Below are 57,671 nucleotides of genomic sequence, written 5' to 3' on the forward strand. Positions count from 1 at the left end.
CCCAGCTTTCACAGATATTATGATTGATGGTGAAGAACGCACAGCGATTAAATTAATTGTAGAGCCTCGTTAAATAGGATGACCTGTTTGCATTTGCAAACAGGTCATTTTTATCCCGTTATTTGCAAACCTAGCCAAAAGTTCAGCAAAAAGCAAAGAAGATAGATGAGGAGAACTTTTGGGATATACATGATTGTTTCAACTAATAATCAGTGGGACTGAAAAAAATCTTCAATGATTAAAGTTTCACTTTACCGTTTTTCTGTAAGAAGCAGACTGAATAGTAAATGAGATTGGTTTTAGAAGAAGGGACGAAGAACATTGGAAATTTTTGATGCGCATTGTGATGTGTTATGGCAGTTATGGATGGGAAAAGGAAAAAGATCTTTTCAAAATGATTCGTTTTTACATATTACGTATGATCAGTTAAAACAAAAGGGCGGCAGTGTTCAGTGTTTCGCCATTTATGTGCCGGAAGAAGTGCCATATGGACAGCGATTTGCAGTTGCATTAGAGATGGTAAATATATTTCACGAACAAATTTTAACGTTGCCAAATATAAAGTGTATCAGGACAAAAGAAGATATTCAGGGATTAGGAAAAGATGAAATTGGAGCGCTTTTAACTTTAGAAGGATGCGATGCAATTGGAAATGAATTAGAGAAGCTGATAACGTTGTATCACCTTGGTGTTCGTTCTGTTGGACTTACTTGGAACTATGCGAATTTAGTTGCTGACGGCGCATTAGAGTCTCGAAACGGTGGTCTAACGCTGTTTGGGAAAAAAGTAGTGGCTGAGTTAAATCGTTACAAATTATGGACAGATGTTTCACATCTGTCAGAGAAAGGATTCTGGGATGTGATGGAACTTGCAAATCACCCCATTGCCTCTCATTCGAATAGTTACGAGTTATGTCAGCATCCAAGAAACTTAACGAATGAACAAATAAAAGCATTAATCCAAAAAGATGGAATGATTGGGATAACATTTGTACCGATGTTTTTAGCTGCAAATAAGTCTGTTTGTATTGATGATATACTGCGCCATATTGAGCATGTATGTATGCTTGGTGGAGAAAAGAATGTTGGATTTGGATCAGATTTTGATGGAATAACAGAAACAGTGGTACATGTACAACGATATGAGCATTATGAAAATGTTATAAATGAATTATTAAAACGATATAAAGAGGAACAAGTGAACAATTTCACATATCGTAATTTTATACACCATATTTCATTTTAAGTTTTTATTATACAAAAGATTATAGAAGGAAAGAATAAATATTAGAAAATTTAAAAAATATACAATAAAATTGTATCAAATTCTTGCATTTTTACTGTGGTAGAGCTAGAATTGTAAACGAATTAGGATTATATAAAACTTTTACTGAAATCAGAAGAGGTATAATTTGTGTCCATTGTAGTTTCTTAGCTCGAAAAGTGCTAAACTAGTACTGTAAAAAAATACACTACAATGTATGAAGCTAAAGGGGTGTAGGAGATGATTAGTCAACTTTCATGGAAAGTTGGAGGACAACAAGGTGAAGGAATTGAAAGTACAGGAGAAATCTTCTGTATTGCATTAAACCGATTAGGTTATTATCTATATGGTTATCGCCACTTTTCATCACGAATTAAAGGTGGTCATACAAATAATAAAATTCGCGTAAGTACAACAGAAGTACGAGCAATATCGGATGATTTAGATATCTTAATTGCGTTTGATCAAGAAACAATTGACTTTAACTTCCACGAACTACGTCCTGGTGGGATTGTTGTTGCAGATGCAAAATTCAATCCAAGTATTCCGGAGGGAACCGATGTAACTTTATATGCGATTCCGTTTACGGATATTGCCTCTGAACTTGGTACATCTTTAATGAAAAACATGGTTGCGGTTGGAGCGTCTAGTGCTGTATTAGGATTAGACGAGAATGTATATTTAGAAGTTGTTGATGAAATCTTCGGTCGTAAAGGAGAGCAAGTTGTTCAGAAGAACATGGAAGCAATTAAACGCGGCTCTCAATATATGAAAGAATTGCTTGGCGAAAAAGTAAACGTGATGCAGCTAGAAAAAGCAGATGGAAAAAAACGCATGTTTATGATTGGAAACGATGCAATCGCATTTGGTGCAGTAGCTGGTGGTGCTCGTTTTATGTCTGCTTATCCAATTACGCCTGCTTCAGAAATTATGGAATACTTAATTAAGAAGCTTCCAAAAGTAGGAGGAACTGTCATTCAAACTGAAGATGAAATCGCTGCTTGTACGATGGCAATTGGTGCAAACTATGCTGGTGTACGTACATTAACAGCGTCAGCAGGTCCTGGTTTATCTCTAATGATGGAAGCAATTGGTTTAGCTGGGATTACAGAAACACCGCTTGTTATCATTGATACACAACGTGGTGGACCAAGTACCGGCTTACCAACAAAACAAGAACAATCTGATTTAATGGCAATGATTTATGGTACACATGGTGAGATTCCGAAAATCGTCATGGCACCAAGTACTGCTGAAGAAGCGTTCTATGATATTGTGGAAGCATTTAACTTAGCGGAAGAATATCAAGTTCCTGTAATCTTTTTAACAGATTTACAGCTTTCTTTAGGTAAACAAACAGTAGAACCACTTCAATTAGAAAAGGTTGAAATTCGCCGTGGTAAACTTGATTTACATGCGGAGTTACCGGAGCGTGAAAATAAAGCATACTTCAAACGTTATGAAGTAACAGAAGATGGTATTTCACCACGTGTTGTACCTGGTATGAAAAATGGTATTCACCATGTAACAGGCGTAGAGCATGATGAAACAGGTAAACCATCAGAGTCAGCACTTAACCGGAAAGCACAAATGGACAAACGTTTCCGTAAAATGGAAAAAATTAAATTTAATACCCCTGTGTACAAAAATGCCAAATATGACGACGCTGATGTATTATTAGTAGGCTTTAACTCAACTCGTGGTGCAATTGAAGAAGCGATGGAGCGTTTAGAGCAAGAAGGATTAAAAGTAAACCATGCTCATGTTCGCTTAATTCATCCGTTCCCAACAAGTGAAATGTTGCCACTTGTGAAGAGTGCAAAACGTGTTGTCGTTGTAGAAAACAATGCAACTGGACAGCTTACTAATATTATGAAGATGAATCTTGGCTACGGCGAGAAAATTTCTAGTCTGTTAAAATATGACGGAAATCCATTCTTACCGAAAGAAATTTACAACGAATGCAAAAAAGGGGTTGTTTTAAATGGCAACATTTAAGGACTTTCGTAATAGTGTAAAGCCAAACTGGTGTCCAGGTTGTGGGGACTTCTCAGTGCAAGCGGCAATTCAACGTGCGGCTGCAAATGTAGGTTTGAATCCTGATGAATTAGCGGTTATTTCTGGTATCGGATGCTCTGGTCGTATCTCTGGTTATATTAATTCTTACGGTGTTCATAGTATTCATGGACGTGCCCTTCCAATTGCACAAGGTGTAAAAATGGCAAATCGTGATTTAACAGTTATCGCCTCTGGTGGTGACGGTGACGGCTTTGCAATTGGTATGGGACATACGATTCATTCTATTCGTCGTAATATTGATATTACGTACATTGTTATGGATAACCAAATTTACGGTTTAACAAAAGGGCAAACTTCTCCTCGTAGTGAAGCTGGCTTTAAAACAAAAAGTACGCCGCAAGGATCGATTGAGCCAGCGTTATCTGTAATGGAGATGGCATTAACTGCTGGAGCAACGTTCGTAGCACAAAGTTTCTCTAGTGACTTAAAAGAATTAACACAGCTGATCGAAGCTGGTATTCAACATAAAGGGTTCTCTCTAATTAACGTATTTAGTCCATGTGTAACATACAATAAGGTAAATACGTATGATTGGTTTAAAGACAATTTAACAAAACTTAGCGAAGTAGAAGGATATAATCCATCTAATCGCATGGTTGCTATGCAAACATTAATGGAAAACAAAGGTTTAGTAACAGGTTTGATCTATCAAAATACAGAGCAGCCTTCTTACCAGGAGCTTGTAAAAGGATATAGTGAAAAACCATTAACTCATGCTGATTTGCAAATGGACCAAAAAATGTTTGATGAACTTGTAGCTGAGTTTATGTAATATATGAAAGACTATCGAAAATTCGATAGTCTTTTCTAATATAAAAATATGATAAAGAATTTTTGTAATGTAGCGTACTTTCTTTACTATGAAAATTCAGAATGATAAAATAATAAACAAGAGTTACATTATATACGAGCTCTTCTCATCCCCTTAGTATCAGGCAAAATCGTTCATGAATGCAAGGCCTCTCTATTGTTTAATTTGACTGAACGCTTTATACTATAATAATGTGAATAGGAATGAAGCGCTAAGCTTTTTTATAAGGACAAAATAAACAACAACTAAAAATCAAAACTGTGTATATGTAAGGTTGAAAGGAGATTATTCATGAACGAAGAGCAACGATTAGCAGGTCAACAAGCAACTTCAACTAATAAAAAAGCAGAAAAAGATTATAGTAAATATTTTGAAAGTGTATATCAACCGCCTTCTTTAAAAGATGCGAAAAAACGTGGAAAAGAAGAAGTTAAAATTGAACGTGACTTTGGCTTACCAGAGGAATTTCGTAACTTCGGTGCAGGAAGAAAGTTTTATATCCGCACTTATGGATGTCAAATGAATGAGCATGACACAGAAGTAATGGCTGGTATTTTTACAGCTCTTGGATACGAACCAACATTCTCTACTGAAGATGCAGATGTGATTCTATTAAATACATGTGCCATTCGTGAAAATGCTGAAAATAAAGTATTCGGGGAACTTGGTCATTTAAAATCTTTAAAACAAAGAAATCCTGATCTTTTAGTCGGTGTATGTGGTTGTATGTCACAAGAGGAATCTGTCGTAAACAAAATTATGCAAAAACATCAGCATGTAGATATGGTATTTGGTACACATAACATTCACCGTTTACCATACATTTTAAAAGATGCTATGTTCTCGAAAGCGACAGTTGTTGAGGTATGGTCAAAAGAAGGAGATGTCATTGAGAATCTTCCAAAAGTACGCCGCGGGGATATTAAAGCGTGGGTAAACATTATGTACGGATGTGACAAATTCTGCACGTACTGTATTGTACCGTATACTCGTGGTAAAGAGCGAAGCCGCCGTCCTGAAGATATTATTAAAGAAGTACGTCATTTAGCGGCAAATGGTTATAAAGAAATTACGCTACTAGGTCAAAACGTAAACGCATACGGAAAAGACTTTGAAGATATGGAATATAGTTTAGGAAATCTTATGTATGAACTTCGTAAGGTTGACGTAGCACGTATTCGTTTTACAACAAGCCATCCGCGTGACTTTGATGATCGTTTAATTGAAGTACTTGGAAAAGGCGGCAATTTAGTTGAACACATTCACTTACCAGTGCAATCTGGAAGTACGGATATGTTGAAAATTATGGCACGTAAATACTCACGTGAGCATTATTTAGAGCTTGTGCGTAAAATTAAAGAAGCGATTCCAAATGTAGTACTAACGACTGATATTATTGTCGGTTTCCCAAACGAAACGGATGAACAATTTGAAGAAACGATGTCATTATATCGCGAAGTAGGTTTCGATAGCGCATATACATTTATTTATTCACCACGAGAAGGTACACCAGCTGCAAAAATGGTAGATAATGTACCGATGGAAGTGAAAAAGGAACGCTTGCAACGTTTAAATGCGTTAGTAAATGAATTTTCTGCGAAGAAGAATAAAGCGTATGAAGGACAAATTGTTGAAGTGCTTGTTGATGGAGAAAGTAAAAATAATCCTGAAGTACTTGCGGGTTATACACGTGCCAATAAGCTTGTAAACTTCGTAGCTCCAAAATCTGTAATCGGTCAGCTTATAAAAGTGAAAATAACAAAAGCAAAAACTTGGTCTCTAAACGGGGAATTGGTTGAGGAGCCGATCGAGGTGAAATAATAGATGAAAATCTTTACAAAAGATGAAATTGTAGAGCAAGCGAAAGAATTAGCAAAAATGATTTCTGAAACAGAAGAAGTTGATTTCTTTAAACGTGCAGAAGCGCAAATTCATAAAAATGAGAATGTAAAACGTACGATTGATGAAATTAAAGCTTTGCAAAAACAAGCAGTGAATCTACAACATTATGGGAAGTGGGAAGCACTAAAAAAAGTAGAATCAGAAATTGATGCGTTGCAAGATAAACTGGATGAAATTCCAGTGGTACAGCAGTTTAAATCTTCTCAAACGTATGTAAATGATTTATTGCAGCTTGTCGCAAGTACAATTTCAAATACGGTCACAGATGAAATTTTAATTTCAACTGGCGGCGACGTGTTAAAAGGGGAAACAGGTGCTGAAGTAGCAAATAAAAAAGGCACATGTGGCTGTTAAAAGAGATGTCGAATTCGACATCTCTTTTTGTTTTATTTTAATAGGAAATAATGTATTATCTTCTTCTAGAAAGTAGAAGTTTCATGTTACATAATGAACAGGACAGAGCATTTTCAAAAAAGAATAACACATTCCGCATTTGCCCCGCATATAATGAATTGAACATTCATTGAGGAGGGGTTCGTATGTCTGACTTTAGAGAAATTATTACGAAAGCAGTTGTGGGAAAAGGGCGTAAATATATGAAAACAACTCACACTGTTGCACCGAATCATCCGCCAACAAGTATTTTAGGATGCTGGGTTATTAACCATGCATATGAAGCAAAGAAAAATGGAAAGTATGTAGAAATCGAAGGATTCTACGATATTAACACATGGTATTCGTATGATGAAAATACGAAAACAGAAGTCGTGACAGAACGTGTGCATTACACAGATGATGTGAATATTGGTTATCGTGATAAGAACTTTTCTGGAGAAGATTTAGAAATCCTTGCACGTGTCATACAACACCCAAATTGTTTAGAAGCTATTATTTCACCAAATGGAAATAAAATGGCTGTCACTGTAGAACGGGAATTTGTAACCGAAGTTGTAGGTGAAACAAAAATTTGTGTGAGTGTGAATCCAGAGGGCTGTCAAGAAGATGATCAGCAATTTGAAGCTGAAGCTGAAGTGGATGATGTTGAGTTTGAAGAACTTGATCCGAACTTTATTGTAGAAACGGAAGAAGAATAAATTGAAGCTAGGGAGAATCTCTTCCTAGCTTTTTGTATATGTTTCAGATGATGGAACAAAATCATTTGTGTATAATTGTGTTATAATATATTTTTAAAGTGAAAAAGAAAGACGTATGGAGGATCAAAATGGCACAGTACACGCCGATGATGCAGCAATATTTAAAGATCAAGGCAGATTATCAAGATGCCTTTTTATTTTTTAGATTAGGCGATTTTTATGAAATGTTCTTCGAGGATGCTGTAAAAGCAGCACATGAACTTGAAATTACATTGACGAGCCGCGATGGGGGCGGGAGTGAACGGATTCCGATGTGCGGTGTACCGTATCACGCTGCGAAAAACTACATTGAACAACTGATTGAAAAAGGATATAAAGTAGCAATTTGTGAACAAGTTGAAGATCCAAAAACAGCAAAAGGTGTTGTGCGCCGTGAAGTTGTTCAGTTAATTACACCAGGAACGATGATGGAAGGTCGTACAATAGATGAAAAGGAAAATAATTTTCTTGCAGCATTAGCACATTTTGAAGATGGTTCCTATGCATTAGCATGTAATGACTTAACAACAGGTCAAAATACAGTAACATTGTTAACTGGAACACTTGAAGATGTATTATTAGAAGTATATGCAACGGGTGCGAAAGAAATTGTTGTATCTTCTACGTTCTCCAAGGAAGAATTGGACAAAATGCTAGCAACATTAAAAATGACAGTTTCATATGAAGAAGAAACGAAAATTCCAGAGAGTCTTATGCACCTCGTTCAAAATGTAACGCAAACAAAATTAGTTGCAGCAGTTGGACGGTTATTTAACTATGTTTTACGAACACAAAAACGTTCACTAGATCACCTGCAACCAGTTGAAATTTATTATACAAATCAATTTATGAAGATTGATGTTCACTCTAAACGTAATTTGGAGTTAACAGAAACTATTCGAACAAAAGAAAAAACAGGTTCTCTGTTATGGTTGTTAGATAAAACGAAAACAGCGATGGGGGGACGTATGTTAAAACAGTGGATGGAACGTCCGCTCATTCAAAAAGAAAAAATTGAAGAACGTTTAGAGATGGTCGAAACGTTTGTGAATGATTATTTCTTACGTGAAGATTTAAAAGAAAAATTAAAAGAAGTATACGATCTAGAACGTTTAGCAGGAAAGGTTGCGTATGGAAATGTCAATGCACGTGATTTACTGCAATTGAAGAGATCTTTACTACAAGTGCCGGCTATTTTAGAGGCAGTTAGTCTTTTAGATAATTCTTATGCTGCAAACTTAATTCAAGGTGCTGATCCATGTGAAAGTTTAACAGCGTTATTAGAGAGAAGTATTCAAGAAAATCCGCCGCTTTCTATAAAAGATGGTGACATTATAAAAGATGGTTATAGCGAGAAATTAGACCAATATCGCTATGTAAGTAAAAATGGAAAAACGTGGATTGCAGAGCTTGAAAAACGTGAGCGTGATATAACAGGAATTAAATCATTAAAGATCGGCTACAACCGCATTTTTGGCTACTATATTGAAGTAACAAGGGCAAATCTTGCTGCACTTCCAGAAGGACGTTATGAACGGAAACAAACACTTGCGAATGCAGAGCGTTTTATTACAGATGAATTAAAAGAAAAAGAAACATTGATTTTAGAAGCAGAAGAAAAAATTGTTCAGTTAGAATATGATTTATTTACAACTCTTCGCGAAGAAGTGAAAGTGTTTATCCCGAAATTGCAGCAATTAGCGAAAATTATTAGTGAGCTAGATGTACTTCAAAGCTTTGCAACTGTAAGTGAAGAAGAGCAATTTGTAAAACCAATATTAACAAATAAACGAGAAATCTTTATTAAAGATGGCCGTCATCCAGTTGTTGAAAAAGTATTAAACGGCAAGTTGTATGTTCCAAATGACTGTATCATGCCTGAAAATATGGATGTCTTTTTAATTACTGGTCCAAATATGTCCGGTAAAAGTACGTATATGCGTCAATTAGCACTGATTACGGTTATGTCGCAAATCGGTTGCTTTGTGCCAGCAGCAGAAGCTGTACTCCCTGTGTTTGACCAAATTTTTACGAGAATTGGGGCAGCTGATGATTTAATTTCAGGCCAAAGTACGTTTATGGTCGAAATGTTAGAAGCAAAAAATGCGATTGCGAATGCGTCGGAAAGAAGCTTAATTTTATTTGATGAAATTGGCCGTGGTACATCTACGTATGACGGTATGGCATTAGCGCAAGCAATCATTGAGCATATTCATGATCAAATTGGTGCGAAAACATTATTTTCAACTCATTATCATGAATTAACAGTATTAGAAGAAAGTTTAGAACAACTGAAAAATGTGCATGTTTCAGCAATTGAAGAAAACGGTAAAGTTGTCTTCTTGCATAAAATTCAAGAAGGAGCAGCAGACAAGAGCTACGGTATTCACGTTGCTCAGCTTGCAGAGCTGCCAGATAGCTTAATCGCTCGTGCTAAAGAAGTATTAGCGCAACTTGAAGGTCAAGAGGAGATTACGATTCCGAAACGAACGGAAGTCAAAATTTCAGAAGAAATAGCACAAGAACCTGTAGTCGTGAAAGAAGAACTAGAGGCATTGCCGCAAGAAGTGGAAGAAGAATCACAGCTATCCTTCTTTGCGGCGGAACAACCAGTGAAAAAGGAAGACAAGCTTGTATTTGATTCAAAAGAAACAGCTGTATTAATGCAAATCAAAAAAATAGATTTACTGGATATGACCCCGCTAGAAGCATTAAATGAACTGTACCGTTTACAGAAAAAATTGAAGAAAGGATGAGTAAGTAGATGGGAAAAATTCGCAAACTCGATGATCAGCTTTCTAATTTAATTGCAGCTGGAGAAGTAGTAGAACGACCTGCTTCAGTTGTAAAAGAACTTGTCGAAAATTCCATCGATGCGAATAGTACATCTATTGAAATCCACTTAGAAGAAGCTGGATTATCGAAGATTCGCATCATCGATAATGGAGATGGCATTGCTGAAGAAGATTGTATCGTCGCTTTTGAGAGACATGCGACAAGTAAAATTAAAGATGAAAATGATTTGTTTCGTATTCGAACGCTTGGTTTTCGCGGTGAGGCATTGCCAAGTATTGCATCTGTTAGTGAATTAGAATTAATAACAAGCACAGGAGATGCACCAGGAACACACCTTGTTATTAAAGGTGGCGAAATTTTGAAACAGGAAAAAACAGCGAGCCGTAAAGGGACAGATATTACGGTTCAAAACCTGTTTTTTAATACACCAGCACGCTTAAAATATATGAAAACGATTCATACAGAGCTTGGGAATATTACCGATATAGTATATCGTATTGCACTGTCACATCCAGAAGTCTCTTTGCGTTTGTTTCATAATGAGAAGAAGCTGCTTCATACATCAGGAAATGGCGACGTAAGACAGGTCCTTGCTGCAATTTACAGCATTCAAGTTGCAAAAAAACTAATTCCAATTGAAGCAGAATCGCTAGACTTTACCATTCGTGGTTATGTGACGTTACCAGAAGTAACGCGTGCATCTCGTAACTATATGTCAACGATTGTAAATGGTCGTTACGTTCGGAATTTTGTTTTAATGAAGGCAGTGCAACAAGGATATCACACATTGTTACCTATTGGACGCTATCCAATTGGTTTCTTATCAATTGAAATGGATCCGATGTTAGTTGATGTGAACGTTCATCCAGCAAAACTAGAGGTTCGCTTTAGTAAAGAACAGGAATTATTGCAGCTTATTGAAAAAGCATTACAAGATGCATTTAAAAAAATTCAACTCATTCCTGATGCCGGCGTTACAACAAAGAAAAAAGAAAAAGATGAAAGTGTTCAAGAGCAGTTTCAGTTTGAGCATGCAAAACCGAAAGAACCATCGATGCCAAATATCGTTTTGCCAAGTGGAATGGATGAGCCAGAGGAAAAACCGAAGTCACAGCCACTGCTTTGGAATCCACCAAAACAAGAATGGCAGCCGCCACAATCTCTTGTAAAAGAAGAAAATAATTGGCAACCATCCAAGCCAATTGTAGAGGAACCACTTCCACAAGAGAATAAGTGGGAAGAGAATGAGGAAGATTTTGAGTTAGAAGAACAGGAAGAAATACAAGAAATCGAAATGAACGGAAACGATTTACCGCCGCTGTATCCAATTGGACAAATGCACGGCACGTACATTTTTGCTCAAAACGATAAAGGGTTATATATGATTGATCAGCATGCAGCTCAGGAGCGTATCAATTATGAATATTTCCGTGATAAAGTAGGACAAGTTGCACCAGAGGTACAAGAATTGCTCGTTCCATATAGAATTGATTTATCACTCAATGAATTTTTACGAGTAGAAGAACAATTAGAAGAACTGAAAAAAGTAGGATTATTCCTAGAACAATTCGGCCATCAATCATTCATTGTACGTTCACATCCAACATGGTTTCCAAAAGGCCAAGAAATGGAGATCATTGATGAAATGATGCAGCAAGTATTGAAATTGAAAAAAGTCGATATCAAAAAACTGCGTGAAGAAGCAGCTATTATGATGAGCTGCAAAGCATCTATTAAAGCAAATCAATATTTAACGAACGATCAAATCTTCGCCTTACTAGAAGAACTGCGAACAACAACAAATCCTTATACATGTCCGCACGGTAGACCTATACTTGTGCACCATTCGACGTATGAATTGGAGAAGATGTTTAAGCGAGTGATGTAGGATTTTTGTGTTGAGGGAAAAATTAATTAGACTAGGGAAAAATCAAAAGAAAATAATAAGTTTTTTGTTATTATTTTGATAAAATATTGAGTTGAGAAAAAGAAGCGATAGGAACAAATCGCTTCTTTTTTAATTAATCTTTTAGGTTCTGGTGCAAATATGATTTTTTAATGGTCGAAGCTATTGATCGATTAGGACGTGATTATAATGAAATTATTCGTACAATAGAATAAAAAATGCAATATTTTAATACAGTATTTTATCAATTCAGGTGAAAATGAATATTTTTATGAAAAAATCAAAAAAGGTTGACAACCAATATGGAGTGTTATAATATTATCTCGAATTCGAGATAATTAAAAAGGAATTGATGTTATGGATAGGATTAATAATGAAGATTTATCTCTCAAGTTATTTGTTACTTTTTCACGTGCAGGGCAATCAGTCACAAAACGTATTGAAGAAGATATAAAGAGCTATGGACTTAATCCTACTGAATTTGCAGTTCTTGAGTTACTATTTAGTAAAGGGGATCAACCTATACAAAAAATTGGTGACAAAATATTACTTGCAAGTAGCAGTATTACGTACGTTGTTGATAAGTTGGAAAAAAAACAACTTTTAGTACGAAGACCTTGCCCTAAAGATCGCCGTGTTACGTATGCTGCCATTACGTTAGAAGGAATTAAACTAATGGAAGGGATATTCCCTAAGCACAAAGAGGCGATTCAACAAATATTTGGCGGTTTGAGTCCTGAAGAAAAAAGGATAATGATTGAACAGCTAAAAAAACTAGGATACTATGCTCAAAAGCTATAATTTTTTGTAATTTATCTCGAATTCGAGATAAATTACGTTTAAGCAAGCTATAAAAGGGATATATTGTTATTCTTTTTATAACTCGTCTGAATGGTTAATATAATTAAGAGGTAACTGGTATTTTTTACCACTAATTATCTCGAATTAAAGATAAATCGATTCAAGATAAATCTCTACAATATGAATTTAACTATGCCTTGTAGCCAAGATTAAATGTAACGAATAAAAAGGAATAAGGAAATAACTCATGTTTAATCATTAAAAGAGTTTTTAAATATCTAAATAAAAAAGGAGTATACAAAATGAATAAGAAAACAATGGGGATTCACCATATTACAGCAATCGTAGGTCACCCACAAGAAAATGTAGATTTTTATGCTGGAGTTTTAGGGTTACGCTTAGTAAAACAAACGGTAAACTTTGATGATCCAGGGACATATCATCTTTACTTTGGTGATGAAGGAGGAAAACCAGGGACTATTATTACATTTTTCCCGTGGGCAGGTGCTCGTCAGGGAATCATTGGAGATGGTCAAGTAGGGGTAACTACTTACGTTGTTCCGAAAGGTGCAATGGAGTTTTGGGAAAAGAGATTGGAAAAGTCCAATATTCCGTATACAAAAATGGAGCGCTTTGGAGAACAGTATTTAGAATTTGACGATCCTCACGGCTTGCATTTAGAGATTGTTGAAAGAGAAGAAGGAGAAGTAAATAATTGGACTTTTGGAGACGTAAAACCAGAAGTTGCGATTAAGGGATTTGGTGGAGCAATTCTGCTATCTGCTCAACCTAGCAAAACTGCAGAGTTATTAGAACACGTAATGGGATTAGAACGAATTGGAGAAGAAGGAGATTTTGTTCGCTTCCGTTCCTCAGCTGAGATTGGAAATATCATTGATCTAAAACTAACTTCTATTGGACGTGGACAAATGGGGGTAGGTACAGTTCACCATATCGCATGGAGAGCTAGTGATGATCAAGATCAATTGGATTGGAGAGAACACGTTTCACGCTATGGATATGGTGTGACACCTGTAAGAGATAGAAATTATTTTAATGCAATTTACTTTAGAGAGCATGGCGAAATCTTATTTGAAATTGCAACGGATCCCCCAGGATTCGCACATGATGAATCACAAGAAACAATGGGTGAGAAACTCATGTTACCTGAACAATATGAGCCGAATAGAAAACAGATTGAACAAGTATTATTGCCGTTTGAAGTAAGAGAATTAGACTAATTTCACGAAGGGAATGATTTCTTTGCTATCGATCGATCCATCCAAAAATACGGAAAGAGAAAATTATAAATTTCTTATAGGAAGTATTATTCCAAGACCGATTGCCTTTGTTACGACAATTTCAAAGGAACATATTTTGAATGGTGCACCTTTTAGTTACTTTAATATCATTTCCTCTAATCCACCAATGATTTCATTAGCGATTCAACGGTCAGAGGGGAGACAAAAAGATACAGCAAAAAATATTCTCGATAGTAAGGAATTTGTTGTTCATATTGTGGATGAACAAAATGTAGAAAGAGTGAATAAAACAGCTGCTAATCTGCCTCCTACTCAAAGTGAAATTGAACTTGCAAGTTTTACTCCAATTGCAAGTGAAAAGATTTCTGTACCAGGAATACAAGAGGCTAAAGTTCGAAAGGAGTGTGTATTAGAGCATTCTTTAGAATTAGGCGATTCTGATTCTCCTGGATGTGATTTGATTATAGGAAAAGTGGTTCAATTTCATGTTGAAAATGAAATTTATGAAAAGGGAAGAATCGATCCAAAGGGATTGGGAGCGGTGAGTCGATTAGCAGGCCATAATTATGCGAAAATAGGTGAGATTTTTTCCATTGAAAGATCTCAGTAATTTGAATATAGCTTAATAATGAAATGGAGAGAGAATAATGTCCAATAAAATAGCAGGTATTCATCATATTTCTGCAATGGTAAATGATGCACAGCGGACAATTGATTTTTATGCAGGCATTCTAGGGCTAAGACTTGTAAAAAAGACAATCAATTTTGATCGACCAGAAGTGTATCATTTGTACTTTGGGAATGAATCTGGTGAACCGGGAACTGTTATCACATTCTTCCCATGGCCCAAACAGTTAAAAGGACGAATTGGAACAGGACAGGTTGGAGTAACCGGTTATATGATACCAAATGGGTCTATGTCATTTTGGGAGACTCGTTTGCGGAAATTCAATATTGAATATGTTTCATCTGTTCGTTTTGGAGAAACATATTTGCAATTTCAAGATCCGGACGGCCTTCAAATTGAGCTTGTGGAGCGAGATGGTGGTCCGCAAAATACATGGAGTTTTGGGGGAGTTGGAATAGAAAACGCGATTATGGGATTTAGTGGCGCTACTTTATATTCTGCACAACCGCATAAAACAGCTCAATTGCTGGAGCACGTATTTGGATTAGAATGCATCGGACAAGAGAATGAATTCTTACGATTTCAGTCAAAAGCAGAGATTGGAAATACAATTGATATTAAATTAAGTGCTTCAGTCCGAGGGCTAATGGGAGCGGGAACGGTTCATCATATTGCATGGCGTGCAAAAAATGAAGAAGAACATCAAGAGTGGTGGTCTATTCTTAAAGAAAAAGGATATTATCCGACTGAAATTCTTGATCGTAATTATTTTAAGGCTCTTTATTTTCATGAAGCAGGCGGTATTTTATTCGAAATAGCAACAGATCCACCGGGTTTTACAGTGGATGAATCGACAGAGAATTTGGGTGAAAGGCTTATGTTACCATCTTGGCTAGACCCAAAACGAGAAGAATTAGAAGAACTCTTACCTCCTATTGAGGTGCGGGTTTTGGAAGGGGATAAATAATGAAACATTTTTTTCATAAAGGGAAGGATTTAACAAAACCAACATTATTATTACTTCATGGTACTGGTGGGAATGAGTTAGATTTATTACCACTTGCGGGCAGAATTGATGAAGAAGCTTCTGTATTAAGTATTCGTGGAAATGTATTGGAAAATGGAATGCCTCGTTTCTTCCGAAGATTAGCAGAGGGCGTTTTTGATGAAGAGGATCTTGTTTTTCGTACTAAAGAATTAAACGAATTTCTTGATGAAGCAGCAAAAACATATGACTTTGATAGAGAAAATATAGTAGCAATTGGTTATTCTAATGGCGCAAATATAGCAGCAAGTTTATTATTCCATTATCAAAATGCACTGAAAGGTGCCATTCTTCATCATCCTATGGTACCAAGAAGAGGAATAGAGCTTCCTGATTTATCATGTAAATCTGTATTTATTGCAGCTGGGACAAATGATCCAATCTGTTCACCTATGGAATCGGCAGAATTACAAACGTTATTAGAAAAGGCGAATTCAAATGTATCATTACATTGGGAAAATAGAGGACATCATTTGACTGCGAGTGAAGTAGAAGCAGCAGCTCAGTGGTATCGTACTTTTCTAAATGCGTGATAAAAAGATTTTATGGTATGGATTATAATTTGAAAAAAGTGAAAAAATAGGTAGGTGTAATAAAATGGGTATTTTATCCAAATTGTTTGGGGATTCATCAATAAAGGAGAAGAAAACAATGGAAAATGTAAAATTAGCAGTGATTTATTACAGCATGGGTGGAACAAACTATCAACTAGCAAAGTGGGCTGAGGAAGGTGCAAAAGAAGTTGGTGCAGAAGTAAAAGTATTAAAAGTACCAGAATTAGCTCCACAATCTGTAATAGAAGGAAATCCGGTTTGGAAATCTCATATTGAAGCAACAAAGGATGTACCAGAGGTAACATTAAATGATTTAGAATGGGCAGATGCGATTATTTTCAGTGTACCAACTCGTTTTGGGAATATGCCTGCACAAATGAAACAATTTTTAGATACAACAGGTGGATTATGGTTTAATGGGAAGCTTGTAAATAAAGTTGTGAGTGCGATGACTTCTGCACAAAACGCTCATGGTGGCCAAGAAGCAACAATTTTATCATTATATACTTCTATGTATCATTGGGGAGCAATTGTGGCTGCACCTGGATATACGGATCCAGTAACATTTGGTGCAGGTGGAAACCCATATGGTACTAGTGTTACTGTTGGTCAAGATGGAAAAATGATTGAAGATGTACAAGCAGCCGTGAAACATCAAGCAAAACGTACAGTAACTGTTGCCGATATGGTTAAAAAAGCAAATCAATAAGAAAAAGCACCAATCAAGAATTAAGATTGGTGCTTTTTTAGTTTAATTCTCTATAATGTAACAACTTTATTGTCACTCTACATTTAAAGGTATTTAGTATAATTTCTATTATGATTTTAAATAATTTAATAGCATTTTAAATTAATAATAATATATATACATGAGGGAATTAAAAGATAAAAAATAGGTAAAATTTTGAAGGTGGAAATTATCTAGACTGCGTTTAAAAATGAATTAAATCAATAATTTCCAGTCTAAATAAATTTTCTCTGAACACAGTGTTATCCAAAGGGAAAAAGTTCGCTACTGGGTAATGAAAATGGTATGTACTGTTGAAGGTTATTATAAAGAATGAAAAGTACCACTGAATGAGTTTTTACGTTAATATATTAAAAAAATAATACTGTAAGAGAAGAATTTTTTAATAGCGAAAAAGCATGACAATTTTATGTCATGCTTTTTGTTAGTTATCCGTAATTTGTTAATAATAAAGTATTCGTAAATGTACCCGTGTTTACATGATAATTGGGATGCTTATTTTTACACTGTTCTAACATTTTTTCTGTTGAATAACTCGATAAAAAGAAACGATCAGAGTTTTTTTATACTCTAAGCGTTTTTTTCTTTATCGATAACAGCGTTAGTTAGCCTGTTGTCCTTATATAAAAAAGTTCTTTACTAGCAAACCGCTTAATCATTACATTCTCGAATGAGTAAAGATCTTTTTTATCTTTTGCTGTATAGCAACCTTCATCATCAAATTTATGTGTCGTTTTTAAATAAAGTCACGGTGTTTATAAAAAAGATGCGATGTTTTGCCCCTTTGAATCTGTTTATCTAAAAGGGGGGATTTATAGTGAAAGGTGAAAAGAAGATCGGAACTGAAAGGCGGATTAAGGAACTGTTGAGTAGCAAAAAGTTACTCCACTAAAGGGCCAGATTGTTGAGGAGCAAATTTAGTATCAAGGGTGGCGAACCATACCATAAATAAATGAAGTTTTTTATTTTTATCTAGGCTAATAGTGAGTTTGTAGTAAAGTTAAATATATATCATACCTATGATGGCAATATCCTTCCGGTTTAGGGATATTGTCTTTTTTACTATTTGAGGGGGAGTGTAGCATTTTTTTCTTTTTTTAAAAGTAAAATGGAATAGACAATAACTTTCAGGTCATAATATTTTTTTGAAATTAAGGAGGTAAAATGAAAAAAACTGCCAAGCTATTACTTTTTTCTTAATAATTTCCTTGATATGCTCAGTTCTTCTTGTATTCGTTTCCTCATTAATATTTTCCCCACAATATGTTTTTAGGACGATAGTAAATGGAAATTCGGATGTAATGGATTACAAAGTATTTCCTGGACGGATGATTCAAAAAAGCTCTCAGCCCTATTATTACACATACAACCTGGATGAATCCTTAAAAACCATGCCAATAGACTATATGTATAGAGGAAAAGGCAGAACAAAGCCATTGGATACCTTACTAAAGGAAACAAACACCACGTCTTTTATCATTGTCCACGATGACAAGGTAGTGATAGAAGAATATTACAACGGATATGACAAGGACACTGTTAATACATCTTTTCAATGGCTAAGTCAATTGATTCGTTGTTAATTGGAATGGCTATCGAAGATGGTTATATTAAAAGTGAAAAACAATCCACTGCTGATTATATAAGCGAGTACAAAGGAACTAATATGGAGAGAATTACAATTGAAGATTTACTTCTGATGCGTCCTTGATCATAAATGGATCCAGTTGCTAATACTGTACAATTATTGGTGTAGTCATAGTATGTGGCTAGAAAATTACTAGGAGGTCTAGATTGAGAATTTTTTGGACTGTTTATGGCTTGGTTCCCAGGAATATCCTCATGATCAAGCAATTCCAATGAGAGCAACAGATGCCTGGTTCCCCGTAAAAATGATTGGATAGAAGGATGATTGCCACAGATAGTTCTTAATTAATTTATAGTTTCTTGGTCTGGACCAAATGGAACTACTTCCACTATAAGTTCTGGTCTTAACTCCATTGAATCACTCTCCAATTATACTTTTTGAGTATTTCATTACCACTCCTTCTAGCATCTTATGTTTTTGTGATGGCAGAAGAAACCGTCTTGTTTACCTATTTTTAAAAGAAAGCGAAAGTACGCGGTCCTCTGTTTCAGGACTTGAAAAAGGAATTTGAGAGTTTTCCGTGATATCGGGATGTTTTATCAGGGAGTGAAAGGAAGTGCTCAAGTAAAAACTTTATAATTTTTTTAGCTATTCCTTGCTTTTGAAAACTGGTTTTATTTCCCTGCCCAAACACTTTTTTTAATTACAAAAAGTGTCCTGCCATTTTCAAGTACTACAATATAATTGGATAAATTTCTTTTTATGAAGTGAAAGTGTGTTCGGGGGCGATATCTTTGAATTTCATACCTACTATGTTATTACTGGGGTTTATTGGGAGCGGAGGATGTTCAACTGTCAATTTTAAAAAGTGCAATGGTTCTCACCTTAATTATGGCAGGTACCATTTTGCTAATTCGATGATTAATGATAAAGGCTGCTTACAGCTTTTTTATGAGCTTAGCGGCCTTTTGTCATTTTTGGGATAAGTCTTATACATACTATAATTTTAATAATACCTGGAGGAGATTATGAAAAAGGGCAAACTTAGTTTACAAGCCATTATTATTATATTTGTTTGTATTGTCGTCGTATTATCACTTGGAATAACTGATTTAATAATAAGCAAAAGAATTACTTCCAGTGTGGAAGAAACAGAGAAAGAAAAGGCCCTCAATGTTGCAAAGATGGTAGCCCTTAGTCCGCAAGTGATTGAAGCCCTTGAAGGGAAAGCGAACAAGAAAAATGTCCAAGTTTTTAGTAATCAAATTAGAGAAAAGATCAATGTCAACTTCGTTGTTGTTATGAACATGAAAGGAATTCGTCAATCCCATCCGGACCCCGAATTGGTTGGAAAGCCCTTCATGGGAGGAGATGAAGGGCCAGTTCTTAAAGGAAAGGAGTATGTGTCCATTTCAAAGGGGACTCTCGGTCGATCCATGCGGGCATTTACTCCAATAAAAAATTCACAGGGAAAACAAGTGGGTGCGGTTGCTGTAGGAATTACTTTAGAGAACGTTACAAAGGCGGTACAGAAAGGACGACTGGCGGTCGTTATAGGGACGTTAATCGGAATCCTAATAGGTGTAATCGGTGCAGTGTGCCTAGCAAGATACATCAAAAAAATCCTTTTAGGACTCGAACCGATCGCTATTGCTAAGCTGCTTGAAGAACGTAGTTCCATGCTTCAGTCTGTGCGTGAGGGAATCATAGCCATCGACCAAGAAGGGAATATCACACTTGTAAACAGGGCAGCCAGTAAGCTTTTTAAAAAAGCCGGACTTGGAGAGAATCCTATAGGGAAGAACATTGAAGATTATTTGCCAGAGACCCGGTTAAGTCGCATTATCAAATCGGGTGAGACAGAGCTCGACCAAGAACAGAACGTGCATGGGGTTACCATTCTAGTAAACAGGGTACCAGTGATTGTGCAAAATCAGCCGGTGGGAGCAATCGCAACATTCCGTGCTAAAACCGAGGTTCAAGTTTTGGCTGAACAGCTTACAGGTGTACGCAATTATGCGGAAGCTCTTCGTGCTCAGACTCATGAATTCATGAATAAACTTCATGTCATTCTTGGCCTGGTTCGTACTGAACAATACGATACACTTGCTAACTATGTGAGTGAAGTCGTTAACCACCGTGAAACGGAAGTGGGCTTTGTAACGAAAAAAGTCCAAGATCCGGTTCTTGCCGGGTTTCTGATTGGCAAGCTAAGCTTTGCAAGAGAATCAGGGGCCTTACTTTCATTTGATAGTGCAAATACACTTCCCAAGCCTGCCAACTCGGAAATTACACATGATTTAATAACGATAATTGGAAATCTCGTCGATAACGCAATGGAGGCAATTGCAGACAGTCCAAACAAAAAAATCGACCTTATACTGGATTACGCAGAGGATATTTTAACAATAGAGGTTAAAGACACAGGAGTGGGAATGACGAATTCACTCCAAAACAAAATATTGAATAAAGGCTTTTCAACGAAAGGAAATCACCGTGGGTTCGGATTATACCTGTTGGCGCAGGCAATTGAAAGACTGGAGGGGGACCTGATTATTTCGTCCAAGCCTGGAAAGGGAACGAATTTTGCTGTATATATACCTTATAAAGAAGAGGATGTATGGAAATGATTAATGTAATGATTGTTGAAGATGACCCAATGGTAGCGAAAATCAATAAGCAGTACCTTTCTAAAATTGACGGGTTCCGTTTAGTTGCAATAGTCAATTCAGTTGCTGAAGCCATCCAACTTTTAGAAAAGAATGATATTCAGCTCATTCTTCTGGATATTTTTATGCCGGGAAAACAGGGCCTGGAGCTGTTATCGTACCTTCGGAAAAATGATCTTGAAAGTGATGTCATCATTATTTCAGCGGCCTCAGATCTTGAACGAATTAAGAGGGCATTAAGGTATGGTGTTGTCGACTATTTAATTAAGCCTTTCGAGTTTGATCGGTTTAACGCTGCACTTGCTGCCTACCTTGAGCAAACTCGGTTAATTGATAAACAGGATTCGGTAAGTCAGCAGGAGCTCGATCACTTACTTTTGCACAGAGAAGAAGCCGTAATTGCAGAGGAACTCCCAAAGGGATTAACCAAGGATACCTTAAAGCAGATATGGGGTGCGGTTCAAGAGTTGAAGCGGGGGCCTTTTTCCACTGATGAAGTAGCTAATGTTGTAGGCATTTCAAAGGTTTCAGCAAGAAAGTACCTTAACTTCCTAAAGGACTTAGGAATACTTGATGTCAAAGTCATCTATGGAACAATCGGACGGCCTGTGTATCAGCATGAATATAACCAATATAAGGAACACCTAATAAAAAACTTTTTGTAAGCAGTTTTTGAAACTGCTTACTTTTTTTATTTACAAAAAGGATTATTAAACTTTCATAAACTATGAAAACGCGTTCCTTCCGAATATGATAGACATGTAACAAAACAAAGGGAGATTAAAACATAGTACAAGATGCAAGAAAATTGGAACCGCTTTCTTCAATTGTTGGAATAATTGGTAAAATAACGGATTCCTTTCGAGATTATAAAAACTACTTTAGGAGGGTTAAAAATGCAAATTCCAATTAAGAAAACGCTTGATAAAATTCCAGGTGGTATGATGGTTGTTCCACTTTTTTTAGGAGTATTAACGAATACCTTTTTCCCGCAACTTTTAAAAATTGGAAGTTTTACAACGGCATTATTTAGTAAAGAAGCATCATCTACCATTTTGGCATGTTTCATGTTTTTAATTGGTTCACAAATTAATTTTAAATTAGCACCAAAGGCAATAAAAAAAGGTGCAATATTATTAACAGGAAAATTTATAGTGGGTGCTGGTATAGGTTTAACTGTAGCAGCGATTTTTGGGCCTGCCGGAGTACTAGGATTATCACCATTAGCCATCCTTGCAGCGTTATTAAATGCTAATGGTGGATTATATGCATCTCTTGCTTCATCGTATGGTGACGAAACTGATGTAGGCGCATATGCTTTATTTTCTTTAAAAGATGGTCCATTTTTTACATTAGTTGCATTAGGTGCATCCGGACTTGCCACAATTCCTTTTCAAACACTTGTAGGAGTATTAATTCCAATCGTAATAGGAATGATTTTAGGAAATATTGATCCTGATATGAGAAAGTTCCTTGGAAGCAGTAAATTATTATTAATCCCATTCTTCTCATTCCCATTAGGTGCAGGAATGAATCTTTCAACTATTATAAAAGCGGGAGGTCCTGGCATATTACTAGGATTAATAGCCGCATTCACTGGGATTGGAGCTTACTTACTTTTGAAGTTATTTAAAGAAAATCCTATCGTTGGTTTAGCAACAGGGTCAACAGCAGGGAACGCTGTAGCTACACCAGCTGTTGTTGCAGCAGCAGATCCATCCTTAGCTCACATAGCACCAGGAGCTACTGCACAAGTTGCAGCTGCATGTGTAATATCTGCAATAGTCTGTCCGATTATTGTTAATTATGCATTTAAAATGTCCGAAAAGAAAAAAGCTAAAAAACCAATTGCAGGGGCAGCATGACAATAAAGTAAAAATCTACTGTTATCCTAGCCATCATGCTGCTGAAGCTTTTAAGCCAATTTGAAAAAGAAACAAAGACAAAGCAGTCAGCGGTTTCACTGTCTGCTTTGTTTAGTTACAAAAAAGGGTCATTACGTTAAAAAAACTAGTGGGATAAGGAAAATTTTATTAACATGGTTACGGTATTGTCGGAATAGCTATTTTAAGATAGAAGGAAGGAAACGCCATGAATGTACCTGAGAATGTTATTATAACTACAATAAAAGGAAAAGAAGTTCTCTCCAATCCTTTTTTGAATAAAGGAACAGCTTTTACGAAAGTGGAAAGAGAAGACCTTGGACTTGAAGGTCTATTACCGCCACAAGTACTCACCCTTGATGAGCAAGTTAATAGGGTCTATGAACAATATTCGATGCAGACGACGAATCTGTTTAAAAACGGGCTGCTTTATGATTTATATAACCGCAATGTTATCTTGTTTTATCGTCTTTTGAAAGAACACCTGGCAGAAATGCTCCCTATCATCTACACTCCTACTGTCGGTGATGCAATCCAGTCATACTCCCATAGCTACCGTCACCCAGGTGGCTTATATCTTTCCATTGATAATCCTGAGGGCATTGAAAAGGCATTTTATAATCTAGGAAAGCCCAAAAATGGTATTGATTTAATCGTCGTTACCGACTCTGAAAGCATTCTTGGTATTGGGGACCAAGGGATAGGCGGTATTAATATTGCGATTGGTAAACTTGCCGTGTACACGGCTGCAGCTGGTATTGATCCAAGCCGTGTTCTGCCAATCGTGATGGATGTTGGCACGAACAATCAGGCTTTGATTGCAGATCCTATGTATATCGGCAACAAATTCGCACGTGTCCGCGGTGATCGTTATGATCAATTTATTGATTTATTCATTCAGACTGCAAGAAATTTCTTTCCAGAGGTTCTCATTCACTGGGAGGACCTTGGCAACGTCAATGCGCGAAAAATCTTGGATAAATACGGTGACAAAATCCTTACCTTCAACGATGACATCCAGGGGACAGGTGCTGTTACTCTTGCTGCTATTATGTCTGCTTTGAAAGTAACAGGAGAAACCCTGAAGGACCAGCGCATTGTTGTCTTTGGACCAGGGGCTGCCGGCATTGGTAACGCAGACCAAATGGCAGATGCCATGGTTCTAGAAGGGTCGACCAGAGAAGGAGCCTATGATCGTTTTTGGGCTGTAGACTATCGGGGTTTACTAACAGATGAAACACCAGATGTTCTGAACTTCCAGAAGCCTTATACAAGAAAGGTGGATGAAGTTAAAGACTGGGATAAGAATGAGGAAGGGATCATTACATTAATGGAAGTAGTTCAAAGGGTGAAGCCAACCATCCTGATTGGTACTTCCGGACAAGCCGGTGCCTTCACTGAGGATATTATAAAAGAGATGGCCAAGCATGTTGAACGTCCAATCATCATGCCAATGTCCAACCCGACTGCGCTGGCTGAAGCAGTGCCAGAAAACCTAATCAAATGGACAGATGGCAAGGCGTTAATTGCGACTGGCAGCCCCTTTGCCGATGTAAAATACAAAGGTGTTACCTATGAAATCGGACAGTCAAACAACGCATTTGTATTCCCAGGGCTTGGACTTGGAGCAATTGTTGCAAAAGCTGAAATTATCTCAAAAGGAATGTTCGCAGCAGCAGCAAATGCAGTTGCCAAAATGTCAGATACCAGCACATCAGGCGCATCCCTGCTGCCATCCATTGAAAAGCTTCATGAAGTCTCAAAATACGTAGCCATTGAAGTAGCCCAAGCTGCAATACACGAAGGAATTGCAAGAATAGATATTCAAGATGTTGACAATGCTATTGAAGATGCTATGTGGAAACCTGAGTATAAAGAAATTAAGAGTGTAGGTATTTGGACAAAGATTAATTCCTATGCATATTAAATAGTTAAATAAAATGCCTGTACTTCTGGTAATTGATCGAACTTTCGGTATTCCAGGCAGTGACAGGCATTTTTTGTAATCAACTAGATTAAATGGGGCCAATCCTTTTTTGGGAAATCTTCCATGAATTATTACATCGATTGTTTAAGTTTCTATAGTATAAAATTGCACATCTATCTTATTTGATTTTTCAATCCTGTCAAAAGTTATACTACATATTTTTATAAATGATTAAAGAATTATGCCTGAGAAACTTCCTTTTAATACTTCTTTTTCAAGTTGATTCATACATGTAAATGCCGCAGTAATTTTTGTGCGATTTTTTTCATCCAGTTCAAATTGTTCAATAATTACGTCACAACGGATCGTATCACCACTAAAGACGGGGCGTAAGAATTCAAAATCCATCTTACGAGCCAATACATTATAATCACCGCCAACTTTCGTAGGGAGTGTTGATGTTAAAAGTCCTTGTACAACAAATCGTCCTTGTTCATCTGGTGTAACATGATGAATCCCCTGATCCTTAGATACCTTTGTAAATAAGACAACATCTTCTTTTGTAAACGTTCGCTCAAAGGTGATTTTTTCGCCTACTTGCAATTCCATCCATACTTCTCCTCAAAACATTTTATGATTCACTTAATTTTACAGCTGGAATACACAGTTAACTAACATCAAAGTATTCTTGTATTTATTATACAGAGACATTATAAAAGAAGATAATTCAAACCACCTTATCCAATATTTCCAATCAAATTTTATTATAAATCTATAATATAGACGTTCTTTTTTGTAGCGCAATTCAATTATTATATTACGTTTATTAAATAAGAAAAACGTCGCAACTTTATTCAAATCTACATTAAGCTTTCATAGGATTTTACTATATAGTAAAGAACTTTTTTATTCAGTAAACAATTTTTTTTATCTTTTTACACCTGTCAATTTAAATGGTAATCCGCTGTGGAAAATGAAAGTTTAATCAGAGAAAAGCGTCCCCGACTTGTTCAACAAAAAATCGGTGGGAGAAAAAATGGATGTTTTCAAATACACCACGTGGTGCTAGAGGAAGTGCCATCATGTATAGTGTGGTTGAAACCGCAAAAGAGAACAATTTAAGTTCCTATCATTATCTTCGTTATTTGTTTGAAACGCTCCCCAATATCGATTTAAATAATAAAGAGGAAATTGATAAAGTCTTGCTGTAGTCAATGGATTTACCATCTAGTTGCAAAGGCCGAAAAAAGTGAAGTAAACAAAAAGTAACTCTAAAATCAATCTTCATGGTATTTTTGGGATTTTATTAACATTTACGGTATAGACATAATGAAGTAATATATTGAATGAAATGAAGTGAATACATGAAGGATGGACATAAAATGGGAGATTTATTATTAATGATGATTGAACGCGTTGGTTTAATCGTTATTTTAGGATATTTACTTTCGCATATTAAGGCGTTCCGTTGGCTGCTACATAAGCAAGATGGCTATAAAGGTAGCTTTATGTTAATTGGCATATTTTCATTATTTACAATTGTAAGCAACTACACAGGGATTGAGATTTCTGGTAATACGATTATGAATGATAACTGGCTGCAGGGCGTCTCTTCTTCTAGTACGATTGCGAACACGCGTATTATGGGAATTGGGATTAGCGGATTACTTGGAGGACCAGTTGTTGGAATAGGAGTAGGGTTGATAGCCGGCATTCATCGTTATGTACTAGGGGGAACGACCGCATTGAGCTGTGCAATCTCTTCTATTTTAGCTGGGGTTGTGACAGGTTATATTGGCTATTTATATCAAAAACGGAATCGCGTTGTAACCCCTAAGTTTTCTGCAGTGCTTAGCATCTGTATGGTATCGCTGGAAATGCTTATGATTCTTTTCATAATTGATGACGGCTGGAGCATTGTGAAAACAATTGCACTCCCAATGATTCTCGTAAATGGTTTTGGAAGTTTTATTCTATTGTCAATGATTCAGTCCATTTTACGACAAGAAGAACATGCGAAGGCATTACAAACGCATAAAGTATTGCGCATTGCTGATAAAACACTTCCGTACTTCCGCCAAGGATTAACGGAAGAATCATGTACGCAGGTGGCACAAATTATCCATCGCTTTACAGGAACAGATGCAGTATCTTTAACAGATACAGAAAAAATATTAGCGCATGTTGGATTAGGATCTGATCATCATATTCCTTCCCATAGCTTAATTACTGAATTGTCAAAAGAGGTGTTAAAGACCGAGAAAATTATGAAAGCAAAGTCGCGCGAAGGGATTAATTGTCAGCATGAAGGGTGTTTATTACAAGCTGCAATCGTGATTCCGCTCACATCTCGCGGAAAGACCATCGGTACGTTAAAGCTTTATTTTAAAAATCCCAATTCATTAAGCCCCGTAGAGGAAGAGCTGGCAGAAGGATTAGCGAAAATCTTTTCAACGCAGCTTGAGCTTGGAGAAGCAGAACTGCAAAGTAAATTATTGCAAGATGCGGAAATAAAGGCGCTGCAAGCACAAATTAACCCTCATTTTCTTTTTAATGCGATTAATACAGTCTCTGCTTTATGTCGTACAGATGTAGAGAAAGCAAGGAAATTATTGTTACAGCTAAGCGTGTATTTTCGCTGCAATTTACAAGGTGCAAGGCAACTTCTCATTCCGTTAGAACAAGAATTGAATCATGTGCATGCGTATTTGTCGTTAGAACAAGCAAGATTTCCGAATAAATATGAAGTGAAAATGTATATTGAAGACGAACTGCACAATATTTTGCTTCCACCGTTTGTGCTGCAATTATTAGTAGAAAATGCTCTTCGTCATGCATTTTCCAAAAAACAACCTCTAAGCCAAGTTGAAATTCATGTTTATGCCAAGCAAAACAGCGTACATTTCAAAATAAAAGATAACGGTCAAGGGATTGAACCGGAGCGATTAGAGCGGTTAGGAAAAGCAATTGTATCGTCAAAAAAAGGGACGGGAACAGCATTATATAATATTAATGAACGGTTAATGGGGCTGTTTGGAAAAGATACAACGCTTCATATTGTCAGTGAACTGGAAGCAGGGACGGAGATTTCCTTTACGATTCCAATTCAAAGAAAAGGAGGCAGCGATATTGAAAATATTAGTAGTCGATGATGAAATGTTGGCACGGGATGAATTAAAATATTTATTATATCGAACGAAAGAGGTCGATATAATTGATGAGGCAGACAGTGTAGAAGAAGCGTTAGAGAAGTTGATGAAAAGTAAACCGGATCTTGTTTTTTTAGATATTCAGTTGTCGGATGATAATGGATTTGAGATTGCTAATATACTAAAGAAGATGAAAAATCCACCTGCTATTGTATTTGCAACGGCCTATGATCAATATGCCATTCAGGCATTTGAAGTAGATGCTTTAGATTATATTTTAAAGCCGTTTGACGAAGAGCGCATTGCTCAAACGATTAAGAAATTTAAAAAACGAAAACAGCATGAAATGGAGGAGAAACAAGAAGTACATGCGTCAGATGTATCTAGCAGAATGGAAAAATTAGCGCTGCCGATTGATGAATCGATTGTATTAGTGAATATAGAAGATATCGTATACGCTGGATTGTTGGACGGAAAAGTAATTGTGAAAACGATTTGTGATACGTATGTGACGTACGATACGCTTGTTATATTAGAAAAGAAATTGCCACAAATGAATTTTATGCGTGTGCATCGCAGTTTTATCGTAAATGTAAATCATATTTCTGAAATCCAGCCGTGGTTTAACTCTACCTATAATTTAATTATGAAAGAGGATTCAAAAGTGCCTGTAAGCCGTACTTATGCAAAAGAATTAAAGAAGCTGCTTCGTATTTAACAAGCAGCTTTTTGCATTTCGTCCTTCTTTTTCTGTAACTGATTTCATATATTTGACGCTCTGTGTTGTAAGTGCTTACGGAATCGTTTACATCCTATACAATAAAGCTATCAAATCGAAAGAGGTGGAAGGATAGTATGAAACGTTCATCTATTAATCCATGGCTTGTTGTCCTCGGTACAGTCATTGTCCAAATGGGACTTGGAACGATATATACATGGAGCTTATTTAATCAACCTTTAGTGAGTAAATACGGCTGGAGTCTTAACGCTGTTGCGATAACTTTCTCAATCACTAGCTTTTCTTTAGCATTTTCAACTTTGTTTGCAGGTAAATTACAAGAGAAATTAGGGCTTCGTAAACTCATTATGATAGCCGGATTAGCCTTAGGAATTGGCTTGATGCTTAGTTCGCAAGTTTCCTCTTTACCAATGCTTTATGTACTAGCAGGAGTTGTTGTAGGTTACGCAGATGGTACAGCCTATATTACTTCACTATCCAATTTAATAAAGTGGTTTCCAGAACGTAAAGGTTTAATTTCTGGTATTTCTGTCTCCGCATATGGCACGGGTAGCCTAATTTTTAAATACATTAACGCAAAGTTCATTGCTTCAGTTGGTGTATCACAAGCGTTTTTATATTGGGGCTTAATTGTCGCGGTTATGGTAGTGATAGGCGCTTGTTTAATCCATAAAGCCGCTGAAGAAGATACAGTTCATGAAACAAAAAGTCATGACTTTACAACAAGAGAAATGCTAGGCACAAAAGAAGTTTATCTGTTATTTATTATGTTATTTACATCATGTATGAGTGGCTTATACTTAATTGGGATGGTAAAAGATATCGGTGTTCAACTCGTAGGACTTAGCGCAGCAACAGCAGCTAATGCGGTCGCTATGGTTGCGATTTTTAATACGCTTGGTCGAATCATTTTGGGACCGTTGTCAGATAAAATCGGCCGTTTAAAAATTGTTACCGCAACGTTTGTCGTTATAGCTATGTCTGTCTTTGTTCTTAGTTTTATGAACTTAAATTATGGCATTTATTTCGCCTGTGTAGCAAGTGTTGCTTTTTGTTTTGGTGGAAATATCACGATTTTCCCAGCCATTGTTGGTGATTTCTTCGGTCTAAAAAATCATAGTAAAAACTACGGAATCGTGTATCAAGGCTTTGGTTTTGGAGCACTCGCAGGTTCCTTTATCGGTGCACTTCTAGGTGGATTTAAACCAACTTTTATGGTGATTGGCGCATTGTGTGTCGTGTCATTTATTATCGCTATTTTAATTCGACCACCTAGTCAGCAAAAAGAAAAACAAGAAAATTATCGCAGCGTAGCGTGAGCATTTTAAATTTTTATTACATTTTAAAAGTAAACGTAAAGTTACGAAATATATGATAAAAAGCATGACAGTTTTATGTCATGCTTTTTTAATGCAAAAACTACAGGGTGAGCTATTGTAGTCATATAGTTATATTTGTTTCAAGTTTTAAGAGTTGTTACCGCCATATAGCTATATCGTTTCAAGTTTTAAGAGTTGTTACTACCATATAGCTATATCGTTTCAAGTTTTAAGAGTTGTTACTACCATATAGCTATATCGTTTCAAGTTTTAAGAGTTATTACTACCATACTGAATGTTTTACTTCAACTGTTATCATTTCTATGTATTCCGGTGATCGAATGGTTGCATCGTATTCCCTCTTCTCTTCATATTTCATATAAAGTTAATCGGATGTAGAGCAAAACGGTTCCCCATTTGAATCCGTTCATAATGAATACCATACTGTAACCGTTTTTTGCTATACGGAGTAAAAAAATTGGGTTCGTAGCATTAGTACTCAATATCGATTTTTTCCCTTGAGGTACTTGTTTATCGGCTATTGTATTGTCTAAGATTCCTTAACGTTGTAAATTCGCGTCTTGTTGACGGGACTTTATACCCATCAACTTAAGATTTTGAAGTGCACCCAAAACGAAATTTTTTCTCCCTACATTTATTTATGATAATTAAGTTCACTTTTTTCGTTTTGGGGTATTTTTATTTGTTAGCTTGATTGGATGTGGCGAGACCCCATTCTTATCAAGTTAAGGTAAACCAATACCCGAAAACGAAAAAACGTTATACTTTTGATAGCTTGCTTAGTTTTATAAAGTTATCTTGTTCCGTTTCCTTACCTGCCGCAGCACAAGATAACATAACAACCCAAGCGGACCGAACATCAGGATGAGGAATAAGAGTATAGATTGCATCGGTATTGATACATACCGATGTTCCATGTTATCCCTATAAATGTAATGGCCGATCGCCTGATCGAAGCAAAGCAAATGAAGCCAGACGAGTAAGGCAAAGTCCGGTTTGGACAACAGTCGGATAACACCCTCCGCCGACCCGAAATCTTGAATGAATCCAAAGCTTGAGCCTACGATGGCCATGATGATTCCAATAGCATAAAGTGCAGCGAGATACATTGGAAAAATGGCTATGTCCGCGAGAAACTTTGTGACTCGCCACGTCGGCAACAGTATCAAAAGAAGCCAGAGCAGTATAGCTATGCCCGCAAGAGAAAACAGTTTTTCATACATCGTTACAATTCCTCTCTCCAGGAAAATATTATTTTAATTTCTATGTGATGATGGATTGGCAGTCACCGGCTTCGGTCTCAGCAGTTCAAATGCAGCGGCAACGAATGTGGCAAGCCAAATGAGCAGCATGGCACCGGAAAGGAGTGGTAGCACTGTCAGTTCAAAAACGGAACGCCCGAGGGCGGTTTGTAAACCAATCAGCACGATGGCAAGCGTCCAAGCGAAACTCCCAAAATGGATTCGCCGCAGGGCACGTCTCTTACCTGTATGTGCCCGCTCCGATAACCATCCTAGCAACGTTAGTGTTTGCAAAGCATGAAAGCCGAGCCCATGAAGGACAATTAAGTTTCCTGCTTCACCCGTATATCGGCTTTGCAGCGCCATTATCCATATTCCTGAGGCAAAGGCAATCATGGTTGAGAAAAGTGCATAGCGGATGCCCAATACTAAAAGCGGACGTTCATTCGTCTGTCTTTTGCGATAAAACGGGATGGCAAGTAGTACAGTGACGATGATGATCAACAGCGCATCAAGCCCAAACAAAGCGCCAGCAATCGAATCGATAGCAGAGCCGGTACGCGTAAACCGCGGATTAATCCCGCGAAAATGTTGGATCGTTTCGATCGCATAGGCATATAGGGTTGTCAGTGTGAAAGCCCAACGAATAGCTGCCCGTTTGCGGGAACTCAGCCCCGCTATCGGTAAAATGGCCGCTATGGACAAAATAAACAATGCGATTGCGGCATTGAAAGAAAACGCCCGCTCCAAGTCGCCTTCTGGAAAAATGATTGCCCCGTATAGTCCAATATATACCGCAATACAAACTGCAAGCACAAAGCCAAGCATGCTAATAATTACGAGCAGCTTTTCTCCTTCAAAGAGCTTCATCCCAGACATTTTGTCGACTTTTTGATTGTCTGCCTTCATCAATTTATCATTCCTTTCTCATGATTTCTTTTAATAGAAATGACTTTCATTATTTATTTATTAACAAATAAATAAAATATGAATAAAAAGGCAGCACTGTTACTGCCTGGGATGTCTGTTGCTGCATCATTAATTTGAACTGTTATTTCGTTTTATCCTTAAAATGGAGCAATTGTGGCAAATCCAAAACCTCCGATACCGTAATTAAGAGACCTAACAGTGCATCTTTGTTTCAAACTCAAAAAAGTCAGAGCATTAAGTGCTGTGACTTTTTTATAATTTTTATATTGTATATTTTTGGAGTAAACGCTATAATGATAGTGTTAAAGATGGAATCGTGATATGACCTGTTATGAATCTATCATTTTACTTACAAATAAATGGATTGGTATTTTAGCAAGATGTGCTAATTAACTACTCCACCATGATGATAGCGTACCTATTAATTCGGTGCGTATATTTTCGTGGTGGAGTTTTTTTATTCTCAAAAAGGGGGAACGACCATGAACGACAGCATGGTTCATATTACAATTGACGGCAAAGAATATAGTGCTAAGCCCGGTTCAACTATATTGGGTATCATTAATGAGAACGGAATTGAACATCCACAAATCTGTCACGTGCCTGAAGTGGATCCTATCCAAACGTGTGATACTTGTATTGTAGAAGTTGATGGAAAACTTGTGCGATCCTGCGGGGCAGTAGCAACGAACGGTATGAATATTGAGTTGTCCTCTATTAGTGCGAAGGCAGCACAAACTGAGGCGATGGACCGCTTATTGGAAAACCATTTACTTTATTGTACGGTCTGTGACAACAATAATGGGAACTGCAAATTGCATAATACGGCAGAATTAATGGGAATTGAGCATCAAAAATATCCTTACAAACCAAAAGTAGATACAAGCGAAGTTGATATGTCTCATCCATTCTATCGCTATGACCCTAATCAGTGTATCGCGTGCGGTCAATGTGTAGAGGTTTGTCAAAACTTGCAAGTAAATGAAACATTATCTATTGATTGGGAGGCAGAGCGTCCTCGTGTTATTTGGGACGATGGAGTGGATATTAACGATTCTTCATGTGTAAGCTGCGGTCAATGTGTAACTATTTGTCCTTGTAATGCTTTGATGGAAAAATCGATGCTTGGTGAAGCTGGATTTATGACTGGGCTGAAACCGGACATTCTTGAGCCGATGGTTGATCTTATAAAAGAAGTTGAACCTGGATATAGCGGTATTTTCGCTATATCAGAAGTAGAAGCTGCCATGCGCGAAACTCGTACAAAGAAGACGAAAACAGTATGTACGTTTTGTGGTGTAGGATGCTCATTTGAAGTGTGGACGAAGGGACGTAAAATTCTTAAAGTACAACCAACTTCTGAGGCACCAGTTAATGCAATTTCTACTTGCGTAAAAGGGAAATTTGGTTGGGATTTCGTAAATTCTGAAAAACGACTCACTAAGCCTTTAATTCGTAAAAATGGAACATTTGTTGAATCAACTTGGGAAGAAGCGCTTGATTTAGTGGCAAATAAATTAGGATCCATTAAAGAACAATACGGTAAAGGATCTGTAGGCTTTATTTCTTCTTCTAAAATTACGAATGAAGACAACTATGTCATTCAAAAATTAGCTCGACAAGTGTTTGAAACGAACAATGTTGATAACTGCTCTCGTTATTGTCAATCACCAGCAACAGATGGATTGTTCCGTACAATTGGTATGGGCGGAGATGCGGGAACGATTAAAGATATTGCGCAATCAGGTCTTGTTATAATCGTTGGTTGTAATCCAACAGAAGGTCACCCGGTATTAGCTACTCGTGTGAAACGTGCGCATAAACTTCACGGTCAAAAACTAATTGTTGCAGATCTTCGTAAAACCGAAATGGCAGAGCGTTCAGATATCTTTATTAGTCCAAAGCAAGGAACAGACCAAGTATGGTTAATGGCTGTTACGAAATATATGATTGACCAAGGTTGGCATAATCAACAGTTCATCGACGAGAATGTAAACTTCTTTGAAGATTTCAAAGATAGTCTTGCAGAATATACACTTGAATATGCAGAAGAGATTACAGGCATTTCAAAAGAAACTCTCGTTCAAATGGCCGAAATGATTCGCGATGCAGATGGTACTTGTATTCTTTGGGGAATGGGTGTAACTCAAAATACGGGTGGTTCAGATACTTCTGCTGCGATTTCAAATTTACTTCTTACAACAGGAAATTATCGTCGCCCCGGTGCTGGCGCATATCCACTTCGAGGTCATAACAACGTACAAGGTGCTTGTGATATGGGAACTCTCCCAGGCTGGCTTCCAGGATATCAGCACGTTACCGACGATGTAGAACGTGCGAAATTTGAACAAGCTTACGGGGTGAAAATTGATAACAAACCAGGTCTCAACAACATTGAAATGCTTCACGCAATTGAAGAAGGGAAAATGAAAGCCATGTATCTTGTTGGAGAGGATATGGCCCTTGTAGACTCTAACGCAAATCATGTACATGAAGTTCTATCAAGCCTTGACTTCTTTGTCGTTCAAGATGTATTCCTTTCTAAAACTGCTCAATATGCCGATGTAGTGTTACCAGCAGCGCCATCTCTTGAAAAAGAAGGTACTTTTACAAATACAGAACGTCGTGTACAAAGACTATATCAAGTACTTCCTACGCTCGGAGATGCGAAACCAGACTGGTGGATCGTACAAGCGATTGCAAATAAATTAGACGCAAACTGGAACTATAGTCATCCAAGTGAAATCTTTGCTGAAATGGCAAGTTTATCGCCACTTTTCGCAAAAGCAAACTATGAAGTGCTTGAAGGTTGGAACAGTTTCCATTGGGGAAGCTTTGACGGAACGAATACTCCGCTTCTTTTCCAAGATGGATTTAACTTCCCAGACAAAAAAGCTCGTTTCGCCATAGCTGACTGGGTACGTCCTGCTGAATTCCCAGCGGAATACGATCTTCACATTAATAATGGTCGTATGCTTGAACATTTCCATGAAGGTAACATGACAAATAAATCAACTGGTATTCAAGCTAAAGTGCCTGGTGTTTTCGTTGAAGTTTCTCCAGAACTTGCAAAAGAACGTGGAGTTAAAACTGGTTCACTAGTGCGTTTAGTCTCTCCTTTTGGAGCACTTAAATTACGTGCGCTTGTAACGGATCGTGTAAAAGCAAATGAACTTTATTTACCGATGAACTCGACAGATAAAGAATCGGCAATTAATTTCTTAACGGGTCCTGCGGTTGATCAACGTACGAATACACCTGCATATAAACAAACGAAAGTTCGTATGGAAGTGTTACAAGTAGAAGGTGAAAATCCGATGCCAAAAGCGAATCCACGTAACAAAAAGCGTCACCCTCAAAATGGGATTGAGGTAAATCGTAAGTGGGCTCGTCCAGGATACGTGCACTTAACGGATAACTAGGGAGGAGAAAAGAATATGGCAGCACCTATTAAAGCAATCCAAAAGCAGGAGCTAACTGAGGAAGAACAAAAACAACAAAAGCTAGAAGATTTAAAGCTACTCTTAGCTAATAATGAAGAAGCTTTAAATCAAATGTTTAATATTGTAGGTGAACTGAATGACATTGGGATGCTGGAAGCTGCAAATTCGATGCTTAAAGCGAAAGAACCAATCGCAAAAATTGTTCTAGGACAAGTCACTCGTGAACCAGTTACGAATTTAATTAATAATATGATGGGCGCTGCAGGAGCTTTAACAGAACTTAATCCGGAACTTACTAAAAAACTTGTAAGTAGTGTATTAACAGGTATGGATGAAGGAAACGAGCATCTGCAAAGTAATAAAAAAGTAGGAATACTGGACCTTATGAAAGTACTTAAGGATCCAGACATTAACCGTGCTATCGGATTCGGTCTTCATTTCTTAAAAGGTATGGGTAAAGGGTTAAAAGACGAATAGGTAAGCAACAATAATATTATTTCATACGTTGTATGCATGTTTGAAATAATTCCTAAAGATGAACCTTTTCGTCTCATTATTTGAGTGGAATAATTCAGACGAAAAGGTCATTTTGTTACAATGTGTATGATGAAGTAGTATTCGAAAAAATATTATTGATTAACTGGGGAGGAATGAGAGAATGTCAAAAATGGTACATGAATTTAATGATATGATACGAAAGCTTCGAAAGGATTTGTTCGGTAAAGGGCCGGAACGAATTCATACTGTATTTGCTGAGAATATGGCTATTGCCACACTTTATGGGAATTTGACACCTACTGAGAAATTCATTTCGGGAACTATGGATGGTGCGGAAATGGTTCATATGGCTAGAACGAAAATGATTCAGGAGGTTTATGCTGTTAATTCTCGTGAACATTTGGAAGAGCTTGTTGGGGCGAAATTAGTTCATTTATTTTCGGATATGAAAGTGGACGAAGATATTGCAGTTTCAGTATTTGTCTTTGATAAAAATATAACGTGAGAGAAGGATACTGATCGTGAAATCGATACAGGTGGAACGGGAAATTTTCCGTTATGAGCAAGGGGAAATTAAACATATCGAGGACAGCATTGTAACAGAGTTTCCAGTTACAGTTAAAATTAACGGACAGGAATTTGTTACAATGGTTAGTACTCCAGAATATATTGAAGATATGGTAATAGGCTTTTTAGCATCTGAAGGTATTATCCGAAAGTATGAAGATATTGATGAAATATGGGTACAGGAGAAAGAAGGATATGTACATGTAAAAACGACAAAAATCAATCCTTATTATCGTGACATCCAAAATAAACGTTATATTACTTCATGCTGTGGAATGAGTAGACAAGGATTTGTTTTCGCAAACGATGCGCTGACCGCGAAGAAAATAGATGACGTTCACGTAAAGATCTCTGCCCAGGATTGTTTTCGATTAATGAATGATATGCAGCAATCTGCAGCTACTTTTCATCATACGGGCGGGGTTCATAATGCAGCTTTATGCGATGTGAATGGAATCATTTTAAGCCGAATGGATATAGGAAGACATAATGCTTTAGATAAAATTTACGGCTATTGTTTAAAAAACAATATTTCTATTAGTGATAAAATTATTGTTTTTAGTGGCCGTATATCTTCTGAAATTCTATTAAAAGTTGTGAAAATTGGCTGCGAAGTAATATTGTCAAAATCCGCTCCAACTGAGTTAGCACTAGAGCTAGCAGAACAATTAGGGATTACTACAATAGGCTTTATTCGTAATCAATCTTTAAATGTATATACTCATCCGGAGCGGGTTGTAAATATTAAATAAATGTAAACTGGGTAGCAAATAAAACTTGTACGGAATTATAAAATATGTAGAAGCGAGGCAATAAACATGAAATCTGTCACATTAGACAAATTGCACCGTCCTTTAAGGGATTTACGTATTTCTGTTACCGATCGCTGTAATTTTCGCTGTCGATATTGTATGCCGGAGGAAATATTTGGTCCTGATTATTCTTTTTTGTCTAATGATAAAATTTTGTCTTTTGATGAAATTGAAAGGGTAACACGTATTTTCGTTTCTTTAGGTGTAAGAAAGTTGCGTATTACTGGGGGAGAGCCTTTACTTCGGAAAAACCTACCTGAACTAATTGAACGACTTAACAAAATTGATGGAGTAGAGGATATTGGTTTAACTACAAATGGATCCCTACTTAAGAAGTTTGCTCCTGATTTATATAAGGCGGGTTTATCACGTGTGACAGTTAGTTTGGATTCTTTGGAAGAAGAGCGTTTTGCTTATTTAAATGGGAATAGAAGTAAAGTGAAAACGGTTCTTGGAGGAATACAGGCTGCAGCGGAAGTCGGGATGAAAATTAAAATGAACATGGTTGTCCAAAAAGGAAAAAATGAACAGGACATCGTTCAGATGGCGCAATACTTTAAAGAGAATAAGCATATTCTTCGATTTATTGAATATATGGATGTGGGGAATTTTAACGGCTGGAAATTAGACGAAGTAGTCTCTAAACAAGAGATATTAGAGATGATTAATAAAGTTATGCCGCTGGAACGAATGGAAGCAAACTATCCTGGTGAAGTTGCCACTCGCTATCGTTATATCGGTAGTGATGAGGAAATAGGAATTATTTCATCTGTAACAGATTCTTTTTGTTCATCATGTACAAGAGCTCGTATTTCCGCAGAAGGAAAGCTATATACTTGTTTGTTTGCTTCCAAAGGAAATGATCTTAGAGAATTACTTCGTTCTGGGTATACCGATGATGAGATTACCGATGTTATTCGTGACATTTGGAATAATCGTTCAGATCGCTATTCAGATGAACGGTTAAGCAATACAAATAAAAAAACATTGCCAAAAATTGAAATGTCGCATATTGGTGGTTGAGAAATAAATGATATGTTAGGATGACATTCAAAACACTATGAAAGAGGGCTATTAGTAGCTCCTTTTTGTTATAGCAGATAACGCTTGAATATACGAAGTGGAAAGTGTGCAAGTCCTGCAGATTTTCTATTTTATAGTAAAAGTGATGATTGATATCTCTGTAAGAGAAGTGCAGGGAGATTAAGCAGCATTCAAAAATCCTTACTATGTTAAGGGTTTCTTGAAGCTGTTTTTTTATTTGAAAAAATGGAGGAATTGGTTATGGCATTTCATAAACCGGAAAAAATCGCTGAGCTGGTGATTGAAGCCGGTGTTCAAAAGGTAAGGCAATCGCTATCCGCCATGCTTATTCTTGGTTTTTTAGGAGGAGCATTCATTTCGTTAGGGTTTTTGCTTAATATTCGAGTTCTTGGTAATTTACCGGAGCAATGGGGAAGTCTAGTAAACTTTTTGGGAGGAGCAGTTTTTCCTATAGGGCTTATGCTCGTTGTCCTTGCAGGAGGAGAATTAATTACGGGAAACATGATGTCAGTGTCCATGGCCCTGTATGCACGAAAAATCTCATTGAAAAGTGTGTTAAATAATTGGGTTTGGATAACTTTAACTAATTTTGTTGGTGCACTTTTCGTAGCTTATTTTTTTGGTCACCTTGGCGGGTTGACGGAGGGGGCATATTTAAATAAAACAGTAGCAATAGCCCAAGAGAAATTACATGAATCGTTTGGGAAAACATTAATTTCAGCAATTGGTTGTAACTGGCTTGTTTGTCTTGCAATTTGGTTGGCTCATGGAACTAACGATTTTGTTGGAAAAATTATCGGAATTTGGATTCCTATTATGACATTTGTGGTAATTGGATTTCAGCAAGTGGTAGCAAATATGTTTGTAATCTCAGTAGTTATTTTTGCGGGTCACCTTTCATGGATAGATCTTGCAGAGAATTTTGTTCCTGTTTTTATAGGAAATGTAATTGGTGGAGCTGGATTTGTTGGATTTGCTTACTTTTCTTGTTATCAGAAACAAAGTCATATAGAGAAAGAGTAAAAAAACAACCTCATATGAAGCAGATTTTTTAATTAATGGGGTGTTTTAGAACTAAAAGAAAGGAAGGCTTTCTAATGATAGAGCGGTATTCACGACAACAGTTGTTCACTCCTATTGGGAGTAAAGGACAAGAGAAGATTAGAAATAAGCATGTGTTGATTGTGGGGGCAGGTGCATTAGGAAGTGCAAGCGCAGAAGCGTTGGTTCGTGCAGGTATCGGAAAGTTAACGATCATTGATCGTGATTACGTAGAATGGAGTAATTTACAGCGACAACAACTTTACGTTGAACAAGATGCAACAGAAAAATTGCCAAAAGCAATTGCAGCTCAGAATCGTTTAAAACAAATCAATTCAGAGGTACAGATCGATGCTTTAGTGATGGATGCAAGAATAGAGAATATGGAAGTTTTGTTAGACGATGTCGATATTATCATTGATGCAACAGATAATTTTGATATTCGGTTTGTGATAAATGATCTATCACAAAAATATGATATTCCTTGGATTTACGGTTCTTGTGTGGGGGGATATGGCATGAGCTATACCATTATTCCAAGGAAAACACCGTGCCTACATTGTGTACTTAAAAGTGTTCCGGTTACAGGAGCGACATGTGATACGGTTGGAATCATTAGCCCAGCTGTCCAAATGGTGGCAGCGTATCAAGTGGTGGAAGCATTTAAAATTCTAGTAGAAGATTTTTCAGCAATTAGAAACACCTTTTTAATGTTTGATATATGGAGTAATCAATACCATTCTGTCAAACTAGAAAAGATTAAAACGGACAATTGTCCTTCGTGCGGAACGCATAGAACTTATCCTTATTTATCTTATGAAAACCAAACAAAGACAGCTGTTTTATGTGGGAGAAATACGGTTCAAATTAGACCGCCGCATAATAGTCGTTACAATTTTGACCATTTAGAAAAACAACTAAAAAAACATGGGAAAGTAGATCGAAACCCGTATTTGTTATCTTGCCAACTAGATGATTATCGTTTGGTCATGTTTCAGGATGGTCGTGTATTTATCCATGGGACAAATGAAATTCAAAAAGCGAAAAAAATATACTATCGTTTATTAGGGTAACAGAAGGAGTGAGGAAAATGATAGAAAAACGAATACCGATTACAGTTGGAGAGGCCGTCCATAAAGTAATGGAGTTTGCCAGCCCTGGTTTAAAAGAGCTGGTACCACTTGAATTAGCTTACGGACGTATATTAGCCGAGGGTTTAGTAGCTGATTATGATGTTCCCTCCTTCGATCGCTCACCCTATGATGGATTTGCTATTAGAGCAGAAGATACTGCCTGGGCAAGTTATGAGAATCCAACTATATTCGAAGTAATCGGTGAAATTGGGGCAGGTTCCATATTTCCTCAAGAGGTAGGGCCATTTCAGGCAGTTCGAATCATGACGGGGGCACAAATTCCGAAAGGATGTAACGCGGTTGTGATGCTGGAACTGACCCGTCAATATGAGGATGTCGGTAAAATATATATGGAAGTGAAACGCTCATTCAAAAAAGGAGAAAATATTTCCTTTCAAGGTGAAGATACACGGAAAGGGACGATTCTTGCGAAAAGAGGAGTTTACATTAATCCAGGTATTTCAGCTCTTCTTGCTACATTTGGTTACAGCGAAGTGCCAGTTGCAAAAAAACCTGTGATTGGAGTATTAGCGACTGGGAGTGAGCTTCTTGATGTAAATGAATCGCTAAAACCCGGGAAAATTCGAAATAGTAATACGTACATGATATTGTCCCAAATTCGAAGAGCGGGGGGAAGAGTGAAATACTTTGGGAAGTTTAGTGACGATTTTGATACGTGCCACGCAGCCGTAAAAGAAGCGTTAAGTCAAGTGGATATGTTAATCACAACCGGTGGTGTTTCGGTAGGGGATTATGATTATTTGCCAGCTATCTACGAAAAACTAGGGGCATCGGTTCTTTTTAACAAAGTTGCAATGCGGCCGGGCAGCGTCACGACCGTAGCACAATTAAATAAAAAATTATTATTTGGATTATCAGGTAATCCCTCTGCTTGTTATGTAGGCTTTGAGTTATTCGTAAGACCGAGCATTCGTACCTATATGTTTAGTGAAAAGCCACATTTAAAAAGAGAAAAAGCATTACTGGGAGAAAATTTTCTTAAACCTAATCCATTTACAAGATTTGTACGAGCAAAACTCATATATAACGAAGGACAATTAATCGTCTATCCATCAGGATTTGATAAGTCTAGTGCGGTTTCTTCATTAGCAGAATCAAACGCTTTTATCGTACTCCCAGGCGGTACAAGAGGATATAAAAAAGGGATGTTTGTAGATACCCTCTTATTAGAAGATAACCAAGGAAGTGAATGGCCTTGGAGCAATATTATTCCATCCTATAAATAATAGAGTTTAAAACAACGGGAAGATAATGTTGATAGGAAAATAGATTACAAGAGCTGTAAAAAAGAAATAATATTAGCTTTTCAAGTTAGCAGAGGATAAAAAATGAATTCATTTTTTATCCCGCTATTCGTGGGCAGTAAGCCCCCCACCTCAAGATTTAGAGAGAAGCAAAGAAGATAGGTGGGGGATGAAGAAAACCTCCACTGATGGAAGTTTCACTTTATTGAGATAGTGAGGAATTTTGATGGGACAAGTATTATTTGAAATTGTAGATACTCCTATTTTAGTCGAAGAAGTAACGAGTAAGGTAGCAAGAAGAGAAGCAGGTGCCATTACAACCTTTATTGGAACAGTAAGAGAATTGACAAAAGGAAAACGAACTTTACATCTAGAGTACCAAGCATACGAATCAATGGCAGTGAAAATGCTTACACAAATTGGTGAAGAAATCAAGAAAAAATAGCCGGATGCAAAAATAGCAATTACACACCGGGTGGGACGACTAGAAATAATGGATATTGCAGTTGTAATTGCAGTTTCGTCGCCACATCGTAAAGTGGCCTACGAAGCGAATGAATACGCAATTGAACGCATTAAACAAATCGTCCCAATTTGGAAAAAAGAATTTTGGGAAGATGGAACAATGTGGATTGGAGATCAGCTTGAAAATACTCCGTATCCAGAAGGAAAACCAAAGAAGGAAGAATGAGAAGATGATTACAATATTACTGTTCGCAAATTTGCGAGAAGAAGTCGGCTCAGATCAATTAGTAATAATAGAAAAACGAGAGATTAATGTTTATCAATTAAAAGAGTGGCTGAAAGATAATTATCATTTACAATCGTTAGATAGAGTCATGGTAGCTATTAATGAAGAATTTGTAATTGATGAAGATACTGTAAAGGCTGGAGATATAGTTGCGTTTATCCCGCCTGTAAGTGGAGGGTAATTCTTTCCACTCAATTTTCGTCTCGAATACAGCATCTTTCATACATTAAGGAGGATAACTATGAGTAATTTCTCACACTGGAACGAAGAGGGAAGAGCCAAAATGGTTGATATCTCTCAAAAGGATATTTCAACACGTACAGCTGTTGCACAAAGTACAATTTCTTTATCGAATGAATTATTTGAAGCGATTCAAAGTGGAGTACTGAAAAAAGGTGATCCACTTCAAGTCGCACAAGTTGCTGGAATTATGGGTGCTAAAAAAACAGCTGATGTAATTCCTATGTGTCACCCTATATTCATACAAGGAACAGACTTTACGTTCAATTATGAAAAGAAAATCGATGGATATGATTTAATTATACAAGCTACAGTAAAATGTAGTGGTAAAACAGGGGTGGAAATGGAGGCGTTAACCGCTGTATCTATCGCTGCTCTTACCTTTTATGATATGTGCAAAGCCGTTGATAAAACAATGGTCATTAAAGAAACATATTTGGTTCAAAAAACGGGTGGTAAAAGCGGGGATTTTTTTCATAAATTGTAATGATTAGAATAGATGGAATGGTAATAATGGATTGTTATCATTTTATTTATGTTATAAATGGTTGGATTGGTATATTAGTAAGTATTGCTAGTAATCTATTCCACGATGAGTACACAAGCCTATTTCATTAGGATCGAGTACTCATCGTGGTTTTTTTGTATACAAATTAAGGAGACAGGAAGGAATGAGGTTTATGCTTACTCATGAACAAATTATGAACGCTCTAAACCATGTTCAAGATCCAGAGTTGCACAAAAGTATCATGGAATTAAACATGGTAAGAAATATTCAAATTGATGGTACACAGATTCAACTTGAAGTTGTTTTAACTATTCAAGGTTGTCCTTTAAAGGCAAAAATTCAACAAGATATTGAAGACTCTCTTCGAAACATTGGAGCCTCTAAGGTTTCTTTGGCCTTCGGCTCCATGACACCGGAAGAACGAGCTGCATTAACAAAGACTTTAAAGAAAAATTCTAGAACGGAAACCGGCATGCCTAGTATGCTGCAACCTGATTCAGGGGTACGCTTTATTGCTGTGACAAGTGGAAAAGGTGGAGTAGGGAAATCAACTGTCACAATTAACCTTGCTACTGCTTTAGCTCGTATGGGGAAAAAGGTTGGGATTTTAGATGCAGATATATATGGATTCAGTATCCCAGCTATGATGGAAGCTAATCAAAAGCCAACAATGATAGATCAGACAGCGATTCCGGTCGTTAGTCATGGCGTTAAAATCATGTCAATGGGATTTTTTACAGAGGGTAATAACCCAGTTATGTGGCGAGGACCAATGCTAAACAAATGGATTCAAAATTTCCTTGCCAACACTCACTGGGGAGAATTAGATTATCTCCTTCTTGATTTGCCTCCTGGTACAGGAGATGTTGCGATTGATGTGGCTGCGATGATTCCTCACGCGAAGGAAATTATAGTTACTACTCCTCATAATGTAGCTTCGTTTGTTGCTTCCAGAGTAGGGGTAATGGCAAAGCATACAAAACATGATATTTTAGGTATCGTTGAGAATATGGCATATTATGAGGAACAAGATGGTTCAAGGAACTATCTCTTTGGGAAAGGTGGCGGCGAAATGTTAGCAGAACAACTGCAAACAGAAGTGATAGCACAAATACCTTTTGCAAAGCCTGAAGAAAATAAAGGTTCGTCCGTATATGACGAAGATTCGCTTGTTGGAGAGATGTTTACATCTTTGGCTCAAGATCTTATCTACAAAGGGTAATATCATTTTTTTTCTGTGGATGTCATTTTCATAGAGGGATATAAGAAAAAGCATTATCCCAAAGTTGTTTTAATCCGAGATGAGGACGATCTTTCATTACTTAATTCACTAGTTAATGTCCGGTGTGTAATAAGTCATGTGAAATTGGATAGTAAGGAGCTTAAGCATTATCAAGCTTTTCAGCTAGAAGAAGATGATTTGTATATAGATTTTTTAAGGAGGGATTTTAATGGGAATGTGTAATGTAGATCATTCTTTTGAAGATGTAATCAATAAACTTGAAACTCAAAAATGCTTTTTATCCGAATTTTTGGTTAAAGACTTATATGAATTTCTAAAGAGCAATCATTCACAGCAAATATTAAATGAACTATTTCACCTTTTAAAAAAGTACGACCTAGCATCTAAAGAAGAGCGGGAGAAAAGAAATGAACAATTAATGTTACTTATAAGTTAATCAATAGAATTAACGGTAGTATTTAACTTGCGTTTTCTTTCGTTAGCTTTTCGGAAAGGATGAATCTCATGGATATCAAAAAGATGATAGATACAATAGAGACAAAAGAAATAGATACAGAATCATTTGTTCCTGAGCTACATGATAAACTGGTAAAACTCTTTAATGAAAAAGATATTGAATGGTATATTGAGATTTTAAAAGATATGATATCGTGGGCTGTTCATCTTAAATTTGATCTTGTTTTGAAATATTTTGGAGTGCGCCCTATTGTTACTTCAGATGAACGAAAACAATTTCAGGAAATATTTAAGTGCTTGGCTACGAGGAATAATAATAAAGATTGGTTTTTGAATTTATTTGCTTTATATCTAGGATTAATCGTTGTGTTTCAATTTGATGCCAAAATGATTGAGAAAAACTTTTTGAATTAGTTTAATTGTGAAACCTTATATAGTTAATATGACATGTTATAACTAAAAGTAGGTGAAAGAAATGAAAAAGGGATTGAAAAGGTTTTTTACAACAGTGTTCTTTTTGGTAGCTGTAGTCGCAATCGTTGTTGGTTGTTCTGGTAAATTAGATACAAGCAGTAAGTCAAATAATCAAAAAGTTACTGGAGAGAAAAAAGAAAAAGTAGAGTTAACTATATCTGCTGCTGCGAGCTTGCAAGACGCTCTTGTAGAACTTCAAAAAACGTTTGAAAAAGATCATTCTAATATAAAGTTAAAATTTAATTTTGGAGCTTCTGGAGCATTGCAACAACAAATTGCACAGGGAGCACCAGTAGATTTATTTTTCTCAGCTGCAAAAGATAAATTTGATGCATTAGTTAAGGATGAATTCATTTCTAAAGAAGATGGTGTTGATTTAGTTGGAAATGAGCTTGTGTTAGTCGTTTCTAAGGATGCAGTTTCTGGTGTGAAAAACTTTGGGGATTTAACAAAAAAAGAAGTTAAAAGGATTTCAATTGGGACGCCTGAATCAGTACCAGCTGGTCAGTACGCAAAAGAGTTGTTTAAAAATACGAACATATGGACGAACATTGAATCAAAGGTTGTATACGCAAAAGATGTACGTCAGGTTCTTTCATATGTAGAAACAGGAAATGTAGATGCTGGAGTCGTTTATAAAACAGATGCCCTTTCTTCGAATAAAGTAAACATTGTAGCAACAGCAGATAAACAAACACACACACCTATCATTTATCCTGTTGGTATCATTAAGGATACGAAACATCGTACGGAAGCGAAGGAGTTTTACAAGTTTCTTCAAAGTAAATATGCTATGAAAACTTTAGAGAAATATGGTTTTACATCGAATTGAGGGGATTAAATGATTCAAGAATTCCTAACACCTCTGCAGTTGTCCTTTAAAGTCGCCATCATATCTGGACTCGTTGTTATTATTTTAGGAACTGCGGTGGGACGAGTATTATCTCAAAAGTCATTTAAAGGAAAAGTAATAGTAGAAACTATCCTAATGCTTCCTTTAGTTCTCCCTCCTACTGTTGTGGGATTCTTTTTGATTATTATCTTTGGTAAGCAAAGCATACTTGGAAAAGTTATTGAATGGATTTTTAAGCAACCTGTTATTTTTACATGGTGGGCAGCTGTTCTCGCGTCGATTGTTGTAGCCTTTCCACTTATGTATCAAGCAGCAAAGACTGGTTTCCAAGGGATAGATCACGATATTGAAGATGCAGCTCGAGTGTGTGGGGCTAATGAATGGCAAGTCTTTTTCTTTATTTCTATCCCTTTGTCTTTAAAAGCTATTGTCTCAGGAAGTATCTTAAGTTTTGCCAGGATTCTCGGTGAATTTGGCGCAACATTAATGTTTGCAGGTAATATTCCAGGAAAGACCCAGACAGTTCCAACAGCGATTTATCTAGCTATTGATTCTGGAAATATGAAGATGGCCTGGCTATGGGTTCTTTCAATTGTTTTGCTTTCCTTTATTATGTTGTTAATTATACAAGTAAAACAGAATTAATATCTGATTTTTTGAGCCTAATCTAAGTAATAAAGGCGCAAAGCCTATAAAGAATGAAATTGAAGTGAGCTCATTAAAACTCTATAATGTAGAAAGCTTTGTAACAGTACGAATAAGGAATAAAGTTCTTTACAAAATATTATCAAGACCTAATTCGTAAAAAAACATAAAAAATAAGGGATGATACATATTATTCATATATAATATGTATCACCCTTTTACTTCAAAACATCACACAATTAGCGCTTCATTCTCTATATCTAAAAAAGTTTTTAATGGCATCAAGACGTATATTATGATTACAATCTTCACAACAAAATATACTATTCTTATTTTTCTTAAATTGTTTATATTGCTAAGTTCCTTCATAAACTCTAAATTTTTTTCTACAACTAAAGCAAATTACCTCATATGAAAACATTTTTATCCCCCTCACATGATGCATTACTTTCGAGTAGACCTATCGAAGATTGTTATCAGTTCTTGAATATAATCCTGAACATTTAACTGGGGATTCCTCATTAATTTAATGCTAAAACTATCAATGCATTGTCTGATTGTTAACGCCATTACTCTTGCAGAATGTGCCATAAACTCTCGAAAAACTCCTTCTTTCATGTCCAAACATAGAATATTTTCAAATGTAAATTTGCGCCTTACGGTACGATTGCTCCCTCTACCTAATTTCAATAAGATTTGATAGTGCTAGAGCGAATTACCAGATTGTCCATTACCATTTTTTAATCCTAAACATATTCTATCGTAAAGAGTAGTGATTAATTGAGTTACAAAGATTTTTTCACTACTTTTTAAACTAATAAAAAAAAGGAAGTTGTAAATGGGAGAACGTCATGAGCGTCACGAAGATGAAATCCGTGAATTGTTACGGGCATTTCAATTAGTAGGAGCAAGGGTGGTACTATTTTTACCATCGTTCCATGTAGAAGGTTTAATTACTCGAATTGAAAAAAACTTTGTTACTCTTCGTCGTGGTAATGGAGAGGGCGTTGAAGTAGAAAGTAATGATTCTGGTATAGCCCTTGAAAATCCAAACCAAATTAGCGTGAAAATTAGCGGCATTCTATCAGTTAGTGATGATCGAGGAGCATAATAGCAAATAAACGTCAAAAAATGCACTGGGATTATGAAACACTCAGTGCATTTTTTTGTGGTTTAAGGAAAAGGCAAAATAAAAAAGCATAAATTTTATTAGTTTTACTTTACATGAATACAGTATAAAATCCTGATTTAAACAGAAAAATCTAAGATTACATTTCTCTATGGCTTATTACCTAATTTCAATAAGATTCGATAGTGTTAGAAAGGATTGCCAGATTGTCCATTACCATTTTTAAATCCTAAACATATTCTATCGTGAAGAGTAGTGATACAGTAAGTTACAAAGACTTTTTCACTACTTTTTAAACTAATAAAAGAAAGGAAGTTGTAAATGGGAGAACGTCATGAGCGTCATGAAGATGAAATCCGTGAATTGTTACGAGCATTTCAATTAGTAGGAGCAAGGGTGGTACTATTTTTACCATCGTTCCATGTAGAAGGTTTTATTACTCGAATTGAAAAAAACTTTGTTACTCTTCGCCGTGGTAATGGAGAGGGTGTTGAAGTAGAAAGTAATGATTCTGGTATAACTCTTGAAAATCCAAACCAAATTAGCGTGAAAATTAGCGACATTCTATCAGTTAGTGATGATCGAGGAGCATAATAGCAAATAAACGTCAAAAAATGCACTGGGATTATGAAACACTCAGTGCATTTTTTTGTGGTTTAAGGAAAATCAAAATAAAAAAGCATAAATTTTATCCCATATTAATGTGCAGTAAGACCCCCGCTGATGGAAGCTTAACTTTACATGAATACAGTATAAAACCTTGATTTAAATAGGAAATATAAAATTATATATGAATCAACCTATTAATGGTAATATTTATTACATGTAATAAATATGGTACACAATTTTTAGGTGTTTTTTTATGCTTTTATTGTCACCTTTTCACAGCTTGTGTTTATTATATAATACAACCTTTTCATTATAGGGGGTGTTTAAGTGTGTCTGTTATGCTCAAATCAAGAAAATAGTAAACCTAGATTTAGATTGTTTGACATAAACCCTATTCCTCTTATTGTTTCATTAGAACCCCAAACATCTTTTGATGATTCATTAGAATTTCAAAAATTACCCAATGAATTATCAAAACCACCAAATCCTTTTGGTGACTCATTAGAATCCCCAAAAGCTTCTAATGTTTTATTAAAATTACCAAAGCTTTTTGGTGATTCATTAGAATCCCGAAGATTTATATTGACAAAAGATAATTCACAGTTGCTATTAACTGAAGAATCTTCTTATTATCCAAAAAAATCGTCTAGTGATATGAAAGAAATAACAAATGAAATTAGAGAACTTTTATATGATTACCAGTTAGTCCATTTACGTATCACATTATTTTTAAATCAAATCCATATTAAAGGTTTTATAATGCATATCAGCAAAGATCTAGTTACGATTAGTGGGCAAAATGTTACAGTGAATAGTAATTCGACTGGCAACATTATAGAATCACCAAATAGAATCAATGTAAAAATTGATTCTATTCAAGCAATTAGTGATGGAGAGAAGCCTTCAAGTAATATAAGAAACTAGTGAGTGATTATCACCTTGATTAATAAATGATTTTAAACCTAAGAGATTGATGTTTATCTTCATTGATCTCTCTTTCTTTTTTAATAATATAATAATCCGAAATAATCAAAACAAATTACTCTGACTTTATATGGCTGTGAAGAAGAATTTACATAGACCGCTGTATTTGATACACCAAACAACATTGTGCTAGTTAATAAAGCAGTAGAAAGTACACCCCACTTTTCAAATGTATTACTCCTATAATTGAAATCGAATCCCATAATGGCCGAATGTGGAGCAAATGTAGTAATAGGTTTTGGTGGTTGCATGGGATGGTGAGCAAGTAGAAAGATTGGCTGGGATTGCCCTTGTGGTTTAAACATAGAATTTGTGATGGGATGCCCACCTGTATAATCGGGCCATCCATACCACATGCCTTGTCTAATCCATTGAAACTCGTCAGGAGAGTTATAAACAGGACAACTTCCTCGAACATAGATCCTATGGCTTCTATTTTTAATTATTCATAGAAGAGTAGTCTTCATTCCAAGTGATTGAAAAGCATGACTAGTAGGTAATACTGCATAAAACATAAGGCAGTGAATATTATAGGAAGTGGCAAATGGGATATTTTGAGGAGGGGTTTCAATGAAACGGTTTGTTCGTTATTGGTGTAAACCGATAATAGAGACAGGTTCAAATTCTCTTCATGTAAGAAAGATGGCACTTGCAACCCAGTTAGTAATCACAGCCTTATTGAGTACATTTGCTGCCATGTTTCAATCAGCAGGGGGGATTATGCCAGGGATAGGGTTTCTGATTAGTTGTCTAGCAACATTACCCATTTTTTTAGTCACTTACTTTTCAATCCGTCAAGGAATCCTTTCTTATATCCTTACGATTTTCCTCTTATTTATTATCCAGCCGAGTGAACTTATTATCTTTCCTTTCACAACGGGTTTATTAGGTATAGCGCTGAGTTTGGCTTTTTTACAATTTAAAAGGAGAATTGCGGTCGTTTCTTTTTCAGCGGTATGTTTAATGGTGGGGATTATGATAATCCTGTACGTATTCCGTTTTCCAGTGTTAGGTCCTACGGTTGATACAACTATGGATCTAAAGGTTATTGTATTAACATGTATATTAAGTTTTTTTTATTGCTGGATGTTTGCAGAGATTTGTAGAATGTTCATAAATCGGTTGTGTCATATATTGTCTTAAAATTTAGGTGGAAACATTCGTAAACAAAAATGTAGTAATAACTTGAAAAAGTCCTTTCAGAAAAATCTGAAGGGACTTTTCATTTACATAATCAGTGCTGGACGTAATTGCTTATTAGTAGTTAGTTCTTGTTTCTTTTATTATTAATAGAAATAACATGTTTATAAAGATTTCACTAGAGTAATCTTTATGAAATAAAATGGGGGAATTAATAGATGCAATCTGAAAGTATAGCACGCCATTTCAACACATTAAACCAGCAACGATATTGTTTTTTTCAAAAAATACAATTTATTTCAAATGATAAACTATGGGAGCAAAAAGAAGGAAAATGGTCTATTGGTGAGCATATATATCATCTATATTTAATTTTAAGAATGGTTAAAATTGCAACAAGGTTTTCTTTTGTTCTTATTCCGTATGCCAAAATGAGAAGGAAGAAAGCATTTGCTAATCAAATACATGATATTTATGCGGAGTATAAAGAAAAGCATGGAAGAGGAATGAAAGCACCTTTTATTTTAGTGCCACCGAAAAAGGTACTTCATACTATGGATAAAGAAGAGTTAAAGAGATTGCTGTTAAATGAAACAGATAAATTGAGAGAATTAGTTATAAATATTGAAGAAGATATTGCTGGACATATTGTATTTTTGGATCCAATGGCCAACTATCCTAACTTAATTCAGGCTATTCAACTTTTAGCAATACATGAAGGGCATCATTATAAAATTATTGAAAGGTCTTATATTAACATAATGAAAGAGTTTGCTACTGAAGGTGCAAGATAGAAGATATTTTTATTACTGATATTTGAAAAAAAGGTTATAGTATATTTTGCTGAAGAACAATGAGACAGAAATACATTTTAGTTGAATTTTTAAATTGATTGACATGGGGGATTTCTAGACAATATTGTATTTTTTTATATAACAATTATACGGTGGATTTTTCGCAATGAGGCTTATGGCTAAAAGAGAAAGGGAGTATATTATGAATGATATAAATGATAGACAAATTGTATCCACTGATGAGATATCAGATCGCTTAGTTATGAAAGCGATGGAGCAAAATCTTGCGATTATTCGTTTTAACATTAATCGTCGAGTTGCTTATGTTAACGATCTTTTTGCAAGAACGATGGGATACTTGCCAACTGAAATGGTTGGAAAATTGCATAAAGAATTTTGCTTCTCTGAGTTTACTAACAGTCCTAGTTATGAAGAGTTTTGGCGTGATTTATTAAACGGAAAAAGTTATCAAGATAAAATTGAACGTATGGATGCAGCAGGAAATCGAATTTGGTTGGAAGCTACATATATGTCTATTTTTAAGGATGATGGGAAAACAGTGGTGGGGGTTTCGAAAATTGCTACTTGATGAAACAGTTAATGAATTTGAATCTATTTCTGAATCGGCAAGCGCTCTAGATCGACAGGCTAAGCAATTCGTAGAAATTTTATAATGGATTTTAATTTGATAAGTAATTGAGCTAAGATTTATTTTGGGGCAATGATCGTATTTAAAATAGTTGATGCATTACTTCTATTTTGCAAAGAATCGATTTAGCTGCACTAAAAAAATGTAATCCTAACATCCAATTAGTATTATCTCTATTCCATATAAAATAAGCTGAATTTTCTATTTTAAGTAAAATTCAGCTATTATTTCAAACTGGAGTAGGGTACTACTGCCTAATTTAAGTTGTTTTATATGGTTCATATAAATCCCAAAATCTTTTTTTTCTTTTCGATTAATGCAACTTCTTCTGTTTTCACATATTTTTCGAATTTTCCCCCGACATGTGAGTGCATTCCCAATTCACGCCCTATTTTAGAATCAATGGAATATAGTAATACGGTTCCTTCTTCTTCATTTACTCTTATTATTTGAAATTCAATTCCTTTATACTGTGCAAATGGTATAACATCATATGCTGTTTCTAAATCGGTTGTTTTTACTTTTTTATAGTATAAATCTGAATTTAGTTTAAAAGGTAGAAACCCATTCTCGACATCTTGTGTATCTTTAGAAATTAATCTTAAGTGACCACCCATTTTAATAATTCTATATTCTTTCCCTTTGTAAATTGCATATTTATTATGTCTACTCATTATTCATTCTACTCCTCTCTTTTTTAGGGCTAGCTAAATTAAATATTTCTTAAGGTTTATTTTCTATTTGTGCACTGTTTATACAATGTTTAAGCATTCAGAACACTGTTATCTTTGAATAGATATTGATTTATATATATAAATTAGTTTTTTAGTATTCAGAATCTCTATTGTTTATTTGACTTTCTATAAAGCTATTATGGAATGTAAAACTGAGATGAACCTGAATTGAAACTGAAAATTAGCTGAAAATGAAGTGGCATATTTTGGAGTTGAACTGAAATGTATTGAGGAGGACTTTACAAACTTTCAGATTTTATTCAGACCAATTTAATATTTTTATAAGAATAAAAAATAAGATGTAGTGCATGTTTTGGTTCAAATATTAGCGATATCTGTCGTCATCAAATTTAAAAATTCTTTGTTCTCTAAACGAAAAAACGAACTAGACTCTTATAGGTAACCGAAGCAGGAGTAAACTCATAATTTAGAGGTACTTTAAAATGTTAATTTTATGGGTATCGGATAGCGTGCCATTATCATGGGATGATAGTTATATTAATTAGGGAGTTATATTATTTGCATAGGTGGAGGATTTTTTATAAAAAGATTAACTGTATATACAAAAAAGAAACGTGTATTAGATCCATTATCTATTTAGAGTAAGAATCTAATACACGTCTACACTATAAGAAACAATTGATATAATAGTGCACTATTGAGTTATTACTAATTATTATTTTTAATTTGAACATGTTTATTCCGCATTGCAAAGTAAATAGGAAGACCTAAAGCAGTTAAGCCTATACCACATAATGCTAGCGACGTTTGTGTGAAAAGTGTATTAATAACGATAAATGATCCGCCTATAATAGATATCATCGGTATAATAGGGTATAGAGGTACTTTGTAAGGACGTACAAGTTCTGGTTCCCTTTTACGTAAAATGAACACTGCTATAAATGTCATTGTATAGAATATCCATATAACAAACACTAACATATCTGTTAAAGTATTAAATCCACCGATTACCATCATAATGACAGAAACGCATAAGATAAATATTCCTGAATTATAAGGAACTCGACTATTGCTAGATAATGTAGCAAACCATTTACTGAAAGGCAGTTTGTTTTCTAATGCCATTGCATAAGGGATACGCATTCCTGTCATGATATATCCATTGATTGTTCCAAATACGGAAATTAAAATACCGATTGTAACTAATTTTCCTCCCATTGCTCCAAATAGAATTGTCGCTACTTCAGATGCAGGTGTATCAGTTCCTGCAAGCGATGTTGCAGACATAACCATAAGGAAAGCAATATTAATAAGTAAGTAAACAACCATAACAGTAGATAATCCGATTACGATTGCTTTAGGTAAGTCTTTTTTAGGATTTTTCATTTCTCCAGCGATATTTCCTACATGAATCCATCCATCATAAGCAAACATTGTTGCAAGTAAGCCAGATCCAAGGGCTGAAATAAGGGATTTACCTGGTCCTGCTTCAACTGGAAACAGTTGTAGAGTTACGTCGCCTTTGTGGAATAATCCAAAAATAATAAGTAATGCTAAAGGCAGTAGTTTACATATAGTCGATACAGTTTGAATTCCTCCAGCTGCTTTTGCACCTAAGAAGTTCATTAGCGTTACAAATGTTGCGGTAACAACAGCAATTCCAATAATCATCATCTTATGTTCATTCGCATTTAATCCAAATAAACTAACTGCTTGTGTTCCGAAAATAATAGCAAGTGCTGCAATATTGGCTGGGAAGTAAATGACTGTTTGTGCCCAGCCCAGTAGGAAAGCAGTTAAGTTTCCATAAGTACGCTTTAAATATGCCATCATTCCACCTGTTTCAGGAATAGCTGCCGAAAGTTCAGCAGCAGTTAAACCTGCGCAAACAGTTAGTATTCCACCGATTACCCATGCGAGTAATCCTAAACTCGCTGTTCCGGTTGCACCGTATAATGCAGTAGGCTTAAAAAATACACCTGCCCCAATAACGGTACCAATAACAGTGGTTAATGCTGCAAAGAAGCCGATTTCTTTTTTTAGTTGTGCTTGCGACATAATAATCACTCCTGTTTGGAAAAATACATGCAATCTCTGATGAATTCATTTTTATTTCAATTTTAAATAGTATATCCTCTCATTTTTTTAATAGTGCTTTATATTGATAAAATTTAATTTCGTTTGTGATATAATTCACAAATTTATAGAAATTACTATAGAGTATTTCCATATTCATATGTGAAAAAATCACAAAAGTAAGTAAAAAAATAAAATTGCATTTCATTTGAATTCATAAGAGATGTTACTCGTGACAAAGTCTAGCACAAGCTGAAAACGGATTCAATGCTTATTTGAATGAAAAAAGTTATTTAAAAATAAATAAAAACATTTTGTGAACTATTTCACAAAATGTTGACTCATCATTTTTCTGAGTGCTATCTTGTAGGTGTAAACAGGCGATTCAGACAAATGAGGAAATATAGAAACGTTTAATATATTCCGCAATTTTATTTGGATCGTATAACAAATAATGTAATGAATATTACATTTAAAAGGATGTGTCAACATGAAAATAGGCGTAGTAAAAGAGATTAAAAAAGGTGAAGCACGTGTTGGGATGACACCAGAAAATGCCCAGAAATTAATTAAAGCTGGACATGAAGTCTTAGTAGAAAAAGATGCTGGTGTGGGATCTGGTTATACAAATGAAGAATATACGAATGCAGGTGCTACTTTAGTAAATCAAGAGCAAGCTTGGGATGTTGATATGGTAGTAAAAGTAAAAGAACCTTTAGCGGAAGAGTATAAATATTTTAAGAAAGATTTAATTGTTTGGGGATTTTTACATCTAGCAGCTTCAAAAGAGTGTGTTGAAGCGATGAGAAAAGCGGGAACAACCGCTATTGCAGGAGAAACAATTAGTGAAAATGGAGTTTTAACGTTATTAAAACCGATGAGTGCAATTGCTGGGCGCCGGGCAGTATTTATGGGAGCTTATTATTTAGAAAAACAACATCAAGGAGAAGGTATTTTATTATCAGGGATAGATGGTATTCCTGCTGGTAATGTTGTCATTTTAGGCGGCGGTAATGCGGCAATTAATGCTTGTGATATGGCTGTTGGAATTGGTTGCCATGTAACGATTTTAGAGTTAAACAAAACACAGATTACTTATTTACAAGAAAAATATGCAAATGCTCCAGTTGAAATCATGAAATCTAATACTGAAAACTTAGAGAAAACAATTAAAAATGCAGACTTATTTATTTCAACCATTTTAATTCCGGGTTCTAGACCGCCGAAAATTGTGAAAGAGTATATGGTTCAGTCTATGAAACCAGGAAGTGTTATCGTTGATATTGCAATCGATCAAGGCGGGACGGTTGAAACGATTGATCACTATACAACACATAATGATCCTATATTTATTAAGCACGATGTCATCCATTATGCTGTACCAAATATGCCTGGGGCGACCCCACGTACTTCTACTATGGCGTTAGCGAATGGAAACATCGATTATTTATTAGCGATTGCTAACGATGGTTTAGAAGAGACTCTACAAAATAAACCGGCATTAGTACACGGTATCAATATTTATAAAGGAACCATTACTTATGAAAATTTAGGAACAACGTTAGGATTAGATTATAAACAATTAAAAGAGGTGTTAGTATGATTACCGAAACCTTGCCACTAAACATTGTTGATATAAAAAAAGCCAAACAAGTTCTTGATAGAAATGCTCGGAAAACACCCCTTGTTAAATCCTTTTATTTAACAAGTAAAACAGGTGGAGAAATATATTTAAAATTAGAGAATATGCAATTAACAGGATCATTTAAATTTCGCGGGGCATTCAATAAAATTTCTAATTTAACAGATGAGGAAAAAGCTCGCGGAGTTATTGCTTGTTCAGCTGGAAACCATGCACAAGGTGTTGCATTATCTTCACACTTACTTGGAATTAAAAGTAAAATTGTGATGCCAACTTCTGCTCCAAAAGCAAAAGTTGAAGCAACGAAAGGATACGGTTCAGAAGTTATTTTATATGGTGATACGTTTGATGATGCAAAAGCAAAATGTGAAGAAATTATAAAAGAAACAGGAGAAACATATTTACATCCATATGATGATGTAGAAGTAATGGCAGGTCAAGGAACAATTGGCTTAGATATTCTTGATGATATGTGGGATGTTGATACAGTACTTGTACCGATTGGCGGTGGCGGAATTATTGCTGGAATCGCAGTAGCACTTAAATCCTTTAATCCGTCTATCAATATCATTGGTGTACAAGCTGA

Annotated in this window: 52 protein-coding genes and 4 pseudogenes (2 of these 56 running past the window's edge); 49 read left to right on the plus strand and 7 right to left on the minus strand. The window is 35.9% G+C overall.

The genetic code is table 11. From position 1 onward, the window contains the following. The 20 genes from spoVS to ACFQZ1_RS20520 all read left to right on the plus strand — a co-directional run. Window positions 1-73: the final stretch of a stage V sporulation protein SpoVS gene (gene spoVS, locus ACFQZ1_RS20425; protein ID WP_020059065.1), read on the plus strand. The gene continues 188 nt to the left of window position 1, outside the view; the window shows 73 of its 261 coding nt (coding positions 189-261); its start codon lies off the left edge, out of view; it ends in the stop codon at window positions 71-73. 248 nt (window positions 74-321) lie between these two features. Then, window positions 322-1,245: a dipeptidase gene (locus ACFQZ1_RS20430; protein ID WP_377883998.1), complete on the plus strand. Its 924-nt coding sequence runs from the start codon at window positions 322-324 to the stop codon at window positions 1,243-1,245. Window positions 1,246-1,503: 258 nt separating this feature from the next. After that, window positions 1,504-3,261, plus strand: coding sequence for a 2-oxoacid:acceptor oxidoreductase subunit alpha (locus tag ACFQZ1_RS20435; protein ID WP_377883999.1), 1,758 nt, complete (start codon window positions 1,504-1,506; stop codon window positions 3,259-3,261). Further along, window positions 3,248-4,114, plus strand: a complete 867-nt coding sequence (locus tag ACFQZ1_RS20440) for a 2-oxoacid:ferredoxin oxidoreductase subunit beta (RefSeq protein WP_377884000.1) — start codon at window positions 3,248-3,250, stop codon at window positions 4,112-4,114. Before ACFQZ1_RS20435 ends, ACFQZ1_RS20440 begins: the two co-directional genes overlap by 14 nt. A 330-nt stretch (window positions 4,115-4,444) precedes the next feature. Next, window positions 4,445-5,974 (plus strand): tRNA (N6-isopentenyl adenosine(37)-C2)-methylthiotransferase MiaB, encoded by a 1,530-nt coding sequence (gene miaB / locus ACFQZ1_RS20445; RefSeq protein WP_377884001.1) that lies wholly within the window; start codon window positions 4,445-4,447, stop codon window positions 5,972-5,974. Between the two features lie 3 nt (window positions 5,975-5,977). After that, window positions 5,978-6,409, plus strand: a complete 432-nt coding sequence (locus ACFQZ1_RS20450) for a YlbF/YmcA family competence regulator (protein ID WP_377884002.1) — start codon at window positions 5,978-5,980, stop codon at window positions 6,407-6,409. 185 nt (window positions 6,410-6,594) lie between these two features. Continuing rightward, on the plus strand, window positions 6,595-7,149 hold the full coding sequence (cotE, locus tag ACFQZ1_RS20455; RefSeq protein ID WP_377884003.1) for an outer spore coat protein CotE: 555 nt from the start codon (window positions 6,595-6,597) through the stop codon (window positions 7,147-7,149). A gap of 128 nt (window positions 7,150-7,277) precedes the next feature. After that, entirely contained in the window at window positions 7,278-9,944 is a 2,667-nt protein-coding gene (gene mutS, locus ACFQZ1_RS20460) for a DNA mismatch repair protein MutS (RefSeq protein WP_377884004.1), read from the plus strand. Window positions 9,945-9,952: 8 nt separating this feature from the next. Then, on the plus strand, window positions 9,953-11,872 hold the full coding sequence (gene mutL, locus ACFQZ1_RS20465) for a DNA mismatch repair endonuclease MutL (RefSeq protein WP_377884005.1): 1,920 nt from the start codon (window positions 9,953-9,955) through the stop codon (window positions 11,870-11,872). 375 nt (window positions 11,873-12,247) lie between these two features. Continuing rightward, entirely contained in the window at window positions 12,248-12,691 is a 444-nt protein-coding gene (locus ACFQZ1_RS20470; protein WP_253630182.1) for a MarR family winged helix-turn-helix transcriptional regulator, read from the plus strand. Window positions 12,692-12,993: 302 nt separating this feature from the next. Further along, window positions 12,994-13,932, plus strand: a complete 939-nt coding sequence (locus ACFQZ1_RS20475; protein ID WP_377884006.1) for a ring-cleaving dioxygenase — start codon at window positions 12,994-12,996, stop codon at window positions 13,930-13,932. Between the two features lie 22 nt (window positions 13,933-13,954). Continuing rightward, entirely contained in the window at window positions 13,955-14,563 is a 609-nt protein-coding gene (locus ACFQZ1_RS20480) for a flavin reductase family protein (RefSeq protein WP_377884007.1), read from the plus strand. Window positions 14,564-14,600: 37 nt separating this feature from the next. Next, window positions 14,601-15,548: a ring-cleaving dioxygenase gene (locus ACFQZ1_RS20485; RefSeq protein WP_377884008.1), complete on the plus strand. Its 948-nt coding sequence runs from the start codon at window positions 14,601-14,603 to the stop codon at window positions 15,546-15,548. After that, entirely contained in the window at window positions 15,548-16,159 is a 612-nt protein-coding gene (locus ACFQZ1_RS20490) for an alpha/beta hydrolase (RefSeq protein ID WP_377884009.1), read from the plus strand. The genes ACFQZ1_RS20485 and ACFQZ1_RS20490 overlap by 1 nt, the downstream gene beginning before the upstream one ends. Before the next feature lie 118 nt (window positions 16,160-16,277). Beyond that, on the plus strand, window positions 16,278-16,889 hold the full coding sequence (gene wrbA, locus ACFQZ1_RS20495) for an NAD(P)H:quinone oxidoreductase (RefSeq protein ID WP_336483068.1): 612 nt from the start codon (window positions 16,278-16,280) through the stop codon (window positions 16,887-16,889). Window positions 16,890-18,483: 1,594 nt separating this feature from the next. Beyond that, entirely contained in the window at window positions 18,484-18,639 is a 156-nt protein-coding gene (locus tag ACFQZ1_RS20500) for a hypothetical protein (RefSeq protein WP_377884010.1), read from the plus strand. A 905-nt stretch (window positions 18,640-19,544) separates the two neighbouring features. Beyond that, the gene (dcuS, locus tag ACFQZ1_RS20505; RefSeq protein ID WP_377884011.1) at window positions 19,545-21,146 is read left to right on the plus strand and encodes a DcuS/MalK family sensor histidine kinase; all 1,602 of its coding nucleotides are present in this window, start codon (window positions 19,545-19,547) and stop codon (window positions 21,144-21,146) included. Further along, window positions 21,143-21,850, plus strand: a complete 708-nt coding sequence (locus tag ACFQZ1_RS20510) for a response regulator (RefSeq protein ID WP_377884012.1) — start codon at window positions 21,143-21,145, stop codon at window positions 21,848-21,850. The genes dcuS and ACFQZ1_RS20510 overlap by 4 nt, the downstream gene beginning before the upstream one ends. Window positions 21,851-22,081: 231 nt before the next feature. Further along, window positions 22,082-23,050: a 2-keto-3-deoxygluconate permease gene (locus tag ACFQZ1_RS20515; RefSeq protein ID WP_377884013.1), complete on the plus strand. Its 969-nt coding sequence runs from the start codon at window positions 22,082-22,084 to the stop codon at window positions 23,048-23,050. Window positions 23,051-23,276: 226 nt separating this feature from the next. Next, on the plus strand, window positions 23,277-24,995 hold the full coding sequence (locus tag ACFQZ1_RS20520; protein WP_377884014.1) for an NAD-dependent malic enzyme: 1,719 nt from the start codon (window positions 23,277-23,279) through the stop codon (window positions 24,993-24,995). Window positions 24,996-25,226: 231 nt separating this feature from the next. On the opposite strand, the gene ACFQZ1_RS20525 is transcribed toward ACFQZ1_RS20520, so the two are convergent. Next, window positions 25,227-25,604, minus strand: a complete 378-nt coding sequence (locus ACFQZ1_RS20525) for a hotdog family protein (RefSeq protein WP_336483061.1) — start codon at window positions 25,602-25,604, stop codon at window positions 25,227-25,229. A 422-nt stretch (window positions 25,605-26,026) separates the two neighbouring features. Here ACFQZ1_RS20525 and ACFQZ1_RS20530 point away from each other — a divergent pair. The 4 genes and pseudogenes from ACFQZ1_RS20530 to ACFQZ1_RS20545 all read left to right on the plus strand — a co-directional run. Next, window positions 26,027-26,206, plus strand: a pseudogene (locus ACFQZ1_RS20530) (transposase domain-containing protein); the annotation flags it as partial. A 171-nt stretch (window positions 26,207-26,377) separates the two neighbouring features. Beyond that, the gene (locus ACFQZ1_RS20535) at window positions 26,378-28,147 is read left to right on the plus strand and encodes a LytS/YhcK type 5TM receptor domain-containing protein (protein ID WP_377884015.1); all 1,770 of its coding nucleotides are present in this window, start codon (window positions 26,378-26,380) and stop codon (window positions 28,145-28,147) included. Beyond that, the gene (locus tag ACFQZ1_RS20540; RefSeq protein ID WP_377884158.1) at window positions 28,122-28,862 is read left to right on the plus strand and encodes a LytR/AlgR family response regulator transcription factor; all 741 of its coding nucleotides are present in this window, start codon (window positions 28,122-28,124) and stop codon (window positions 28,860-28,862) included. The genes ACFQZ1_RS20535 and ACFQZ1_RS20540 overlap by 26 nt, the downstream gene beginning before the upstream one ends. A gap of 137 nt (window positions 28,863-28,999) precedes the next feature. Then, window positions 29,000-30,202, plus strand: coding sequence for an L-lactate MFS transporter (locus ACFQZ1_RS20545; protein WP_377884016.1), 1,203 nt, complete (start codon window positions 29,000-29,002; stop codon window positions 30,200-30,202). An 806-nt stretch (window positions 30,203-31,008) separates the two neighbouring features. Here the strand turns inward: ACFQZ1_RS20545 and ACFQZ1_RS20550 are convergent. Next, window positions 31,009-31,446, minus strand: coding sequence for an ABA4-like family protein (locus ACFQZ1_RS20550; RefSeq protein ID WP_377884017.1), 438 nt, complete (start codon window positions 31,444-31,446; stop codon window positions 31,009-31,011). A gap of 33 nt (window positions 31,447-31,479) precedes the next feature. Next, a complete protein-coding gene (locus ACFQZ1_RS20555; RefSeq protein ID WP_377884018.1) occupies window positions 31,480-32,373 on the minus strand; it encodes a hypothetical protein in 894 nt (297 codons plus the stop codon). 342 nt (window positions 32,374-32,715) lie between these two features. Between ACFQZ1_RS20555 and ACFQZ1_RS20560 the strand changes: the two are divergent. From ACFQZ1_RS20560 to modB, 17 genes and pseudogenes are all read left to right on the plus strand, one after another. Then, window positions 32,716-32,908 (plus strand): annotated as a pseudogene (locus tag ACFQZ1_RS20560) (hypothetical protein). After that, window positions 32,877-35,816: a formate dehydrogenase subunit alpha gene (fdhF, locus tag ACFQZ1_RS20565; protein WP_377884019.1), complete on the plus strand. Its 2,940-nt coding sequence runs from the start codon at window positions 32,877-32,879 to the stop codon at window positions 35,814-35,816. Before ACFQZ1_RS20560 ends, fdhF begins: the two are co-directional and overlap by 32 nt. Before the next feature lie 15 nt (window positions 35,817-35,831). Further along, on the plus strand, window positions 35,832-36,314 hold the full coding sequence (locus ACFQZ1_RS20570; protein WP_377884020.1) for a helical membrane plugin domain-containing protein: 483 nt from the start codon (window positions 35,832-35,834) through the stop codon (window positions 36,312-36,314). Window positions 36,315-36,495: 181 nt separating this feature from the next. After that, entirely contained in the window at window positions 36,496-36,840 is a 345-nt protein-coding gene (locus tag ACFQZ1_RS20575) for a Na-translocating system protein MpsC family protein (protein ID WP_002168730.1), read from the plus strand. A 16-nt stretch (window positions 36,841-36,856) separates the two neighbouring features. Beyond that, on the plus strand, window positions 36,857-37,654 hold the full coding sequence (gene fdhD, locus ACFQZ1_RS20580) for a formate dehydrogenase accessory sulfurtransferase FdhD (RefSeq protein WP_377884021.1): 798 nt from the start codon (window positions 36,857-36,859) through the stop codon (window positions 37,652-37,654). A gap of 66 nt (window positions 37,655-37,720) precedes the next feature. After that, entirely contained in the window at window positions 37,721-38,737 is a 1,017-nt protein-coding gene (moaA, locus tag ACFQZ1_RS20585; protein WP_377884022.1) for a GTP 3',8-cyclase MoaA, read from the plus strand. Window positions 38,738-38,998: 261 nt separating this feature from the next. Beyond that, window positions 38,999-39,781, plus strand: a complete 783-nt coding sequence (locus ACFQZ1_RS20590; protein ID WP_377884023.1) for a formate channel — start codon at window positions 38,999-39,001, stop codon at window positions 39,779-39,781. Window positions 39,782-39,855: 74 nt separating this feature from the next. Continuing rightward, window positions 39,856-40,872: a molybdopterin-synthase adenylyltransferase MoeB gene (locus ACFQZ1_RS20595; RefSeq protein ID WP_377884024.1), complete on the plus strand. Its 1,017-nt coding sequence runs from the start codon at window positions 39,856-39,858 to the stop codon at window positions 40,870-40,872. A 20-nt stretch (window positions 40,873-40,892) separates the two neighbouring features. Then, on the plus strand, window positions 40,893-42,179 hold the full coding sequence (locus ACFQZ1_RS20600) for a molybdopterin molybdotransferase MoeA (RefSeq protein ID WP_377884159.1): 1,287 nt from the start codon (window positions 40,893-40,895) through the stop codon (window positions 42,177-42,179). Between the two features lie 244 nt (window positions 42,180-42,423). Further along, window positions 42,424-42,888, plus strand: a pseudogene (locus ACFQZ1_RS20605) (molybdenum cofactor biosynthesis protein MoaE). Window positions 42,889-42,892: 4 nt separating this feature from the next. Beyond that, on the plus strand, window positions 42,893-43,129 hold the full coding sequence (gene moaD / locus ACFQZ1_RS20610; protein WP_377884025.1) for a molybdopterin converting factor subunit 1: 237 nt from the start codon (window positions 42,893-42,895) through the stop codon (window positions 43,127-43,129). 60 nt (window positions 43,130-43,189) lie between these two features. Further along, window positions 43,190-43,675: a cyclic pyranopterin monophosphate synthase MoaC gene (gene moaC, locus ACFQZ1_RS20615; RefSeq protein WP_377884026.1), complete on the plus strand. Its 486-nt coding sequence runs from the start codon at window positions 43,190-43,192 to the stop codon at window positions 43,673-43,675. 193 nt (window positions 43,676-43,868) lie between these two features. Then, a complete protein-coding gene (locus tag ACFQZ1_RS20620; protein WP_377884160.1) occupies window positions 43,869-44,918 on the plus strand; it encodes a P-loop NTPase in 1,050 nt (349 codons plus the stop codon). Between the two features lie 235 nt (window positions 44,919-45,153). Next, window positions 45,154-45,375 (plus strand): hypothetical protein, encoded by a 222-nt coding sequence (locus ACFQZ1_RS20625; protein ID WP_377884161.1) that lies wholly within the window; start codon window positions 45,154-45,156, stop codon window positions 45,373-45,375. A gap of 68 nt (window positions 45,376-45,443) precedes the next feature. Beyond that, on the plus strand, window positions 45,444-45,809 hold the full coding sequence (locus ACFQZ1_RS20630) for a hypothetical protein (protein ID WP_377884027.1): 366 nt from the start codon (window positions 45,444-45,446) through the stop codon (window positions 45,807-45,809). Between the two features lie 61 nt (window positions 45,810-45,870). Beyond that, the gene (gene modA / locus ACFQZ1_RS20635) at window positions 45,871-46,701 is read left to right on the plus strand and encodes a molybdate ABC transporter substrate-binding protein (RefSeq protein ID WP_377884028.1); all 831 of its coding nucleotides are present in this window, start codon (window positions 45,871-45,873) and stop codon (window positions 46,699-46,701) included. A gap of 9 nt (window positions 46,702-46,710) precedes the next feature. Continuing rightward, window positions 46,711-47,367, plus strand: a complete 657-nt coding sequence (gene modB, locus ACFQZ1_RS20640) for a molybdate ABC transporter permease subunit (protein ID WP_377884029.1) — start codon at window positions 46,711-46,713, stop codon at window positions 47,365-47,367. Window positions 47,368-47,614: 247 nt separating this feature from the next. Here the strand turns inward: modB and ACFQZ1_RS20645 are convergent. After that, window positions 47,615-47,788 (minus strand): annotated as a pseudogene (locus ACFQZ1_RS20645) (DUF2197 domain-containing protein). Between the two features lie 417 nt (window positions 47,789-48,205). Between ACFQZ1_RS20645 and ACFQZ1_RS20650 the strand changes: the two are divergent. The 3 genes from ACFQZ1_RS20650 (at window position 48,206) to ACFQZ1_RS20660 (ending at window position 50,029) form a co-directional block, all read left to right on the plus strand. Beyond that, the gene (locus ACFQZ1_RS20650; protein WP_377884030.1) at window positions 48,206-48,478 is read left to right on the plus strand and encodes a hypothetical protein; all 273 of its coding nucleotides are present in this window, start codon (window positions 48,206-48,208) and stop codon (window positions 48,476-48,478) included. Between the two features lie 339 nt (window positions 48,479-48,817). Then, window positions 48,818-49,090: a hypothetical protein gene (locus ACFQZ1_RS20655; protein WP_377884031.1), complete on the plus strand. Its 273-nt coding sequence runs from the start codon at window positions 48,818-48,820 to the stop codon at window positions 49,088-49,090. A gap of 342 nt (window positions 49,091-49,432) precedes the next feature. Continuing rightward, window positions 49,433-50,029, plus strand: a complete 597-nt coding sequence (locus ACFQZ1_RS20660; protein WP_377884032.1) for a hypothetical protein — start codon at window positions 49,433-49,435, stop codon at window positions 50,027-50,029. A gap of 80 nt (window positions 50,030-50,109) precedes the next feature. On the opposite strand, the gene ACFQZ1_RS20665 is transcribed toward ACFQZ1_RS20660, so the two are convergent. Then, window positions 50,110-50,445 (minus strand): hypothetical protein, encoded by a 336-nt coding sequence (locus ACFQZ1_RS20665; RefSeq protein ID WP_377884033.1) that lies wholly within the window; start codon window positions 50,443-50,445, stop codon window positions 50,110-50,112. 214 nt (window positions 50,446-50,659) lie between these two features. Here ACFQZ1_RS20665 and ACFQZ1_RS20670 point away from each other — a divergent pair, with 214 nt between their 5' ends. The 3 genes from ACFQZ1_RS20670 to ACFQZ1_RS20680 all read left to right on the plus strand — a co-directional run bounded on the left by ACFQZ1_RS20670 (window position 50,660) and on the right by ACFQZ1_RS20680 (window position 52,612). Beyond that, complete coding sequence (locus ACFQZ1_RS20670) at window positions 50,660-51,232, plus strand: hypothetical protein (RefSeq protein WP_377884034.1); 573 nt, start codon at window positions 50,660-50,662, stop codon at window positions 51,230-51,232. A 215-nt stretch (window positions 51,233-51,447) separates the two neighbouring features. Continuing rightward, the gene (locus tag ACFQZ1_RS20675) at window positions 51,448-52,023 is read left to right on the plus strand and encodes a DinB family protein (RefSeq protein WP_377884035.1); all 576 of its coding nucleotides are present in this window, start codon (window positions 51,448-51,450) and stop codon (window positions 52,021-52,023) included. Window positions 52,024-52,225: 202 nt separating this feature from the next. Continuing rightward, on the plus strand, window positions 52,226-52,612 hold the full coding sequence (locus ACFQZ1_RS20680) for a PAS domain-containing protein (protein WP_377884036.1): 387 nt from the start codon (window positions 52,226-52,228) through the stop codon (window positions 52,610-52,612). Between the two features lie 338 nt (window positions 52,613-52,950). Here the strand turns inward: ACFQZ1_RS20680 and ACFQZ1_RS20685 are convergent, their stop codons facing one another. Together ACFQZ1_RS20685 and ACFQZ1_RS20690 are read right to left on the minus strand one after the other, a co-directional pair. Then, window positions 52,951-53,346 (minus strand): hypothetical protein, encoded by a 396-nt coding sequence (locus tag ACFQZ1_RS20685; RefSeq protein ID WP_377884037.1) that lies wholly within the window; start codon window positions 53,344-53,346, stop codon window positions 52,951-52,953. Between the two features lie 729 nt (window positions 53,347-54,075). Then, window positions 54,076-55,425: an APC family permease gene (locus tag ACFQZ1_RS20690; RefSeq protein WP_377884038.1), complete on the minus strand. Its 1,350-nt coding sequence runs from the start codon at window positions 55,423-55,425 to the stop codon at window positions 54,076-54,078. 508 nt (window positions 55,426-55,933) lie between these two features. On the opposite strand from ACFQZ1_RS20690, the gene ald reads away from it, so the two are divergent. After that, window positions 55,934-57,046 carry an alanine dehydrogenase gene (ald, locus tag ACFQZ1_RS20695; protein WP_377884039.1) on the plus strand — a complete coding sequence of 371 codons (1,113 nt, stop codon included), beginning with the start codon at window positions 55,934-55,936 and terminating at the stop codon, window positions 57,044-57,046. Then, window positions 57,043-57,671 carry the 5' portion of a bifunctional threonine ammonia-lyase/L-serine ammonia-lyase TdcB gene (gene tdcB, locus ACFQZ1_RS20700; protein WP_377884040.1) on the plus strand. The gene runs 370 nt beyond the window's last position, so 629 of the gene's 999 nt are visible here — the first part of the coding sequence; its start codon is at window positions 57,043-57,045; its stop codon lies off the right edge, out of view. Before ald ends, tdcB begins: the two co-directional genes overlap by 4 nt.

This window comes from Bacillus sp. CGMCC 1.60114 (assembly GCF_042676365.1).
Lineage (GTDB): Bacteria > Bacillota > Bacilli > Bacillales > Bacillaceae_G > Bacillus_A > Bacillus_A rhizoplanae_A.

Bases quoted from the DNA above. Each gene is read 5' to 3' on its own strand.
- ACFQZ1_RS20595 (WP_377884024.1), top strand. From the start codon at position 39,856: ATGATAGAGCGGTATTCACGACAACAGTTGTTCACTCCTATTGGGAGT.
- ACFQZ1_RS20630 (WP_377884027.1), top strand. From the start codon at position 45,444: ATGGATATCAAAAAGATGATAGATACAATAGAGACAAAAGAAATAGAT.
- ACFQZ1_RS20510 (WP_377884012.1), top strand. From the start codon at position 21,143: ATGATTAATGTAATGATTGTTGAAGATGACCCAATGGTAGCGAAAATC.
- miaB (WP_377884001.1), top strand. From the start codon at position 4,445: ATGAACGAAGAGCAACGATTAGCAGGTCAACAAGCAACTTCAACTAAT.
- mutL (WP_377884005.1), top strand. From the start codon at position 9,953: ATGGGAAAAATTCGCAAACTCGATGATCAGCTTTCTAATTTAATTGCA.
- ACFQZ1_RS20650 (WP_377884030.1), top strand. From the start codon at position 48,206: ATGGGAGAACGTCATGAGCGTCACGAAGATGAAATCCGTGAATTGTTA.
- ACFQZ1_RS20590 (WP_377884023.1), top strand. From the start codon at position 38,999: ATGGCATTTCATAAACCGGAAAAAATCGCTGAGCTGGTGATTGAAGCC.
- ACFQZ1_RS20525 (WP_336483061.1), bottom strand. From the start codon at position 25,604: ATGGAATTGCAAGTAGGCGAAAAAATCACCTTTGAGCGAACGTTTACA.
- ACFQZ1_RS20440 (WP_377884000.1), top strand. From the start codon at position 3,248: ATGGCAACATTTAAGGACTTTCGTAATAGTGTAAAGCCAAACTGGTGT.
- ACFQZ1_RS20515 (WP_377884013.1), top strand. From the start codon at position 22,082: ATGCAAATTCCAATTAAGAAAACGCTTGATAAAATTCCAGGTGGTATG.
- ACFQZ1_RS20475 (WP_377884006.1), top strand. From the start codon at position 12,994: ATGAATAAGAAAACAATGGGGATTCACCATATTACAGCAATCGTAGGT.
- ACFQZ1_RS20685 (WP_377884037.1), bottom strand. From the start codon at position 53,346: ATGAGTAGACATAATAAATATGCAATTTACAAAGGGAAAGAATATAGA.
- ACFQZ1_RS20500 (WP_377884010.1), top strand. From the start codon at position 18,484: ATGGCTAAGTCAATTGATTCGTTGTTAATTGGAATGGCTATCGAAGAT.
- wrbA (WP_336483068.1), top strand. From the start codon at position 16,278: ATGGAAAATGTAAAATTAGCAGTGATTTATTACAGCATGGGTGGAACA.
- ACFQZ1_RS20550 (WP_377884017.1), bottom strand. From the start codon at position 31,446: ATGTATGAAAAACTGTTTTCTCTTGCGGGCATAGCTATACTGCTCTGG.
- ACFQZ1_RS20620 (WP_377884160.1), top strand. From the start codon at position 43,869: ATGCTTACTCATGAACAAATTATGAACGCTCTAAACCATGTTCAAGAT.
- ACFQZ1_RS20490 (WP_377884009.1), top strand. From the start codon at position 15,548: ATGAAACATTTTTTTCATAAAGGGAAGGATTTAACAAAACCAACATTA.
- ACFQZ1_RS20535 (WP_377884015.1), top strand. From the start codon at position 26,378: ATGGGAGATTTATTATTAATGATGATTGAACGCGTTGGTTTAATCGTT.
- moaC (WP_377884026.1), top strand. From the start codon at position 43,190: ATGAGTAATTTCTCACACTGGAACGAAGAGGGAAGAGCCAAAATGGTT.
- fdhF (WP_377884019.1), top strand. From the start codon at position 32,877: ATGAACGACAGCATGGTTCATATTACAATTGACGGCAAAGAATATAGT.
- ACFQZ1_RS20670 (WP_377884034.1), top strand. From the start codon at position 50,660: ATGAAACGGTTTGTTCGTTATTGGTGTAAACCGATAATAGAGACAGGT.
- ACFQZ1_RS20665 (WP_377884033.1), bottom strand. From the start codon at position 50,445: ATGTGGTATGGATGGCCCGATTATACAGGTGGGCATCCCATCACAAAT.
- moaD (WP_377884025.1), top strand. From the start codon at position 42,893: ATGATTACAATATTACTGTTCGCAAATTTGCGAGAAGAAGTCGGCTCA.
- ACFQZ1_RS20555 (WP_377884018.1), bottom strand. From the start codon at position 32,373: ATGAAGGCAGACAATCAAAAAGTCGACAAAATGTCTGGGATGAAGCTC.
- ACFQZ1_RS20575 (WP_002168730.1), top strand. From the start codon at position 36,496: ATGTCAAAAATGGTACATGAATTTAATGATATGATACGAAAGCTTCGA.
- modB (WP_377884029.1), top strand. From the start codon at position 46,711: ATGATTCAAGAATTCCTAACACCTCTGCAGTTGTCCTTTAAAGTCGCC.
- ACFQZ1_RS20675 (WP_377884035.1), top strand. From the start codon at position 51,448: ATGCAATCTGAAAGTATAGCACGCCATTTCAACACATTAAACCAGCAA.
- ald (WP_377884039.1), top strand. From the start codon at position 55,934: ATGAAAATAGGCGTAGTAAAAGAGATTAAAAAAGGTGAAGCACGTGTT.
- ACFQZ1_RS20435 (WP_377883999.1), top strand. From the start codon at position 1,504: ATGATTAGTCAACTTTCATGGAAAGTTGGAGGACAACAAGGTGAAGGA.
- ACFQZ1_RS20545 (WP_377884016.1), top strand. From the start codon at position 29,000: ATGAAACGTTCATCTATTAATCCATGGCTTGTTGTCCTCGGTACAGTC.
- modA (WP_377884028.1), top strand. From the start codon at position 45,871: ATGAAAAAGGGATTGAAAAGGTTTTTTACAACAGTGTTCTTTTTGGTA.
- ACFQZ1_RS20470 (WP_253630182.1), top strand. From the start codon at position 12,248: ATGGATAGGATTAATAATGAAGATTTATCTCTCAAGTTATTTGTTACT.
- ACFQZ1_RS20485 (WP_377884008.1), top strand. From the start codon at position 14,601: ATGTCCAATAAAATAGCAGGTATTCATCATATTTCTGCAATGGTAAAT.
- ACFQZ1_RS20680 (WP_377884036.1), top strand. From the start codon at position 52,226: ATGAATGATATAAATGATAGACAAATTGTATCCACTGATGAGATATCA.
- ACFQZ1_RS20690 (WP_377884038.1), bottom strand. From the start codon at position 55,425: ATGTCGCAAGCACAACTAAAAAAAGAAATCGGCTTCTTTGCAGCATTA.
- ACFQZ1_RS20450 (WP_377884002.1), top strand. From the start codon at position 5,978: ATGAAAATCTTTACAAAAGATGAAATTGTAGAGCAAGCGAAAGAATTA.
- ACFQZ1_RS20625 (WP_377884161.1), top strand. From the start codon at position 45,154: ATGTGTAATGTAGATCATTCTTTTGAAGATGTAATCAATAAACTTGAA.
- moaA (WP_377884022.1), top strand. From the start codon at position 37,721: ATGAAATCTGTCACATTAGACAAATTGCACCGTCCTTTAAGGGATTTA.
- mutS (WP_377884004.1), top strand. From the start codon at position 7,278: ATGGCACAGTACACGCCGATGATGCAGCAATATTTAAAGATCAAGGCA.
- dcuS (WP_377884011.1), top strand. From the start codon at position 19,545: ATGAAAAAGGGCAAACTTAGTTTACAAGCCATTATTATTATATTTGTT.
- ACFQZ1_RS20655 (WP_377884031.1), top strand. From the start codon at position 48,818: ATGGGAGAACGTCATGAGCGTCATGAAGATGAAATCCGTGAATTGTTA.
- ACFQZ1_RS20570 (WP_377884020.1), top strand. From the start codon at position 35,832: ATGGCAGCACCTATTAAAGCAATCCAAAAGCAGGAGCTAACTGAGGAA.
- cotE (WP_377884003.1), top strand. From the start codon at position 6,595: ATGTCTGACTTTAGAGAAATTATTACGAAAGCAGTTGTGGGAAAAGGG.
- ACFQZ1_RS20520 (WP_377884014.1), top strand. From the start codon at position 23,277: ATGAATGTACCTGAGAATGTTATTATAACTACAATAAAAGGAAAAGAA.